This is a genomic window from Defluviitoga sp., from assembly GCF_035349255.1.
Taxonomy (GTDB): Bacteria; Thermotogota; Thermotogae; order Petrotogales; family Petrotogaceae; genus Defluviitoga.
Window position 1 is genome coordinate 1 of record NZ_DAOPSE010000011.1, and the last position, 48,723, is coordinate 48,723.

At 31.2% G+C, this 48,723-nt stretch carries 49 protein-coding genes and 3 tRNA genes; 30 read left to right on the forward strand and 22 right to left on the reverse strand.

What is annotated here, in order from left to right; translation table 11 throughout:
* The 13 genes from PKN74_RS04190 to PKN74_RS04250 form a co-directional block, all read left to right on the forward strand.
* The coding region (locus PKN74_RS04190) for an ABC transporter substrate-binding protein (protein ID WP_472308923.1) at positions 1-1,277 on the forward strand (1,277 nt) is incomplete at its 5' end.
* A gap of 104 nt (positions 1,278-1,381) precedes the next feature.
* On the forward strand, positions 1,382-2,254 hold the full coding sequence (locus tag PKN74_RS04195; protein ID WP_472308925.1) for a carbohydrate ABC transporter permease: 873 nt from the start codon (positions 1,382-1,384) through the stop codon (positions 2,252-2,254).
* A gap of 19 nt (positions 2,255-2,273) precedes the next feature.
* Positions 2,274-3,104: a carbohydrate ABC transporter permease gene (locus tag PKN74_RS04200; protein ID WP_472308927.1), complete on the forward strand. Its 831-nt coding sequence runs from the start codon at positions 2,274-2,276 to the stop codon at positions 3,102-3,104.
* A 433-nt stretch (positions 3,105-3,537) separates the two neighbouring features.
* Positions 3,538-4,239: a glycerophosphodiester phosphodiesterase family protein gene (locus tag PKN74_RS04205; protein WP_472308929.1), complete on the forward strand. Its 702-nt coding sequence runs from the start codon at positions 3,538-3,540 to the stop codon at positions 4,237-4,239.
* Between the two features lie 297 nt (positions 4,240-4,536).
* On the forward strand, positions 4,537-6,585 hold the full coding sequence (locus PKN74_RS04210) for a serine aminopeptidase domain-containing protein (protein WP_472308931.1): 2,049 nt from the start codon (positions 4,537-4,539) through the stop codon (positions 6,583-6,585).
* 268 nt (positions 6,586-6,853) lie between these two features.
* Positions 6,854-8,284, forward strand: a complete 1,431-nt coding sequence (locus PKN74_RS04215; protein WP_472308933.1) for an FAD-dependent oxidoreductase — start codon at positions 6,854-6,856, stop codon at positions 8,282-8,284.
* Positions 8,281-9,498, forward strand: coding sequence for an NAD(P)/FAD-dependent oxidoreductase (locus tag PKN74_RS04220; RefSeq protein WP_472308935.1), 1,218 nt, complete (start codon positions 8,281-8,283; stop codon positions 9,496-9,498). The genes PKN74_RS04215 and PKN74_RS04220 overlap by 4 nt, the downstream gene beginning before the upstream one ends.
* Entirely contained in the window at positions 9,485-9,877 is a 393-nt protein-coding gene (locus PKN74_RS04225; RefSeq protein ID WP_472308937.1) for a DUF1667 domain-containing protein, read from the forward strand. The genes PKN74_RS04220 and PKN74_RS04225 overlap by 14 nt, the downstream gene beginning before the upstream one ends.
* 60 nt (positions 9,878-9,937) lie before the next feature.
* Positions 9,938-10,498, forward strand: coding sequence for a glycerol-3-phosphate responsive antiterminator (locus tag PKN74_RS04230; protein WP_472308939.1), 561 nt, complete (start codon positions 9,938-9,940; stop codon positions 10,496-10,498).
* 80 nt (positions 10,499-10,578) lie between these two features.
* Positions 10,579-11,550 carry a phospholipase C/P1 nuclease family protein gene (locus tag PKN74_RS04235; protein ID WP_472308941.1) on the forward strand — a complete coding sequence of 324 codons (972 nt, stop codon included), beginning with the start codon at positions 10,579-10,581 and terminating at the stop codon, positions 11,548-11,550.
* Between the two features lie 178 nt (positions 11,551-11,728).
* Positions 11,729-11,893: a hypothetical protein gene (locus PKN74_RS04240; protein ID WP_472308943.1), complete on the forward strand. Its 165-nt coding sequence runs from the start codon at positions 11,729-11,731 to the stop codon at positions 11,891-11,893.
* 124 nt (positions 11,894-12,017) lie between these two features.
* Positions 12,018-12,320 carry a hypothetical protein gene (locus PKN74_RS04245; protein WP_472308945.1) on the forward strand — a complete coding sequence of 101 codons (303 nt, stop codon included), beginning with the start codon at positions 12,018-12,020 and terminating at the stop codon, positions 12,318-12,320.
* A complete protein-coding gene (locus PKN74_RS04250; protein ID WP_472308947.1) occupies positions 12,293-12,799 on the forward strand; it encodes a DEAD/DEAH box helicase in 507 nt (168 codons plus the stop codon). The genes PKN74_RS04245 and PKN74_RS04250 overlap by 28 nt, the downstream gene beginning before the upstream one ends.
* Before the next feature lie 10 nt (positions 12,800-12,809).
* Here the strand turns inward: PKN74_RS04250 and PKN74_RS04255 are convergent, their stop codons facing one another.
* Together PKN74_RS04255 and PKN74_RS04260 are read right to left on the reverse strand one after the other, a co-directional pair.
* A complete protein-coding gene (locus PKN74_RS04255; protein ID WP_472308949.1) occupies positions 12,810-13,016 on the reverse strand; it encodes a hypothetical protein in 207 nt (68 codons plus the stop codon).
* An 8-nt stretch (positions 13,017-13,024) separates the two neighbouring features.
* The gene (locus PKN74_RS04260; RefSeq protein ID WP_472308951.1) at positions 13,025-13,222 is read right to left on the reverse strand and encodes a hypothetical protein; all 198 of its coding nucleotides are present in this window, start codon (positions 13,220-13,222) and stop codon (positions 13,025-13,027) included.
* 474 nt (positions 13,223-13,696) lie between these two features.
* On the opposite strand from PKN74_RS04260, the gene PKN74_RS04265 reads away from it, so the two are divergent.
* From PKN74_RS04265 to PKN74_RS04295, 7 genes are all read left to right on the forward strand, one after another.
* Positions 13,697-13,825, forward strand: a complete 129-nt coding sequence (locus tag PKN74_RS04265) for a hypothetical protein (RefSeq protein ID WP_472308953.1) — start codon at positions 13,697-13,699, stop codon at positions 13,823-13,825.
* A 32-nt stretch (positions 13,826-13,857) separates the two neighbouring features.
* On the forward strand, positions 13,858-14,787 hold the full coding sequence (locus PKN74_RS04270) for an ABC transporter ATP-binding protein (RefSeq protein ID WP_472308955.1): 930 nt from the start codon (positions 13,858-13,860) through the stop codon (positions 14,785-14,787).
* Between the two features lie 10 nt (positions 14,788-14,797).
* On the forward strand, positions 14,798-15,940 hold the full coding sequence (locus PKN74_RS04275; RefSeq protein ID WP_472308957.1) for an ABC transporter permease: 1,143 nt from the start codon (positions 14,798-14,800) through the stop codon (positions 15,938-15,940).
* Complete coding sequence (locus PKN74_RS04280) at positions 15,930-16,997, forward strand: ABC transporter permease (RefSeq protein ID WP_472308959.1); 1,068 nt, start codon at positions 15,930-15,932, stop codon at positions 16,995-16,997. The genes PKN74_RS04275 and PKN74_RS04280 overlap by 11 nt, the downstream gene beginning before the upstream one ends.
* A 133-nt stretch (positions 16,998-17,130) precedes the next feature.
* Positions 17,131-17,207: transfer RNA gene (locus PKN74_RS04285), tRNA-Lys, on the forward strand.
* 32 nt (positions 17,208-17,239) lie between these two features.
* Positions 17,240-17,327 (forward strand) — tRNA-Leu (locus PKN74_RS04290).
* 13 nt (positions 17,328-17,340) lie between these two features.
* A tRNA-Gly gene (locus tag PKN74_RS04295) sits at positions 17,341-17,415 on the forward strand.
* Positions 17,416-17,444: 29 nt separating this feature from the next.
* Here the strand turns inward: PKN74_RS04295 and pruA are convergent.
* The 12 genes from pruA to PKN74_RS04355 form a co-directional block, all read right to left on the reverse strand.
* Positions 17,445-19,076: an L-glutamate gamma-semialdehyde dehydrogenase gene (gene pruA / locus PKN74_RS04300; protein ID WP_472308961.1), complete on the reverse strand. Its 1,632-nt coding sequence runs from the start codon at positions 19,074-19,076 to the stop codon at positions 17,445-17,447.
* A gap of 43 nt (positions 19,077-19,119) precedes the next feature.
* Positions 19,120-20,265: an NAD(P)/FAD-dependent oxidoreductase gene (locus PKN74_RS04305; RefSeq protein WP_472308963.1), complete on the reverse strand. Its 1,146-nt coding sequence runs from the start codon at positions 20,263-20,265 to the stop codon at positions 19,120-19,122.
* The gene (locus tag PKN74_RS04310; protein WP_472308965.1) at positions 20,255-20,536 is read right to left on the reverse strand and encodes a (2Fe-2S)-binding protein; all 282 of its coding nucleotides are present in this window, start codon (positions 20,534-20,536) and stop codon (positions 20,255-20,257) included. Before PKN74_RS04310 ends, PKN74_RS04305 begins: the two co-directional genes overlap by 11 nt.
* Positions 20,529-22,181: an FAD-dependent oxidoreductase gene (locus PKN74_RS04315; protein ID WP_472308967.1), complete on the reverse strand. Its 1,653-nt coding sequence runs from the start codon at positions 22,179-22,181 to the stop codon at positions 20,529-20,531. Before PKN74_RS04315 ends, PKN74_RS04310 begins: the two co-directional genes overlap by 8 nt.
* The gene (locus tag PKN74_RS04320; protein ID WP_472308969.1) at positions 22,174-22,482 is read right to left on the reverse strand and encodes a (2Fe-2S)-binding protein; all 309 of its coding nucleotides are present in this window, start codon (positions 22,480-22,482) and stop codon (positions 22,174-22,176) included. Before PKN74_RS04320 ends, PKN74_RS04315 begins: the two co-directional genes overlap by 8 nt.
* A gap of 438 nt (positions 22,483-22,920) precedes the next feature.
* The gene (locus PKN74_RS04325; protein ID WP_472308971.1) at positions 22,921-23,496 is read right to left on the reverse strand and encodes a hypothetical protein; all 576 of its coding nucleotides are present in this window, start codon (positions 23,494-23,496) and stop codon (positions 22,921-22,923) included.
* 141 nt (positions 23,497-23,637) lie between these two features.
* Positions 23,638-24,036 carry a secondary thiamine-phosphate synthase enzyme YjbQ gene (locus PKN74_RS04330; RefSeq protein WP_472308973.1) on the reverse strand — a complete coding sequence of 133 codons (399 nt, stop codon included), beginning with the start codon at positions 24,034-24,036 and terminating at the stop codon, positions 23,638-23,640.
* Positions 24,037-24,088: 52 nt separating this feature from the next.
* Positions 24,089-24,370 carry a hypothetical protein gene (locus PKN74_RS04335; RefSeq protein ID WP_472308975.1) on the reverse strand — a complete coding sequence of 94 codons (282 nt, stop codon included), beginning with the start codon at positions 24,368-24,370 and terminating at the stop codon, positions 24,089-24,091.
* A 7-nt stretch (positions 24,371-24,377) separates the two neighbouring features.
* Entirely contained in the window at positions 24,378-25,202 is an 825-nt protein-coding gene (minD, locus tag PKN74_RS04340) for a septum site-determining protein MinD (RefSeq protein WP_472308977.1), read from the reverse strand.
* Positions 25,203-25,451: 249 nt separating this feature from the next.
* On the reverse strand, positions 25,452-25,634 hold the full coding sequence (locus PKN74_RS04345) for a ferredoxin (protein ID WP_472308979.1): 183 nt from the start codon (positions 25,632-25,634) through the stop codon (positions 25,452-25,454).
* Positions 25,635-25,845: 211 nt separating this feature from the next.
* Entirely contained in the window at positions 25,846-26,784 is a 939-nt protein-coding gene (locus tag PKN74_RS04350) for a D-2-hydroxyacid dehydrogenase (protein WP_472308981.1), read from the reverse strand.
* Between the two features lie 6 nt (positions 26,785-26,790).
* Positions 26,791-27,939 (reverse strand): pyridoxal-phosphate-dependent aminotransferase family protein, encoded by a 1,149-nt coding sequence (locus PKN74_RS04355; RefSeq protein WP_472308983.1) that lies wholly within the window; start codon positions 27,937-27,939, stop codon positions 26,791-26,793.
* Between the two features lie 294 nt (positions 27,940-28,233).
* On the opposite strand from PKN74_RS04355, the gene PKN74_RS04360 reads away from it, so the two are divergent.
* From PKN74_RS04360 to PKN74_RS04375, 4 genes are read left to right on the forward strand one after another with little or no spacing between them, the layout of a single operon-like run.
* On the forward strand, positions 28,234-28,614 hold the full coding sequence (locus tag PKN74_RS04360) for a L7Ae/L30e/S12e/Gadd45 family ribosomal protein (RefSeq protein WP_472308985.1): 381 nt from the start codon (positions 28,234-28,236) through the stop codon (positions 28,612-28,614).
* Positions 28,575-30,668 carry a translation initiation factor IF-2 gene (infB, locus tag PKN74_RS04365; RefSeq protein WP_472308987.1) on the forward strand — a complete coding sequence of 698 codons (2,094 nt, stop codon included), beginning with the start codon at positions 28,575-28,577 and terminating at the stop codon, positions 30,666-30,668. Before PKN74_RS04360 ends, infB begins: the two co-directional genes overlap by 40 nt.
* 54 nt (positions 30,669-30,722) lie before the next feature.
* Entirely contained in the window at positions 30,723-31,070 is a 348-nt protein-coding gene (aroH, locus tag PKN74_RS04370; protein WP_472308989.1) for a chorismate mutase, read from the forward strand.
* 45 nt (positions 31,071-31,115) lie between these two features.
* Complete coding sequence (locus PKN74_RS04375; protein WP_472308991.1) at positions 31,116-31,829, forward strand: YjjG family noncanonical pyrimidine nucleotidase; 714 nt, start codon at positions 31,116-31,118, stop codon at positions 31,827-31,829.
* Here PKN74_RS04375 and PKN74_RS04380 read toward each other — a convergent pair.
* Positions 31,826-33,142: an alpha-amylase family glycosyl hydrolase gene (locus PKN74_RS04380; protein ID WP_472308993.1), complete on the reverse strand. Its 1,317-nt coding sequence runs from the start codon at positions 33,140-33,142 to the stop codon at positions 31,826-31,828. The genes PKN74_RS04375 and PKN74_RS04380 overlap by 4 nt on opposite strands.
* A 422-nt stretch (positions 33,143-33,564) precedes the next feature.
* On the opposite strand from PKN74_RS04380, the gene PKN74_RS04385 reads away from it, so the two are divergent.
* The 3 genes from PKN74_RS04385 (at position 33,565) to PKN74_RS04395 (ending at position 36,840) form a co-directional block, all read left to right on the forward strand.
* Complete coding sequence (locus PKN74_RS04385; RefSeq protein ID WP_472308995.1) at positions 33,565-34,761, forward strand: TolB family protein; 1,197 nt, start codon at positions 33,565-33,567, stop codon at positions 34,759-34,761.
* A 184-nt stretch (positions 34,762-34,945) separates the two neighbouring features.
* Positions 34,946-35,794 carry an alpha/beta fold hydrolase gene (locus tag PKN74_RS04390; protein WP_472308997.1) on the forward strand — a complete coding sequence of 283 codons (849 nt, stop codon included), beginning with the start codon at positions 34,946-34,948 and terminating at the stop codon, positions 35,792-35,794.
* A 50-nt stretch (positions 35,795-35,844) separates the two neighbouring features.
* Positions 35,845-36,840, forward strand: a complete 996-nt coding sequence (locus PKN74_RS04395) for a dienelactone hydrolase family protein (RefSeq protein WP_472308999.1) — start codon at positions 35,845-35,847, stop codon at positions 36,838-36,840.
* A 157-nt stretch (positions 36,841-36,997) separates the two neighbouring features.
* Here PKN74_RS04395 and PKN74_RS04400 read toward each other — a convergent pair whose 3' ends face one another.
* From PKN74_RS04400 to PKN74_RS04420, 5 genes are all read right to left on the reverse strand, one after another.
* The gene (locus tag PKN74_RS04400; RefSeq protein ID WP_472309001.1) at positions 36,998-38,023 is read right to left on the reverse strand and encodes an ABC transporter ATP-binding protein; all 1,026 of its coding nucleotides are present in this window, start codon (positions 38,021-38,023) and stop codon (positions 36,998-37,000) included.
* Positions 37,974-38,999, reverse strand: a complete 1,026-nt coding sequence (locus tag PKN74_RS04405; RefSeq protein WP_472309003.1) for an ABC transporter ATP-binding protein — start codon at positions 38,997-38,999, stop codon at positions 37,974-37,976. Before PKN74_RS04405 ends, PKN74_RS04400 begins: the two co-directional genes overlap by 50 nt.
* A 7-nt stretch (positions 39,000-39,006) precedes the next feature.
* Positions 39,007-39,870, reverse strand: coding sequence for an ABC transporter permease (locus PKN74_RS04410; protein WP_472309005.1), 864 nt, complete (start codon positions 39,868-39,870; stop codon positions 39,007-39,009).
* A 9-nt stretch (positions 39,871-39,879) separates the two neighbouring features.
* A complete protein-coding gene (locus PKN74_RS04415; RefSeq protein ID WP_472309007.1) occupies positions 39,880-40,890 on the reverse strand; it encodes an ABC transporter permease in 1,011 nt (336 codons plus the stop codon).
* Between the two features lie 82 nt (positions 40,891-40,972).
* On the reverse strand, positions 40,973-42,844 hold the full coding sequence (locus PKN74_RS04420; protein ID WP_472309009.1) for an ABC transporter substrate-binding protein: 1,872 nt from the start codon (positions 42,842-42,844) through the stop codon (positions 40,973-40,975).
* A 703-nt stretch (positions 42,845-43,547) separates the two neighbouring features.
* On the opposite strand from PKN74_RS04420, the gene PKN74_RS04425 reads away from it, so the two are divergent.
* The 3 genes from PKN74_RS04425 (at position 43,548) to PKN74_RS04435 (ending at position 46,833) form a co-directional block, all read left to right on the forward strand.
* Positions 43,548-44,390 (forward strand): sugar phosphate isomerase/epimerase family protein, encoded by an 843-nt coding sequence (locus tag PKN74_RS04425; protein ID WP_472309011.1) that lies wholly within the window; start codon positions 43,548-43,550, stop codon positions 44,388-44,390.
* A gap of 315 nt (positions 44,391-44,705) precedes the next feature.
* Positions 44,706-46,004: an amidohydrolase family protein gene (locus tag PKN74_RS04430; protein ID WP_472309013.1), complete on the forward strand. Its 1,299-nt coding sequence runs from the start codon at positions 44,706-44,708 to the stop codon at positions 46,002-46,004.
* A 46-nt stretch (positions 46,005-46,050) separates the two neighbouring features.
* Positions 46,051-46,833 (forward strand): ECF transporter S component, encoded by a 783-nt coding sequence (locus tag PKN74_RS04435; protein WP_472309015.1) that lies wholly within the window; start codon positions 46,051-46,053, stop codon positions 46,831-46,833.
* A gap of 64 nt (positions 46,834-46,897) precedes the next feature.
* On the opposite strand, the gene PKN74_RS04440 is transcribed toward PKN74_RS04435, so the two are convergent.
* Positions 46,898-47,509 carry a superoxide dismutase gene (locus PKN74_RS04440; protein ID WP_472309017.1) on the reverse strand — a complete coding sequence of 204 codons (612 nt, stop codon included), beginning with the start codon at positions 47,507-47,509 and terminating at the stop codon, positions 46,898-46,900.
* Positions 47,510-47,860: 351 nt separating this feature from the next.
* Positions 47,861-48,723: ComEC/Rec2 family competence protein (locus PKN74_RS04445; protein WP_472309019.1), on the reverse strand; the 863-nt coding region annotated here is incomplete at its 5' end.

A 48,723-nucleotide genomic window follows, 5' to 3' on the forward strand; every position in this document is an offset into this window, starting at 1 on the left:
TTGCTGGGTTAACTTTTTCTGTAACAACGATTGAATTTTGGCATGCTATGAGTGGCCAGAGAGTTCCTTTAATAGAGGACATGGTTAAGGATTTTGAAGAGCTTCATCCGGATATTAAAGTAAATATCCAATTCACTGGAAGCTATCCTGAAACAATTAGCAAACTTATTGCTGCTGTTCAATCGAAAAACGCACCACATGTCGTTCAAATCTATGAGATAGGTACGAGAATAATGATTGATAGTGGTGTTATCATTCCTGCACAAGAAATGTTAGATAAAGATCCATCTTTTGATATAGGAGTCTTGCTTGATCCTATTGTAAATTACTACACAGTGGATGGAAAATTATACTCGATGCCTTTTAATTCCTCGACTGCTTTGTTATATTACAACAAAACACTTTTCAAAGAAGCTGGCCTTGACCCAAACAAACCTCCAAAAACTTACGATGAATTTCTAGAGTATTGTAGAATTCTTACTAAGAAAGATTCTAGTGGAAAAACAGTTCAATACGGATTTACTTGGCCAACTCATGCTTGGGTATTCGAACAAATGTTAGCAGTAGCAGATGCTCCTTTTGTAAACAACAACAATGGAAGAACAGGAAGAGCTACAGAAGCTGTTTTCAATAATGAAGCCGGTATTAAAATATTTAAACTTCTCGATCAATTAAATAAAGAAGGTTTAATAATCAATACAACTCATGAAGATTGGTCAGCTGCCAGACAAAACTTTATCTCTGGTAAAGCTGCTATGTTAATAACCTCTACATCTGATGTACAATTATTTGAAGAGGGTTTAAAAAGCAACAATTATGAACTTGGGACTGCTTTCTTGCCTGTACCCGATGTATCAATAAGTGGTGGTCCGGTAGTTGGAGGAGCAAGTCTTTGGTTAATAAAAGGTCATCCAGATAATGAAATACAAGCTGCTTGGGAATTAATGAAATTTATAAATAATGAAGAACAACAAATTAAGTGGCATAAGGGAACTGGATATTATCCAGTAAGAAAAGATGCTGTTGAAACTTTACATTATGAACTATTCTATGCAGAAAATCCTAATTATTTTACTTCTTTATTGCAATTATTACTAGCGAAAAGAAATTACAATACAGCAGGAGCGGTTATAGGAGTATTCCAAGAAGCTCGTGAAATTATAGAAAACGCTTATGATAAAATGGTTGCTGGCCAGATGACTCCTGAAAAAGCTTTAGAATGGGCAGAAAATGAAGTGACTAAATTAATAAAAGATTACAACAAATTTTATCAATAGAAATTAGTTACGAAAAACAAGAACCAAGATTTCAAAATAAGTAGATGAATTATTTTCCAGGGAAGAAGACTTTTCTTCCCTGGATTTTAGAAGGAGTGAAAGAAATGAAATGGGGAAAATATACTCCATACATATTGTTAATACCTACTTTAGTAATAATTATTCTTTTCATTTATTGGCCCGCTGTTTCCTCTTTTATGTTAAGTTTCTACAAAGTCTCCCCCTTTGGGGATATAAAGATATTTGTAGGATTTGACAATTTTTTAAATTTATTTAAAAGTAAGACGTATTTAAATGCAATAAAAGTTACAGTAATATATATTCTTGTTACAGTTTTTAGCGTAATTTTTTTGGGGTATCTCATTGCATTACTATTGGATAATAAAGTTTTTGGAGTCAAATTTTATCGAACATTAATTTTTACTCCTTACGCAATTTCTTTTACAATTGCGGGAGCTCTATGGACATTCATGTTAAACCCAGTAGCTGGTCATATTAACTATTTTCTCAATCGGTTTTTTGGTATAAGTGCAAATTGGCTTACCAGTCAACCATTTGCCTTAATTTCTGTAATGGTTACTAGTATTTGGAAAATGCTTCCTTTTTCCATTATATTTTATCTTGCAGGTCTTCAATCAATACCTGAAGAAGTTATAGAAAGTTCAATAATTGATGGAGCGAACAATTGGCAAAGAATTTGGAAGATAAAATTTCCTATTCTTTCGCCAACGACATTTTATTTAATTATCATGGAAATAACACATGCTATGTTTGATTCCTTTGGAATTATTGATATAATGACAAGAGGCGGTCCTGTGGAATCTACTACTACTATGATTTATAGATTATATCTAGATTCTTTTTATTTTCAGAAGACAGGAGAAGCAGCTGCCCAAAGTGTTATTTTGTTTATAATAATGTGCTTTATTACTTTTTTCTATTTTAAGTTTGGCGAAAAATCGGTACATTACCAGTAAGGGGTGAAAGATGATGAAAATGTCTTCAAAGAAAAAAATAAATTATTTTTTAATAGAAGTAGGTTTAATAATTTTTTCTTTAATTATGTTTTTACCATTTCTACTTGCTATTTCGATGAGTTTTATGAGTGAGGTGGAAGTCTTTTCTTATCCTCCCAAGTTTTTCCCCTCTCAAATTAATTTTAAAAATTACAAAGAAGCGCTTAATATAATGAATTTGGGAAGGATGCTTTTAAATTCATTTATAGTAGCTTGTTGTACTACGTTAGGAAAAATAATAACCGGAACATTAGGCGCATTCGCTTTTTCTTCTTTTAATTTTAAAGGTAAAAATGTTACTTTTTTTGCTTTATTCATAACCTTATTTTTGCCTGCAGAAACGGTAATGATTCTACCTTTATTTATGATTATGTCAAAATTTGGATGGGTCAACACATATTGGGCGTTGATTATCCCATTTACAGCGTCAGCAACTAACACATTTTTATTTAGGCAACATTTTATGTCTATCCCAAAAGAACTAGAAGATGCAGCGAAGATTGATGGAGCTACTCCTATGCAATATTTTAGAAAGATTTTAATTCCTTTATCAGGTCCAATGATTGCAGGAGCCTCAATAATAAATTTTGTTTATGCCTGGAATATGTACTTATGGCCATTGATAGTCACAATGGATAATAAGATGAAAACTGTCCAAATTGGTGTAAAAATGTTAATAGCAACAGATAGTACAAACAATTGGGGAATAATTATGGCGGGAACTTTAATGGCTGCTTTACCTACTTTAATTTTATTTTTTGCACTTCAGGATTTGTTTGTTAAGAGTCTAGTAACTAGCGGATTGAAGTGATGATTAGCTATTCATTATCTCTACTTAATTTAGAATATAAGTTAATTAGAAATTTTAAGGTTTTTTACTTATATTTTACTTATAATAGTAATAATTATTTTTATAGAAACACGGTTTAAAGGATATTTGACTGTCTATTAAATAGCTTTTTAGAAGATAATATCAACTTTGCAACATTTTTTAGACCTTAAATTTTTATAGTCACTTTAAAAAAGGAAGATTCTCAATAAATAAAGTTTTGGATTTATAAGGTGACAATGCTTTTCCTTCTATTTTTTTGGTGTAGATACTGAAATATGTAAAAAAATTAGCAATTAATAAGAATTGAAGAAAGGAGGAATTTTTTAAAAAAACTAAATTTGTAATATCTATAAAATGTACTTTTTAGAATTTCTAAAGTGAGTATTTAGCTCGTTATAAGGAGGAACGATTAATGCATGATTTTTTGGTGTTAGGTCATAGAGGATATAGTGCAAAATATGTAGAGAACACTATTGAAGCTTTTCAAAAGGCGTTAGAATTTGGAGCAGATGGTATCGAATATGATTCAAGATTAACTAAAGATGGAGTCCCTGTAGTATTACATGACGAAGAAATAAACGGAATAAAATTAAGTTCCCTTGACTACAAACAGCTTAGAACAATCAAATTTCCAAATGGTCAACCTGTGCCGACCGTAGAAGAAACAATAAGATCATTAGATGAAAAAGCATTTTTGAATTTAGAAGTAAAAGAAGTTGAAGCTGCTATTCCTTCATATGAAATAACAAAAGAATTAGGAGCATTGGATAGAACTTTATTTTCTTCATTCAAAGTGGATGCTCTTAGAAAAATAAGAGAAAAAGATAAAGATGTGAAGATCGGGTTACTTGTTAAATATGAGACATTATATAACCTTTCAAGATTGCATAAGGAACTTGATTTCTATTCTCTAAATTTGTGGATTGATGCTATAAAGGAAAATAAAGAGGAATCAAAAAAGTTATTAAAAAAATGGTGCAATAAAGGCTTAAAGATATACTTATGGACTCTAAACGATCCTCAAGATTTATATGATTTTGAAGGTTTTTACGATGGTGTAATAACTGATGAAGTAGAATTAATTGTAAATGAAAGAAATAAAATAAGATATTAACAATATTTTTGAGTAATAATATGTTAAAGGATCTTGAGAATTAATTGTATTGTTTGTAAAGGTTTATTGATTTAGTTAGCTTTGTTTACTTGTAAAAAGTCTCATTTAACTACAAAAGGCGCTCAAACAATTTGACTTTGTCAAAAAGGAAATATAAAATAATAATGAGTTAAAAGATTGGAGATAGATAGAAAGCCTATAATATCCATCGTAATTAGAGGTAAGAGGCTTAATTTGTTGGTATTTAATATTTTTACAATTCAAAAGGGGCGACAAACTCAAAGGGAGGTTTTATTAATGAAAAAAGAGGGGAAACTCATTTTATTGTCCATTATTCTGATTTTTATAGGTAGCATTCTTGCTCATATGTTTAACACCTCTTTTTATTCGGTTGAGGTGAAAAGAATAAATTTTGAAACAGAAACAGGAATGTTATCAGGTCTCTTGTATTTACCAAAGGGAGCAGGTCCAGATGATCCAAGGCCGACAATCATAACCACGCATGGTTATTTAAATTCAGCAGAAATGCAAGATGCCTCAGCAATAGAAATGTCAAGAAGAGGTTATGTTGTTCTTGCGCTAGATATGTACGATCATGGTCACTCTATAAATAAAACTAATTATGAACCTTCCAAATCCTTTTTCTCTTTTTGGCCTACTGCTATATATGATGCTGTTCAATATATGTACGAACAAGATTACGTTCTAAAAGACTCAGAAGGTAACGGGATCATTGCTGTTGCAGGTCATTCAATGGGCGGATTTTCTTCTACTGTGGCGATGGTAAAGGATGAACAAGACTTTATGAAAACAGGTATAAGAAAGATACTTGCTGGATTAACTATGGGATCTGATTATTCTTGGTCTAGTTATTTAGGAATAAATTCTAATGTAGCCTTTGGGGCTTACGGGCCTCGAACAGTTGGAATGATAGCTGCACATTATGACGAATTTTTCTTTGATTCAGAAGCTTCAAGGACTGGTAAAACAGTTGTTTTTAAAGATTATATAAACAAACTGGAAGGAAGAGCTTTTTTAGGTAATCCTGAGAACCCAATTGAAGGATTAATGTATACTTTAGAAAATGGGGGGAGAAGGGTAATTTATGAACCATGGGAAATCCACCCGTGGAATCACTTTTCATTTGAAACGACAAGATATCAAATCACTTTTTATACAGAAGCATTTAAAGACTACATCTCTCCAAATCAAGGAAACGTAGGATTAGGTCCAGAAAATCAAAGATGGATGCTGAAAGAATATTCTGAATTTCTAGCATTAATTGGTTTCTTTTTACTTTTCGTACCTTTAATTATGGCTCTTATGAAATTACCTGTTTTTTCAAAAGCCAAAACTCCTTCAGACTTGGTTGTTAAAGCACCTAAAAATAAGGTAACAAAAACCGTTTACTGGATTGTCTTTATCTTAGGTGCCGCATTTCCTGCACTCTTTTTTCCAACTTTGATGGACAAAAGAGAATCAGGTATGACCATTTTAAAAATATTATCGTTAATTACTTTTGCTTTGTCTATTATTGTAGGTATTGCTCTTTACTCAAAAGCAAAAGAAAAAGAAGCGAAGTCAAAAAAGACTATTATAAATGGCACAATTTTTATCTCATTGGCTAGCATACTCCTTTTCTTATCTGTCTTTTTTGGAAACAAGATGTTTGTATTAAGTAGTTATTTTAATCAACCTACTACGAATCAAATCGTATACTGGGCACTTATAGTTTCTGAAGTTATTCTCATTTTAACTTTAATTATGTATTATCTAAATAAAAGATATTCAGACATTTCACCACGGCAATACGGCTTTGTAACTAATTGGAAATCTATAATTTCCTCACTATTGGTAGTAATCGTTGCGGTAGTAATAGGCTATGCAATATTATACCTAATTGATGCACTATTTAAAACCGATTTCAGAATTTGGACTTGGGCAGTAAAAACCTTTGAAGCATCTCATTTAATAGCCGCTTTAAAATACTCGCCTTTCTTTTTCTTGTTCTATTACTTAATCGGTATTTCTGTAAATGCAAATACTCGGTTCATGAAAAAATTCAGAGGATATTTATTTGCGTGCATTTCAGTTGTTGGAGGACTTGTGGTGTTTTTGTTACTTCAATATGGGCTCTTATTCTTTAGAGGTAAGGCCCTCTGTCCATCTCAAGCTTTGAATCCAATATTGCTTTTTGCTTTGATACCATCGTTGATTGTAGCAACCTTCTATACGAAAAGTCTATACGAAAAAACTGGAAATGTTTATACTGCAGCCTTTTTGAATACAATATTGATGACAATAATATTGGCTGCTAACACAACTACATACCATGGCTTATTATAAAAAAATACATGTAAGAATCCAAGCTCAAAACTGAATGGTTACTTTTTTCACAAATAAAATCTTGATACTAAATACTCTGAAATGAAGGTCGGTATTTTTAAAAATAAGCAAGTTTGTGATAAAATAAAAGATTAGAAATTAATAAATTATAAAATAAATATTTGATATGGTGGAGATAAGAGAGAAAACCATATCCAACTTAGGATAATTCCTAAGATTCTGGATATGGTTTTTTTTATTAATCTCTAAAGTTAGGAGGTTGAGAATTTTGATAGCAGTAATTGGAGGAGGTATAGTTGGTTCTTTAATAGCCAGAGAACTTAACAAATATGAAAAAGATGTATATTTATTTGAAGCAAAGAATAGCATTGGAATAGGAGTCACAAAAGGAAATTCAGGAATAATTCACGGCGGTTATGATGATCCTCCTGGTACTTTACGTGCCAAATTATGTCATATGGGTAATAAACTTTACGAAGAAATATCAAAAGAGTTATCGATAGAAGTATTAAGAGTGGGTTCGCATGTTGTTGCTTTCAATGAAGAAGAACTTAAAATAATAGATGAAATTGAAGAAAATGCCATAAAAAACAACATGAAGGAATACAAAATTTTAGATAAAAAAGACGTATTAGATATGGAACCTCTTTTAAATAAAGACGTTTTGAAATCTTTTTATTGTCCAATTGCAGGTGTAACAGAACCTTGGGAGGTTGCCATGCAAGCGGCAAAATCCATAGAAATTAATGGTGGAAAAGTATTTAAAAATAAAAAGCTTGTTGGAGTGAATAAAAAAAGTGAAAAATATGAATTAATTTTTGAAGATGGTAGTTCATATTTGACAGATTTAGTAATAAATGCCTGCGGGTTATACGCTGACGAAGTTGCTAAACTTTTTGGTGATAACTTACCTTTGATCTTTCCAGTTAAAGGAGAATATTTCCTCTTTGGAAAAGATATCAAATATTCAAATTCAATTATTTTTCCAATACCAACTCCTTTAACGAAAGGATGTTTAGTTGTTCCAACAGTTGATGGAGGTTTTTTAGCAGGTCCTAATGCTCAAGAGGTAAAATCTAAGAAAGATTTTTCTACAACTACCGAAGGGCTTTCAGAAGTTAGAGAAAGATCTTTAAAATTAATACCTTCTTTAGACTTTTCTAGAAATGTAGTAAAAGTTTTTGCAGGATTAAGACCTGAAACTAAAATAAAAGATTTTCATATAGACGTAGGGGAACGTGGGAACGTTATACATGTTTCTGGTATTCGCTCTCCTGGCTTGACTGCTGCACCTGCAATTGCAAAATATGTTGTTGAATATTTAATAGCTGAGAAAATGCATATAAATCTAAAGAAAAGGAAAGACTACACAAGTTACATAGAAAAGATGCCACATTTAGTCGAAACAGATTTAGTTTACTGGGAAAGAGCGATTAATGAAGATCCAGAAGCCGGGGAAATGATATGTTTTTGCAATGAAGTTACAAAAAAAGAAATTAAAGAAGCTATAAGAAGTGGCGCCAGAACAATCGATGACATAAAATTTTCAACTAGAGCTTCATTTGGAGAATGTCAAGGAAGTTTTTGTACATCAAAAATTTTAAAAATAATTTCTGAAGAAACACATTTATCTCCTACAGAAATCAAACAAAACGAAGAAGGATCTTGGATAATTGCATCAGAGGTGAGGACAATATGAAATATGAAACAGATGTGGTTGTAATAGGAGCAGGTGGAGCAGGAATGGCATCGGCCATATCCGCAAGTAAATCTGGAGCAGATGTAATTTTAATTGAAAGAGAAGATGATTCTGGAGGAGTATTAAATCAATGTATCCATAATGGATTTGGATTGCACTATTTTAGAAAAGATTTAACGGGTCCTGAGTTCAAGGAGACTCTTCAAGAAGAACTAGAAAAGACAAATACAAGACTCTTAAAAAGTACCTTTGTGCTTGAAGTGACGAAAGATAGAAAAATTCTTTTTGTTAATAGAAACGGAATAAATGAAATAAAAACCAAGGCCTTGGTGATGGCAACAGGAGCACGGGAAAGGCATTTTAATTCCTTAGCTATTCCTGGAGATAGAGTCAGTGGAATTTTTACGGCAGGTGTTGCTCAAAAATACATAAATTTACAAAATTTAAAACCAGCTAACAAAGCTCTAATACTTGGTTCTGGAGATATTGGATTAATCATGGCTAGAAGGCTTCATTTAGAAGGAATAGAAGTAGAAGGTGTAGTAGAGATATTACCTTATCCAGGGGGATTAGAAAGGAACGTTCAACAATGCTTAAGAGATTATAACATTCCTCTGTATTTATCTCATACCGTAACAAGAGTAGAAGGAGATAATAGGCTAAAAAAGGTTTATGTTTCCCAGGTAGATGAGAATAGAAATATCATGCCAAATACAGAAAAAATATTTGAAGTGGATGCCCTTATAACCTCTGTCGGCTTAATCCCTTCTGTAAAACCAGTTGAATTTGTAAAGATTGCGTCTGGTTTCGTAACTTCAAATACCAATCAGACTTCTGAAGAGTGGATTTTTGCGGCAGGAAATTGTACCGTAATATTCGACTTAGTAGATTTCGTTGCAAGAGAAGGCGAAAAGGCTGGAAAATATGCGGCCCTTTATACTAAAAAAGAGTACAATCCTCAGAAATTCATTAAGATCAACAAGGGCGAAAACATTAATGTATTACATCCTTCTTTTATAGATCCTAACGAAAAATCAAAACTATATGTAAGAGTTTCAAAAGTGTTTAATAAAGCAGAAATAGTTGTAGAACCTTTGGGAATAAAAATTGTAGAGGAAGAAGCGCGGCCTTCTGAAATGATAGAAATTTCTTTAAAACCTTTTCAAGATTCAAATATAAAGGAAATTGAGGTGAAAGCTCATGGAATTAGTTAATCACAAAAAGAAAAAGATAGTTTGTGTTAACTGTCCCCTTGGTTGCAAAATAAACGTGATTTATGCTGACGCAGATGAAGTGGAAATATTCGAGGCAAAAGGAAATCGATGCAAACGTGGATTAGAATATGTTAAACAGGAATTGACAGATCCTTTAAGAGTGGTTGTTACTAGTGTAAAGGTTGAAAATGGAGAAATGCCTTTAGCCTCAGTCAGATCAACCGAACCAGTTCCTCTAAGATTGATGAATGATATTATGGAAATATTAAAAAATACTAAAATTACCGCTCCTGTTAAAAGAGGGGAAGTAATAATGAAAAATATTTTGGGGACCGGAAGTGATATAATAATAACAAGAAGTGTAAATAAAATAGACTAGATATTGTAATAACAGTAGAATGATTAATTGTGAAATAAAATACAAAAATGAGGGGAGAAAATGAATAAGCTTAAAGCATTAGTCAAAGAAAACACTTTAATACCAGGCGTAAGAGATTTAAATGATATAGTGGAAGCTGTAAAAGCTACCTCAAATATTATATTTCTACTAACAGGTTCAATATTAGATCTAGAAAATATAGTAAGGTTTGTTCGAAAATATGGAAAGAAATTGATAGTTAATATTGATTTAGTAGAAGGTATAGCTTTTGACAGAAAAGGTATTGAATATTTAGCAAAAAAGGATTTATGCGATGGTATCATCTCTACTAAAAATAACTTAGTAAGATGTGCTATGAAAGAGAACCTTCTGACTATTCAAAGAGTTTTTTTAATAGACTCAGGTTCTCTTAATTCTATCAAAAATCTAATTGATAAAAATTGTGAACCAGATGCTTTTGAGATACTTCCTGCTGTAGCAGCTCCGTATTTTATCAATAATATAAAAACTTCTAGTATGATTATAGCAGGAGGTTTGATTACCAAAAGATCAGAAGCAGAAGAATTATTTAAAAAAGGAGTAAGAGCTATATCTACCAGTGAGAAAACATTGTGGAACTAATATCTTTTTGTTTTGAAATACGTATGAGTTAAATTAAACTAAAAAAGTAAGTATATAAATCTTTAAGGGGGAGTTAAATTATGAAGAGAACTTTAATATTTATTTTAGCCCTTCTTTTAATTGTCACCAGTGCCTTTTCCTGGAGTGGGCACTCTGCTTATACATATTACTTAATTCAAGAACTACCAGTTAAAGATAAATTAGTGAGCATTACGGAGTATAGTTACAAGGAGGATAGGGAATATAATTTGGAATATTTAATTCTTGAAGATGTTGCTGGAAAAAGAAAGTTTATAGATGTTCCATATGGAATGGATATTCCTCCCGATCCTCCACCAGTAAACAATCAACTTCCTGTTTGGCAAATTTTATCAATATATGCTCCAGAACCTGATTTTGGAATGGACGAGGGGTTAAAACTTCATCCTTTGCAAGGTCTGATAGGTAATAGTCAGGGAGTAAGGCACATGAGATATAAAATTGGAGTTCTAAAGGCTTTTGAAGCAGATAAATCTTTTTTATACTTCGCAGATTTATCAAAACAAGCCTTTGAAAACGGAGACGAATATTGGGGATACAGATTTTTAGCTCGAGCTCTACACTATATTGAAGATCTTTCGCAACCTTATCATAATTCTCCAGGTACATTTTTTGAAATGATTGGGGCAGCGTTTAGCAAGAATAAAGCAAACAAACTAAATAATGCTCATTATTTAATGGATGATTATCTTATTTATCTTTTATTTTATTCTGATGATGCATCCAAAGAAATTATTATGGGAGCACAACCAATATTCTTTGAAAGTTATGAAGATTATGTAAAAGAAGTTATGAAATATACTTTAGATAAATTCCCCATTATACACAAAGAGATTAAAAATGTATTTGGTGAAAAACTTGAAAGGCCACTTACTCTCGTAGACATAGAAAATGCGGATAAAACTGGCAAATTGGCAAAAATAAAAGCTGAAACTCTGAGTATTTTATCTTATTCTTCTTCTGTCATAAAAGGGTTTTTATTAGATTTTCTTACCTCTGTTGGAGAAATTTGATATTTGAGAAATAATAACAATTGATTATATATCTTTTAAATTTTAAAAGAAATTAATAAAATAAAGCATGATAGTTAGTTGCTAATTAATTTTTTGTTTTTTAATAAATCAAGTCTAATGAGTTATTAAGTTTGAGGCGAATAAGAAGGGGAAGAAAATATGTTTTTGGAAAAAGTTGGTGGGGCAAAAGTGGGTAGAAGCCTTTGAAAACATCGATAGAGATACTAACAGATTGCCAAGAGGAAGAAAGTATGCTAAAGATGGAGCAGTTCTAGAAATAAAAATTCAAAAAAAATTCTACAATCTTTGCACGCGTTCAAGGAACAAGACCTACTCCGTATAAAGAAAAGATATCCTTACCTCTTTTTACTGAAGAAGAGAAAGATAAAATCGAGAAAGTTATAAAGTTATTACCGGATGAAGCTTATTTTTTCGAAGGAAATAATTTTAAAGATGTACTGTTAAAAATGTACAAAAATTTACCGACCTCAATAACCAACAAAAAAGATAATAAGAAAGCAAATACAAAAATTAGCCCTTACTTTAAAGAAACAGGCATAAAATTTTTATATTCTCCTCTTTCTCCTACTGTAATATTAAGTGGCGAACCCATAAAAGAAATACAATACACACAAGAAAATGGTTATCATATTGCTTCGTTGGACTCTTTTTTCAATTTATTTGATTCTATTTCTCTTGTAATAACAAAAGGAGATAGCGAACAATCATTATTCATAAAAAATTGCTGGATTTACTTGAAAATATTTTAGAAAAAGATGAAAATGCTTTTCTGTTCACCCAATATAAGGAAATGGGAGATATTTTAACAAAAATTATAGCTGATAATTTTAAGATAGAACCTCTCTTTTTTCATGGAGAATTAAACAGAAAAACAAGAGATCAACTTATTAATGACTTCCAAAATAAACATAAGTTCCCTATTATGATTCTTTCATTAAAAGCAGGAGGCACGGGATTGAATTTAACAGCTGCAAATCATGTTATACACTACAATTTATGGTGGAATCCTGCTGTAGAAAATCAAGCAACTGACAGGACTTTTAGGATAGGTCAAACAAAAGATGTAATTTTCCACAGATTCATCACTTTAGGAACCTTTGAAGAAAAAATAAACGAAATGCTCGAAAAAAAGAAAGAATTATCAGACAATGTAATAAAAGGCGGAAAAAGTTGGATAACGGAATTATCCAACGATGAAATAAAAAAATTATTCACTTTAGAAATTTGAAACAAAAGAATTAAAAAACCTTAACTTTTGTAGATAAACCCAATACAACATTCACATTTTCTATCAAGCTAAAATCCCTCTCATCAACATCTTTGTTGATATTCAACCCGGCGTATAAATCTAGTCCTTTGAAAATCCACAGATTATTTTTAAAATTTTGAACTCCATAAAATGCTATGGTATAACTATCTAAATTGAAATCTTCTACATAATTCAAATTTCCTTCTATATTAATATAACTTTATTAATATAACTTTTAGAAGTCTCTTTTTCAATTATCTCAATACTTGTCTTTGCAAAAAAACTGTAGTCTTTTGAAATCTTCTTTATTAGCTCACCATTTTCTTCAACAAATTGCTTAGCTTCACTGTAAATTACCCCTGTATCAACATATACATCCTCAAAACCATATCCAAAAGCCAATAGATACTGCAGAGTGATCGTGAAAAGAATTAGAATAAAACATGCTAAGTTTAAAAGGATTTTTTCATGTTTTATCTCCTTTTTAATAATATTGACATTTTAAGATAATTTACCTTATTATAACAGATTAATTTATAATTTTGATCTAAGATGCACAACTTAGGGAGAAGAGTAAATAAAAATTTATATTATTAATCCAACTGCTTCTTTATTTGCTTGCTCCAATTGAAGGTTACTTCTCCCTTATTCTTTTGTCAGACTTTTCTTACACAAAATACTTTACATTGTCTTTTCTAATTTTTACATATAATAGTTATATATTTATTTACAATTATTTATCATAAAATAATTGTGCTTTGTGATAGAATTGTCTCCAAATATATTTTTTAATTATCTTCTTTTTTTGGGGAGTTTGGTTTTCCTGCTTTAGTTGTAAAAGGAGCTGCTATAGAAAGATTAATAGGATGTATATCTTTGGTTTTAATAGTATATCTAAGAAAGATGCCAGGAAAGCTCCTTACTATGACAGAAGAAGTTGTTAAGTCCATAATCCTTTATTTTAGGTATAAAAGCAAAAAATGGTTAAATAACGTATTAGAATGATATAAAATGAATTTAGAAGTGGGGGAATATATATGGAAGAAGTTGTTGTAAAAGTAAACAATCTAAAAAAACAGTACAAAGATGTAAAAGCCGTCGATGACGTCTCTTTTTATGTCAAAAAGAAGGAAATTGTTGCTATCCTGGGTCCAAACGGCGCAGGAAAAACAACCACTCTTGAAATATTAGAAGGGTTGAGAAAAAGAGATGAGGGTGAAATATACTACTTTGGTGAAAAGGCAGATCAAATTGACTCAAATATAAAAGAAAAAATTGGTGTACAATTGCAAAGCACTGTTTTTTTTCAGAATTTAACTGTTATAGAAACACTTAGAGCCTTTGCAGGTCTATATCAAAAAAGTCTCGAAGTTGAAAAGGTTCTTACTGACTTTAATCTTGAAGAAAAAAAGCGAAGTAGAATTTCAAAACTTTCAGGAGGCCAATTACAGAGACTTGCTTTAGCTACGGCAGTAATTAACGATCCTGAGATACTTTTTCTTGACGAACCTACAACAGGTTTAGACCCACAGGCACGAAGAAATACTTGGCAAATAATCTCTAATTTAAGAAATTCAGGTAAAACTATAATATTAACAACCCACTATATGGAAGAGGCCGAATTTTTAGCAGATAGAGTTTATATATTTGATCAAGGAAAAATTATTGCAGAAGGCTCGGTTAGTGAGCTCATTAATTCTTTAGGAATGAATTCAATAATATCTTTCAAAATCAATTCAAATGGCAATTTTGATGACATTAGCGAAAAACTATTTGATGAAATTGATCTTAAAGTCAGTAAAAATGAGAATTTTTATAGAATAGAAACTGTAGATCTTGAAAATGCTCTTTTAAAAATTTTTGAAGAAGCAAGAACAAAAAAGTTTGATATATCAGATATGATTATTAGAAAACCAAATTTAGAAGATGTTTTTTTAAAGCTAACTGGTAAACGGCTGAGAGACTAGGTGAAAGTATATGAAAAAAATTATTAATTTAACAAAAATCTTTTTTATAAATTCTTCGAGGGAGTTTGCCGTTCCTTTTTGGACTATTATATTTCCCTCGCTTTTCTTCTTACTCTTTACAAGTATTTTTGAGAATATTGGAAACGTTGAAAATATGGACTTTAAAATAGGCGTATATTATGAACAATCTTTACGAGGTATTGCAAAAGATACTTTTGACGAGGTCTTTTCTTCATCGCAATTTAGTAATACTCCGTTCACGATGATTGAATATGATTCTTTTGAAAAAGGATTAGACAACTTAAAAAAATCTAAAATAAATGCACTTGTAGTTTTCCCGGAAAATTTCAATCTATTAAATGTAAAGTTTTTTATCAAAGATTTAGAAGTACCCAAGTTGAAAGTATACTATACTAATGAAAATTCTTCAGTTTATGCTAAAAACATATTCGGCGTATTCATAGATGAAATAAATACTAGGATGTCTACTAAAGGTGCAGGAGTTCCATTAACAGTTAAAGAAGAAATCATAGGAATGGATTCATCACAACCTTATAGATATAGAGATTACTTGTTCCCAGCTATCATTCTTATGTCTGTTTTAACAGTAGCAGTTTTTAATATGCCTTTTGATTTTTCTTTCAACGTAGAAAAAGGTATTTTTAAAAAATTAAGCTCTTCACCTATAAAAGGTGGTGAATTTTTTGTCAGCTTCCTACTCTCACATATTATCTTATTAATAATGTCACTAATTGTATTATATATTGAAGCATATCTTTTTAATGTTAGTACAAATATTTACAAACCTAGTTTTATTGGTTATACATTTTTTTCTATTATGATAATTTTAAGTGTGGGGCTTTTTCTTTCTTCATTGTACAAAAATATGGGAGCTGCAGGAGCAATCTCTCAACTAATATATCAAGCTACAATATTTTTGAGCGGTTTTTATTTTGATGTAACTAATTCACCTTGGATCATACGATGGTATGTTTATTTCAATCCAGTAACCTATTTAGTTGACGGAATGAGAAAGATAATGCTCGGAAGTTCTATTTCCTTGATTAATATTCTTGTACCTGTTATATGGATGATTTCTTCCATCTTGATATTTTCTTTGACTTTTAAGGGGATGGTATACAATGAAAAATAGACGGATGTTTTCTTTAATAAGTATTTTTACTAAAGACACTTTTAGAAATTGGATGGAAGTATTTTTTACCCTTCTTTTGCCCGTACTTTTGCTATTACTATTTGGAACTATTTTCGGTACTGAAGCTTCTTCTGGTACTAAAGAATATAAAATTGGAATAGTTGGAGATGTTGATGAAACAATAATCAATTCAATCCCTTACAAAGTAGTATTTTTTGAAGACAAAAATAGCATTACAATGGCCTTAAATGAAAACATAATTAATATAGGTTTATTATTAAATCATGAAAATAATGAATTAACTTTTATCCAAAAAGAACCAGATATGAATGATGAATCAATAATATTTATAAAATTAGAACTACAAAATATACTTAAAAAGCACTATGCTGGAATAAAAGAAGATTTTATAAATATAGAATTTATTGAAACATCTATAGGAGCAAGTCCAGAAAATAGTTTGGATTTTATTATAACTGGTGTAATAGCCTTGTCCTTGTTGTCAGGTGGGATGTTTTCAATGATCAATGTTTTCGGGAGATACAAAAAGTACGGATTAATAAAAAGATTTTTGGCATCTCCTGTAAAACCTTTAGAATTTACTTTATCAGCTTCAATATCCAAGCTTTTTTTAAACTTGATTTCCATGTTTATTATCATTATTTTAGGTGGCGTTTTGTTTAATTTAAATTTTTATTTTAATTGGTTATCACTTTTTTGTGTCTTTATTTCTTCATCAATTGGAATGATGGGGCTTGGAGTGTTACTCCTTCTTATATTCAAAGATCCAGCAGTGACAAGCGAAGTAGCAACCATACTTTATGTTGCTATGACCTTCTTTTCGGGAGTATATTTTCCAATAGAATTTTTACCTAAATCAATTCGTTGGATAAGTAATTTATTACCTGTAAAATATGTAACTGATTTGATAAGATTTTCTGGTAATATTAAACAAATAACCTTAAATAATTTTATAGTTATTAATTTGGTATTGTTTATTAGCGGATCTGTTCTTATGTTTATTTCATCTAAAGTTTTCTTAAAAGAAGAAAACTAACAAATTCAAATAATAAAATAAATAATATTAAACACAATTTTACTTGCTGTTTTAATTTTTTGCTTGACAAAACGCTTACAAAAGGTTATAATAATTAAGGTTAAATAAGGTAAAAATAAACTATTACAAAAGTGACCCGCTAGCTCAGTCTGGTAGAGCATTTGACTTTTAATCAAAGGGTCCTGGGTTCGAATCCCAGGCGGGTCACCATTTTTGTATTTCTTTTTGTTATTAATTCAGTCGCGCGAGTGGCGGAACTGGCAGACGCGCAGGACTTAGAATCCTGTGGATGAATAATCCGTGTGGGTTCAAGTCCCACCTCGCGCACCACACAAATACAGAAGCGGATATAGCTCAGCGGTAGAGCACTTGCTTGCCAAGCAAGGGGTCGTGGGTTCGAATCCCATTATCCGCTCCAATAAAAAACCCGAAAATCGGGTTTTTTTGTTATTCTTCTTTCATAAAAGGATATCTAAAATCCTCCGCAGGAACAAAATTCTCTTTTATAGCACGTGCAGAAACCCATCTTAAAAGATTTATAATAGTTCCCGCCTTATCATTTGTTCCTGATGCTCTAGAACCTCCAAAGGGTTGCTGTCCCACAACTGCTCCCGTAGGTTTATCGTTAATATAAAAATTACCTGCGGCATTTACTAACTCTCTTTCTGCTTTAATTATTGCTCCCCTGTCTTGAGAAATTATAGCCCCTGTCAAACCATATGGAGAAGTCTCATCACATAGTTTTAAAATTTTTTCAAAATCTGATGGATCATAGATATAGATTGTTAAAACTGGTCCAAAAATTTCTTCTTGCATAGTTTTAGATTTAGGATTGTTAGTAAGAAAAACCGTTGGTTCGATAAAGTAGCCTACAGAATCATCATAGTTACCCCCAAAAATAATTTCAGATTCACAATCACTTTTGGCATATTCAATGTAACTTATGATTTTATCAAATGCTTTTTTATCAATAACTGCGTTCATAAAATTAGAGAAATCTTCAGGAGATCCAACTTTTATATCTTGTAATTCTTCTAAGAGCCTATTTTTTACTTTTGGCCAAATATTTCTTGGTATATAAGCCCTTGATACTGCAGAACATTTCTGGCCTTGGTATTCAAATGCACCTCTTATTAATGTGGCTACAAGCACATTAATATTGGCAGATTCATGCGCAACGACAAAATCTTTACCTCCAGTTTCTCCAACTATTCTCGGATAAGATTTGTATTTACCGATATTATTGCCAATTTTTTGCCACATATTTTGAAAAGTTGAAGTTGAACCGGTAAAATGAATCCCCACGAGGTTAGGATCTTCAAGAACTAAATCTCCAATTTTTGCCCCATCACCTGGTATGAAATTGATAACTCCATCTGGTAATCCAGCCTCCTGAAGCAATTTGATAACAAAATAGGCAGAATACACTGCCGAAGAAGCTGGTTTCCATAGAGAGGTGTTTCCCATTATTGCCGGGGCTGTTGGTAAGTTACCGGAGATAGAAGTAAAATTAAAAGGGGTAATCGCAAATATAAATCCTTCCAAAGGCCTGTACTCCATCCTATTCCAAACGCCTTCAACAGATTTTGGTTGGTCTAAATATATTTTTGTAGCATAGTAAGAGTTAAATCTAAAAAAATCGGTCAATTCACAACCCGCGTCAATTTCTGCTTGATAAGCGTTCTTACTTTGACAAAGCATTGTTGCTGCATTTAAAGTACTTCTCCACTTTGTAGACAAAAGGTCTGCTGCCTTCTTAAATATGGAAATTCTATCTACCCATGAAAACTCGTCCCATATTTTTCTAGCTTTTAAAGAATTTTCAATAGCTAGCTGAACTTCCTTTTCACCGGCTTTATGGTAATATGCAAGGATATGACTGTGTTCATGGGGAGTTATACATTTACCTATATTACCGGTTCTTAATTCTTTTCCACCTATTATTACAGGTATTTCTAATTCTTTACTCTTAAGATTACTAAGCTTTTGCTTTAACTCATTTCTTTCTTTGCTTCCAGGTTCATAATTCAACACAGGTTCGTTGGTTGGTTCCTCATATATCGGAATGGAATTATTCAAAAATCATTCCTCCTTTCAAAAACTAAATTTATAAAGGTTACCATTAAACTACCGACGGTTCAGATATTATTTCCCCTCTTTTGTACCTTTCTATATCTAAAACAACATTATATGTAAGATCACTTTCAGTTATAATGTCTGCCATTAAAACTCCAATGGCTGGCGCAATCATAAATCCATGACCGCTGAATCCACATGCAACATAAAAATTTTCAACTTCTTTTATTTTCGAAACTATCGGTTGCTTGTCAGGAGACATATTATATAAACCAGCCCATTGCCTTATTATTCTTAATTTGTTTAAAGGGGGTAATAACCAAACAGCTTTTTTAGACATAGTTTCTAAAAATTGCCAAGAACTATGCATATCAAAACTTGGGGGTTCGTTATCGGGTCCATAACCCATTATAAAACTACCATCTGGAGTTTGTTGACAGTAGATATTGTAAGAAAAAGACATAAGCATTGGATCAAGTACGGGTTTTATAGGTTCTGTGACTAAAATTTCATGTCTTTCAGAATATACAGGTAGTTCAGCATTCACCATTTTTGCTATTTGTTGCGACCAACCACCTGCAGCATCGACTACTTTTGAAGTTTCTATAAATCCTTTGTTAGTTTGAACACCAATTATTTTACCTTTTTCCGTTTTTATTTCATTAACTTCAGTAAATTTATTTATCTCAACTCCTAAGTTTTCCGCAGCTTTTGAGTAACCATAAGTTACCTTAAATGGATTTGCATGGCCATCTGTTGGACAAAATGCTCCCCCTATTAATTTATCAGTATTTAGATCTGGAACGATATATTTTGCCTCTTGAGGAGTAACCAATTTTGAAGGTATACCAAGACTATTTTGAACTTTGATATTCTTTTTGAATTGTTCCAATTCGTTGTTTGAATACGCTAAAAGTAAATATCCCTTTTGTTTTAACTCTATATCTACGTTGACATTTAAAGTATCTTTAAAATTTTCAAATACTTTCATACTTTCTCTTGCTAAAAGACAATTCTGCCTTGTTCCCCATTGTTGCCTAACCCCAGCTCCACACCGCCCAGTTGCACCACTTGCTAAAAAAGACCTTTCAACTAATACAACATCTTCGACCCCCCTTTTAGCCAGATTGTATGCTATAGAATTACCTACAACTCCACCTCCAATTACAACCACACTTGCTCTATTCTTCAATTGTATCACCTGCAATTACTTCTTCGAAAGTAACTCCACCATAAGGAGGTCTCATATTTTGTATTTCAATTTTTTCTATTGATGTATTAGTAATTTCAGCAATTTCTCGGGCAATTAGTAAGCCGCAAGTTTTACCTTGGCAAGGCCCCATTCCTGAGCGCACAAGTCGCTTTATCTCCTCTACAGTGGTAAATCCTTGCTTAATGAGATTTCTAATTTCAGCTAAAGTTACATCTTCACATCTACATATAATAACTTTATTTTCATCCATGTTTTTGACCCCCATCTACCTTAATATTTCTGGCCTCAAGGAAATATTCTTTTGGGATTTCTATAGTTACAACAGTTGTTTTATCTTGAATCTTTCCATCTCTAACCCTCTTGACTGTCCCTTCGCATATTTCTGTCCCTTCCCTATTTAAAACAAGAACAATCTGATTTTTCACTGGCTTAGGTAAAAATTCGTAAGGTAAAGTGACTAAAGAAGTTGAATCTGTATAATTTTTTTGTACTACAAACATTGCCAGTCCGGGACACTTACTTACACAAATTCCACATCCTGTACACTTTTCAAAATTTACATAGGGTATGTTATTAATACTTCCATTTTCAGATATCGCGTCAAATGGACAACTTTTTACACATGGATCACAAGGAAATTGTTGAAAACATTCAGATATAGCGATTGGCCCTTTGTTAAATACATCTTCACTCAGAGGTAATTTCTTTTTTAAATTCTCTTTACTAGGAATACCTGTTTTCATCAAAAAAGATATATCAAACTCTTCTGTTGATACTTTTTCACCATAATTTTTTAATGGATCTAATCCTATTTTTTTAAGTCCATTTCTTACCTTTTCACCAACTGGACCTGCCCTTAATAACTCCAATTCGTCCTTTGCCTCCGCTATTTTTTTCTCAATCTTAACTTGATTATCAATATCCTTTTTTATTCTCTTAGCTACATTTAATCCAGCAATTTGTCCCTCAATAATTGCAGATGTTGCCTCTTCTATTCCTGAAACATCACCTGCGACAAATAGATTCTTTATAGATGTTTCCATATTTTCATCACGAAGAGGTATGTATCCTCCTAATTCGGGTACATACGAAGTTTTTACATTAGCTTGTTTTAATAGATCTGTTAATGGGCTTAGTCCGACTGATAAACAAATAGCATCGCATTTTATGAATTGTTCGGTATCTTTAATTTCTCTCCAGCTACTATCAAGTTGACATATTATTGCTCCCTCAACTTTATCTTTTCCTACAGCCTTTTTTATTGTGTGGGAAGTTAATATTGGTACTCCCATTCTCGCTAGTTTTGAAGCATGAACGGAATAGCCACCTATTCTAGGAGCAGCTTCTATAATACAGGCGACTTTGACACCTGCCTGAAGTAGTTGATAGGAAACAATTAGACCTATATTTCCTGAACCTACCATTAATATTTTTTTGGAAGGTAACACTCCATATAAATTCATTAATGTTTGAACTGCGCCGGCTCCAAACACCCCAGGAAGATCGTTATTCTCAAAAGCCAGAAATTTCTCAGATGCACCAGTCGCAAGTATCAGTGCCTTCGGAGAATATTTTATCATTTTGTTATTGGCAAGAATAGTTACTATTTTATCGTTATATATACCTAAGACTCGTGAAGAAGTGAGAATTTTTATATTTTCATTTTCCTTTATTTTTTCAACAAGAAATTTTGAAATATCTATTCCTCTTGTTCCTGCATATTCTTTCTCGGAACCAAAAAATCTATGAGTTTGTTTTACTAGTTGTCCACCTAAAAATTCCCTTTCTTCTACTAGAATAACGTTAACTCCATAATCAGCAGCAGCAAGTGCTGCTGAAAGACCTGCAGGACCTCCTCCAACTACAATTAATTCAGCTTTTTCAATGTTATTCATTTAAAACCACTTCTTGATTTTGAGTTTCGATTTTCATGCCTTCTTTTAACGGGGTTGTGCAAGTTCGAACGTTCGGGATTCCATCAACTATCATTAAGCAAGAAGAACAGTGCCCTACCGCGCAAAATATCCCTCGTGGTCTACGTAACTTTTTACTTTCACTAAGCTTATAAATACCAGAAGCATACAAAGCAGATGCAATCGTATCACCTTTAAATCCAATCATCTCTTTCCCGTCAAGGTAAAATTTAATTTTTTCACCCTTTTCAAATTCTAGGATGGGGTGTTGTTCTATCCTCATATTTTTCCTCCTAGTTAATTTATGTTATAAATACTTTGGAATTGTAGGTAGGACATCAATATGCCCTCGCCCTTAAGTTCATTTTTGGAAAAAAATTCTTAATCTTTAAAATGCTCATATTTGTGCAAAAAAATACATTAAAAAGAATTAAAAGATCGGTAATGTTCTATTTAAATTTAAGCATAATTTTTTATATTTATAAAATCTAATTAAAGACAGTTATGAAAAAAATTTCAGAGTTATATCTAATTATAAAAGAAAATCGAAGTTTTTTCATGTATTTTCAGAAACGTAAAAATTGATAAGTCTAATGAAAAACCATCCCATTTAGTCATTAATCATCCAGTGCAATGCTTGTTGCACCAAAAAATAAAAGGGGCATTGCCCCTTTTATTTAGAAATACACAGGTTAATGAAAATGAATACTTACAATCAAAATTATTTTTTATGAGTGGCTCTTGGTGGTTGTTTGTAAAATTTTAGCTTTTTTTGAAAATTTTTGTAATCCCAATTCTTTTGGTAATTTTTCATATCTTGTTTAATAAAATTATGTGTTTGTAATTTTTCTCTTCTTTGTATCATATCAAGTGTTCTTTCTTGATATTTTATTTCCAAAGGTTTGAAGTAACCGAAGTCGTTGATTTTAATTTTAAAGCCTGTTAGCTCTATAGTTTCTTCAGGTTTAATGTCAGTTATAAGGTCACGGGGAATCTTTAATGAATAAGTTTCATCTTCAATTTCTACTAATATCTCCACAAAGGAACCACTTTCTACTATTTTTTTAACGACTCCTGTTGCAGTGATAGGCTCTATTTCTTGACCTAAAATATTAAACTGCATCTGATTCTTTACTTTGATTTGCTGGAGCTCATTACAAGTAGCCGGAGTATCATTTTGAATTTCTTCTGCTCGTTGTCGTTGCTTAGTCATTAAATTCGGGTTTACATTGTTCTGAGAAAATATAGAGCCCACTAATAAAATAGTAATAGCAGCAAAGACTAAAAATTTTTTCATATAAACACCTCCACTTATTATATTATTTTTATCAACAAAATAATAACCTTTTTTCCTTAAAGCAAACTTAATGGAGGCTTAAGGTATACTTAGAAAAATAGATTACTTGTAGAAGAATAAAAAATAATTTTAGTGAAAATATCAACCTTTTATTGTTTTAACTAAGAAGGTTCTACTACGGGGCCCATCAAACTCACAGAAGTAAATTCCTTGCCATGTTCCTAATAATAACCTTCCCTCCTCAACTATTAAAGTTAAAGAAGGACCAATAAGAGAAGATTTTATATGGGAATCAGCATTTCCTTCAATATGTGAAAAATGGCCGCTTTGCGGTATTTTTTCTGACAAAAAAGTTGTTATGTCTTTTCTCACAGAAGGATCCGCATTTTCATTTATAGTAACAGCTGCTGTAGTATGAGGTATAAAAACCACCACAACGCCTTCAATCAAATTAGATTTTTTGATACTTTCTTGGACATAATCTGTAATGTCTATTAATTCTTCCCTTTTATGTGTCTTTAAAGAGTAAGAATAAACCATATAACTTCACCCTTTAATTTGTTGTTATAATATGTATTGTCGAGCAACTTTTTCATTTATAAATAATATTAGCCACGATCGTAATAGAATTTTCTTCTTTTGACACGTGGACTTTAACATCCTCTCTTTTTACAGAAAGATGCGTCACTGCATAATCTTTTATATAATTAACAACATAGTTCAAATTTTCTTCATCTACGTTTGTTAATTTAATCTGAGAAATATTATTTTTGTTTTTATTATCATTTCTGGTCTGCGAATTACTTAAGAATGCATTCATCCTTTTAATAGCGGTTTCTCTTGTTTTTTTTGACTTTCTAGTGAAGGGCCACATTTACTCTTCACCCTCTTCTCCTAAATAGATTTTTTATGAACTCAAAGAATCCTTCAGGAGTGTGATCAATACCTGAGAGATCCTTTTCTATAGGAATATTTTTCCCTAATATTCTATCACTAATGTTATCAAAAACTACATGCAATTTATTTCCTCGACTAATTGAAAGTGGATTTCCTTCATTAGTAGATAATAAAATATCTTCGCTTTCGGGAATAATGCCTAATAAATTTAATGCAAGTGCCTCTTTTATATCGTTAGCAGAAAGCATCTCGTTTTTCTTAACCAGTTTTGGTTTTATTCTATTTACAATCAAGGAAATATTATTTTCAGTGTAACCCTGGTTTTCAAGAAGTCCCACCACTCTATCAGCATCGCTAATTGATGTTAAGTCTGGTGTAGTAACAACTATAGCATGCTGAGCTGCTACAACAGCGTTTTTAAATCCCCTTTCTATTCCTGCTGGAGAATCTATAATAATATAATGAAAATGCTTAGAAAGCTTTGATACAATATTTATCATGTCGTCTGGTGAAACCATATCTTTGTTAGCAATCTGAGATGAAGCCAATAAAAAAAGGTTTTTTATCTGTTTATGCTTAACCAATACATCCATAACAGATTTGTTTCCAGTTACTACATCAATTATGGTATATACAACTCGATTTTCTAAGCCTAATACGATGTCTAAATTTTTTAAGCCTATATCAGCATCTATCAAACAAACATTGTATCCTTTTTTGGCTAAAGAAGCTCCCAAATTAGCCACTATGGTTGTTTTTCCAACTCCACCTTTACCAGATGTAACAACGAAAACTTTTGAGTTTTCCATCTCAACCCCTCCGCTTCACAAGCCAATATTAAAGAATCCCACCCCTTTTGGATACTCCTGGTAGTAATCTTATTTTAAGTATATATTTTTATAATATGTTAAAACAAAAGTAAAGTTACGAAAGTTCTTATTCTTATTATACTACAAAAAAATAAAAAATAAAAAATATAGATATCTAGATCCACCAGAGAGGACAAAAAATCGGGGTGTCCCCCGATTCATTATTCAAAATATTCAGTTTCTTATTTGTTATTCCTCTCTACTAATAGCTTCTGTAGGACATGCGTCTATGGCATCTTGAACACAAGGTTCATTACTTTGTTCGTCTATTACTTCAGCTTTCCCATCATCAGTCATTTGAAAAACATCTGGACATAAACTTTCGCAAATTCCATCTCCTATACATGCTTCTTTATCAATAATTATTTTCACCTACCGCACCTCCTAATGAATTTGTATGATTTTTTAAAAAACACACTTTTACATTAACCACATTGTTGAGAATCATTTTACCTTCTTTAATAAAACCAATTAAAAATTCATTTAATAACACTGTATGTCAGCTTTAAGTTAATCTTCTGAATCCAACCAACTTTAATTATATCATAATTTTTCAAATTAGTTTTGAAAATAGATTAAAAAATTAAAAGGCCATTATTTTGTGGACTTCTTCGATTATTCTATCAATAATGTTAATTCCAACTCTTTCTTGAGCTTCTTTAGTAGAAGCACCTATATGAGGTGTCACAATTACGTTAGGAAGTGAAAATAGTTCTTTATAAAAATCATTTGCAGGCGGCTCCTCTTCAAATACATCTAACCCTACTCCATATATTTTACCATTTTTAAGGTATTTTAATAGAGCTTTTTCATCTATTAACCCACCTCTTGCAGTATTAACTATTACAACGTTGTCTTTCATCAGCTTCATTTCAGGCTCGCTGATTATATGGTAAGTTTTTTCATTTTTTGGAATGTTTAGAGATATAATGTCTGATTTTCTAAGTAATTCTTCAAAAGGCACCTGGCTGACCTTGTATTCTTTTTGTTCTAATTCGGTTAAATCAACAATATCATGGACTAAAGTGGTTGTATCAAATCCAATTAACAACTTGGCCAGATTTTTACCGACATAACCAAATCCAATTATTCCAAATGTTTTCCCAGATAGTTCTAACCCCTCAAGTTCTTTTTTCTCCCATTTCCCTTCTTTGAGACCTATTGTTGCTCTAGTAATATTTCTATATATATCTATAACCATACCTATTATTAACTCTGCAACAGAAAGAGCATTTTGACCCGGAGTATTTAATACTTTTATGTTTTTTGTGTCAGCTGCTTCAACGTCTATATTATCCAAGCCCATTCCAGCTCTACCTATAATCTTCAGTTTTGGTGCACTCTCAATAATTTCTTTGGTAACTTTTGTTGCGCTTCGAACAATCAAAACGTCCACATCTTTCATTTTTACTTTCAGATTATCTTTATCAAGGTGTTCAGAAGTTATTACTGCCTTGGGTAATTTTTCTTTTAGTTTCTGCAGAGCATTTTCATCCAAAGGATCATTTATGTGAATTCTCATTTCACATCACACTCTTTCGTTAACAAAAATTTCTTCAGATGCTATTACACCTTTTCCTAATTCGACTTTAAATCCAAATTTATTTAAGCTCATTTCTAATGCGCTAATCGCAGTTATAATGTCAAATTTAGACATGTAGCCCAAATGAGCTATTCTTATTATTTTTCCCTTAAGCTGAGACTGCCCCCCTGTAAATACTACACCCCAATCATCTCTCAAAAATTTTATAAGTTTCTCAGCATTTACTCCTGCTGGAACTTTTATAGCAGTTATTGCATTTGAAGGTTTTTCCGCAAAAAGCTCTAGGTTAAGGGCTTTAATACCAGCTCTTGTTGCCTGACCCATTATTCTATGCCTTTCCCAAATATTTTCAATGCCCTCTTCTTTCAACATAGCTGTAGATTTAACAAGTTGGTAAATAAGATTGACAGGCGGAGTAAATGGAGAATCTGGATAATTCTTTTTATAAGATCTCATATCAAAATAATATCTGGCGTTTTCACTTTTTTCAACTACCTTCATTGCTTTATCATTTAGGGCAATCATTGCCAATCCTGGGGGCATCATAAATCCTTTTTGTACGCCGCATACCACTACATCAATATTCCATTCATCCATTTTTAATGGTTCCGCTAATAACCCAGAAATCGCATCCACTACTAATAAAGCGTCTGTATCTTTTACTACATCGGCAATTTCTTTAATAGGATTTACTACTCCTGTAGAGGTTTCACAAAGAGTTGTAAAGATGGCTTTCGTGTCTGGATTTTTATCTAGAACTTCTTTTATTTCTTCGGCTCTAACATATTTACCCCATTCAACATCAAGTTCCACTAACTCTGCTCCATAAGCCTCACATAACTCACACCATCTTTCGCCAAACTTACCACCATTAACTGCTATTGCCTTATCTCCACGAGACAATAAGTTAGCAACGGCAGCTTCCATTGCTCCAGTGCCAGAAGATGCGATCGTATAGACAGGATTATTTGTTTGAAATAAGTACTTTAAATTTTCCAATGCTTCATTTTGAATTTCTAGATACTGCGGAGTTCTGTGATGAATTGTGTCTTTCGCACCTTCGAGTAAAATATCAATTGGTACAGGTGTTGGCCCCGGAGTCATTAAATAATTCTTTTTTAGCATTCTAGCCACGAATATCCCCTCCCTTGTTTTTGAATGCTCTGATTGTATTTTAACTCAATTTATAGTATTTTTTTAAAAATTATGAAAAGTAAAATTTTAAAGAGTCGAAAGTATACAATAAATGGGAAAATTTTCGTATTTCTTATTTTGTTAGGTATTCTACCACAGTTTACATGAAATAATATGGACAAATTTTGTCTACTTTTAGGATTCTGCTTCATAAAAGAAAAAATTTTGAAAGAAGACGATTTAATGTTATAATTATTATTATAACAATAACAATTTGAAAGAGGGATCTTTAGAATGAATTTCAACGTAGATGAGGAGAAAATTTTAAGTTTATTAGGCATGGCTGCAAAATCAAATAGTATTGTATATGGTAAAGTTGGCATTAGAAATTATATTAGTTCTCCTCGTATAAAACAAAAATTAATTATCGTCGCGATAGATACTGGTAAAAGAGTTAAGTTAGATACTTTTAACAAGTGTAAAAAATTCAAGGTCCCTTTTATTGAAATTAATAAGACAAAATCAGAGATTTCCAAAGCACTAGGATGCGAAAGCGTAAGTGTCATAGGAATCACAAATGAGGACATCATAAAAGGTATTTTAGAGTTAGTTCCTGAAAAGGAGGTGATTAATAGGTGCCAAGGACTCGGGTATACGAAATTGCAAAAGAATTAGGAATGAATTCAAAAGAATTAATCGAAATTCTGCAAGAAGAATTTGACATACAAGTTAAAAGCCATATGAGCACTTTGGAAGAAGATACTGTTGAGGCCATAAAAGAACTGATTGAAGAAATGAGAGAAACAAAAAAATCTGATAGAAAACACAAAAATACAGTTAAAGAGACTAAAGACACGGCTAAGGAGGAAGAAAAAATATCTGAGCTAGTAGAAGAAAGGCCATTAAAAGAGATTTTTTTATCTCAAGACAGTTTAACTCTTGATAAATTAGCAAAAGAGATAGGTGTAGAACAGAATGAAATCATTAAAGATATGTTCATGAAAGGAAAGGCATTAAGACCTGGACAAGAATTGGATAAAAAGACGATTGAAGAAATTGCTTTTAGTTATAATGTCATTGTCAATTTTGAATCTCCAAAAAAAAGAGTTGTAACTGAAGAAAGTGAAGAAGATATAGAACTTCAACTTGCCAAAAAATGGGAAGAAATTTATGAAAAAGAAAAAGATCGACTAGAGAACAGACCACCTGTAGTTACGATAATGGGCCATGTGGATCATGGGAAAACTAGCCTTTTAGACGCTATTAGACATAGCAGGCTTGCTGAAAAAGAGGAAGGCGGTATAACTCAATCAATAGGAGCATACCAGATTGAATATAATGGTAAAAAGATTACTTTTATAGATACTCCAGGTCATGAAGCGTTTACTGAAATGAGGGCCAGAGGCGCTCAAGTAACGGATATAGTAGTCCTTGTTATAGCTGCGGATGACGGGGTAATGCCTCAAACAATTGAAGCATGTAACCATGCGAAAAGTGCTAATGTTCCCATTATAGTTGCTATCAATAAAATAGATAAGCCAAATGCGAATGTAGAACTAACAAAACAACAAATGGTTTCAAAACTTGGTCTAGTTCCTGAAGATTGGGGAGGAGATACTATAACCGTTCCTATTTCCGCCAAAACATCCAAAGGTATAGATGATCTTTTAGAAATGATACTTTTAGTTGCAGAATTACAAGATATAAAATGCATTCCAGATGGCAAAGCCAGAGCAGTTATTATAGAAAGTAAAATTGATAAAGCCATGGGGCCTTTAGGAACAGTTATAGTAAAAGATGGAATTCTGAAGACTGGCGATGATTTTGTAGCGGGCGCTACATATGGTAGAGTAAGAAGGATGATAAACGACAAAGGTCAGACTGTTGATGAGGCAACTCCTTCAACTCCCGTACAAGTTTTGGGGTTTAATGATGTACCAAGCATGCATTCCATATTGTATGTAGTTGATACAAAAGATGAAGCTCGAACTCTCGCTGAAAAAATAAGGCAGAGGGAATTAGAAAAAGCTCAGGCTTCCAGTAAAAGACATATTAAACTTGAAGATATAATGGAGATGATGCAAGCACAGGAAAAGAAAACGCTAAATATATTATTGAAGGCAGGAACTTATGGTGAAATAGAGGCATTAAAAAATGCTATTCAAAAATTTGAAAATCCAGACATAGACATAAAAATAGTGCATGCAGGAATTGGTGCAATTAGTACGAGTGATATTATGCTTGCTTCTGCATCAGATGCAATAGTTTTAGGTTTTCGAGTGAAAGCCGACCCTAAAGCTGTAAAGATGGCTGAAGCAGAAGGAATACAAATTAGAAGATATAATATTATTTTTGATCTTATAGATGATCTAAAGAAAGCATTAGAAGGAATGTTAGAACCAGAAGAGAAAGAAGAAATAATAGGATACGGTATAATAAAAGATGAATTTAAAATAAAAGGTGTGGGGAAAGTTGCAGGTGTCCAAGTAACAGAAGGTCAAGTATTGAAGAACGGCGGGGTAAGAATTTACAGAAATGGTTCTTTAGTAGCTGATGTAAAAATCGCAAGTCTAAAACATTATAAGGATGAAGTCAAAAGTATCGAAGCTCCTAAAGAATGTGGGATATTATTTGAAAATTTTGAAGATTTCTCAAAAGGTGACGAATTAGAATTTTATAGGATTGTAAAAGTAAAAAGAGAACTTAATATAGAACAAAGCACAAAATAGATATTTTCTTACGTTAAAATGAAAAAATAAACATGTTGGTGGGTTGAGATTAAGATGGAAAAAGATTATAAAATACATGGGATAAGAGGTGCCACATCTATTGAAGAAGACAATGCAGCACATATAAGTGAGAGAGTGTTGGAACTGTGGAAAGAAATTATCTTGAATAATGATATATTAAGGGTAATTTCTGTTATTTTTTCAGTAACAAGTGATATTAAGTCCCTCAATCCAGCTACTGTTTTAAGAAAAAAATTAAATTTAAATACCATCCCTTTTATGTGTTTAACGGAACCTGAGTTTGAAAATTCCTTCTCGAAAATTATTAGGGTGCTTATCATTTGTGAAAGTAGCACCCAAAATTTTGTTTACCTTCATAAGGCATCTCAGCTAAGACAGTAAAAAATATTTGAAGTGGAATATTAATAATATTAAGAGGTGGAAGTTTTGTCTCATAGTAAGATTAAAATGATTTATTTTGATTTAGACCATACTCTGTGGGATTTTGAAAGTAATTCGAAAAGTGCACTTAAGTTAGTCTATGATAATTATAAAGAAATATTTAATTCGGTAATGCAGGAAGATTTTATTGCAACATATCAAAAAATAAATGTCCAACTGTGGGATTCATATAGAAAAAAAGAAATAAACCAAGAGGAATTAAAAATTCTTAGATTTGAATTAACCTTAAAAGCTTTGAACATTAAATACGATGAATCTTTAGTTAAAAGAATTAATGACTTTTATTTGGATGTATTATCAAAACAAGAGAAGCTTATAGATGGAGCAAAAGAAGTTTTAGATTACCTCGTAGGTAAATACGAGTTAGGTATTTTAACTAATGGTTTTAGAAAAACTCAACTAGCAAAATTAAAATCTTCAGGGATAGAAAAATATTTTGCAATTTTGGTAAGTTCCGAAGACACGGGATCCCCAAAGCCAGATGAAAAAATATTTAGTTTTGCTCAAAAAGTTGCTGGTTACTTAAAAGAAGAAATAGCTTATGTTGGTGACGATTTAGAAAATGATATTCTACCTGCCAAAAAATTTGGGATGCAGGCTATTTGGTTCAAGAACAATAGCTCCTTTAATGATTATTTGTCAGTCGAAGATGACATCATAGTAATAAACAATTTATCAGAGTTAATAGAAATATTTTAAGTAATTTCTAAATAATAAATTCCTTTTCTAAATTTATAAATACTTTCGCCAGATATTAAATCGATACATTCTTTGTTTAGTTCAAATGGCTCCTCCTCTAAAGAAATTAAAACAATAACTTTATCATTATCTTTTTTCTTTTTAAAAATCAATCTTTTTTTGGTTACCTCTACTAATTCATAATCTCCTCTTGACAAAGCCGGATGTTTTTTTCTTAAATCAATCAATGTTTTTGTATATTTAAAAATTTCATATTCTTTTTCTGTCCAATTTTTTTTAAATTTCATCGCTACTCTGCCACTGTCAGAGAAATGAGACGCGAAGGGATCTCCTTTCAACGCAATTTCATTACCATATTCTAACATTACATTTCCAGTTAATGTCATAAGTAATCCCATCGCTATGTAAAAAGATTCCATATCCTTGCAGATATCAATAAATCTGGGTAAATCATGATTTTCAATGAAATATGTTAGTTGGAAAGTATCTTCATTAAGTTTGTTAGATAATATAATTTGTTCATACAAATCTTCTAAAGATCTTTTCCTTTCGCCTATGGTTTCTTTGATACTATTGTAGGTAGCAAAATCGAAAAGGCTTGTAAAACGTTGATTGTTAGAGCCTTTAAATTTTTTCAGTAAAGCAAAATTTTTTTCTTTATCTCCTTCATCTTCCCATACTTCACCCAAGATAATTACATCCTTATTTATTCTTTTCATTCTTTCAGAAAATTCTTCTAGAAAATCTAAAGGTAGACCTAAAGCGTGATCCAACCTGAATCCATCTAAATCAAATTTATCTAACCAATATTCTCCAACTCTAATTAAAAATTCTCGAGTATCTCTATCTGTTAGATTCCAAAACAAAAATGATCTTTGCCATCTTTCTTCCTGCGGGGATTGAGGAGGTTCTGTTTTAACTTTCAAATCTTGAGGAATTGTAGAAAAATCATAGTCTTTTGAGGCATGGTTTAAAACCAAATCGATAATAACTTTTATTTTTCTTTTATGACACTCTTCCAATAAATTTTTAAAAATCAAATTTGCTTCCTCTTTTGAAGAAGAACTAATGTTTTCAGAAATTGAGAAATAATCAACAACATCGTACCCATGAGTAGTATGAGATTTAAATATTGGACCTAGATATATTAAATCTATTCCAAGTTCTTTTAGGTAATCTAATTCTTGAATTATTCCTTGTAGATCACCATCTATTGCATTTTTCTCGTAATATTTATATGTTTCTTTGGGAAAATCATTATTTATTTCTCCATTTTTAAAGAATTTGATTAATATGTGATATCCATTAAACACAATTTAGCCTCCTAACGTATGTTGTAATTGCTTTTAAAAATTCTAAAATGAACATTTTATAAATGTTTTAGATTTAGATTTTTGGATTTATTTCTCATTCAAAAACGTCTCGTATAGATTGACTTTACAATTTTTGGCCCTTGTACTGGAAGAGAGGTAGAAGGGAACCTCCTCGTGACCCATATAAATATAAAACTTATTTTTCAAAATCTAAATTTACCATGAATATTTTCAGTATTCATTTTATCATTTATATTTTAAGTAAATGAAAACGTTTCCTAAATATAACTTTATTAAGAGTTGAGAAAATAAAAAAAATAACTTAAATTCTGATATAATTGAGAAATAAGTAAATAAGTTTAATTGATAAAACTAATAAACAAAAAACTTACTTTTTACAAGTCAAAGGTGAGAAATAAGTTATGAAAAAAAGGGTTTATACTGTATTTTTATTATTAATAACTTTAATTTCTTTTTCCGCGAATTTGTCGAAAGATACTATGCTGGTTAGTTTAAACGATAATACGTGGATTACAAGGCAAATTGCTGAGAAAGTTAAGAGCATAGGAAATTATATGTATGAAATTGAAATAAAGGATGCAATGACGGATTTGATAAGAACCGAAGATTACGATGTGATAATGAATATTTTCACCAATACAAAGGAAAATATCACTATTGCATTTGGTTATTTTCAAGGAGGAGGGTTTTCCTATGCGGAAACAACAGACCAAACTGCCGATTGGGTTGAAAAATTTTCTGTTAAAGCTTTAGAAAACTTATCTTTTCAGAGATTTTTATATGGTGAAAATTGGGATATTTTACAACTTACTTTTTGGAAGGGCGTAGATGAATACCCTATTTATCAGAATGGGAAAATGTATTTTATCAGCGACCGTTATATAGGTAACAGAGAATTATATATATTTGATTTCGAAAATGGTACTGAAATTAAGATACCCTTAGAATCTTCGGCTGAATATTTTCCCGATATATCTCCTAATAATAATTATTTAACATTTCAAACTAGTTTGTTTGGGAAATGGGATGTAGTTTTATATGATTTGACCACCAAAAAAATAACAAGAATTAGCCCTTCAAACAGGAATGCTTATTCTCCTTATTTTTATGATAATACTTTAATATTATTTACCATGGAAGATGAAACCAGTAAAGGGACTGAAATTTGGTCTTATGACCTATACTATAAAAAGTTAGAAAAATTAAGCGATTCAAAACAGCTCTTAAAATTTAGACCAAGTAAATGGAATGGCAATAACATAGCCTTTTATGCAATTAATTTAGATGATGCTAGTGTGAATATTTATTATTTAGATGAAAACAATAAAGCATATCCATTGATAGTAGGTCCTTTTAACCAAACAGATAGTTGGTCAAACGGCTCAGATTTGTTGGTATTTTCTGAATTCAATGGAAAGTACTTTAATATTTATGAATACAATAATGGAGAAAAAGTAAATCTAACTAATTCTATTACAAATGATTGTTTTTATCCCACATACTCGCCAGATAAAAAATATGTTTTTTTTACCAATTATTACTCCGAAGCAGATGTCTTTGTATTAAATCGTGAAGCTATTTATAAGAAAAAGAAATAATTATTTTGGAGGGATGTAAATATCAGCAAATTATCCCGAGAATGATTTAATTAATGATGTTTCAAAAAAAAGTACAGATTCTAAATTTTTTAAAAATGTATTTAAAATTTTAGGAATTTTTTTAATAGTTGTGCTGTTTTTTTGGAATGTTTTTGTTACGCTTTTAATTTTGATATTACTTAATATGAAAACTCTAAAGAAATCTATTTTTGGGAAACTTCCTTTAGAGTTTGACAAAAATTCTTTTGTAGGTCCAATAACCTACACATATAAAGAAGAAAACGTCCCCTTAAAATTAGACATCTATTATCCTGTAAATGAACATGAAAAATACCCAACAGTTTTTTTTGCCCATGGAGGTGGGTGGATTAGTGGAAGCAGAAAGTTGGCTAGTGTCACAACTTGGTCTAAATTTTTAGCTAGTAGAGGATTTACAGTTATAGCGATAGACTATAGATATAGTTATTTTCATGATTATGAAGAATTGATACAAGATTATTCTGCTGCTTTAGAGTATATAAAAAATAATTGTGAAAACCTAAAAATCGACAAAAACAAAATAGTGTTAATGGGAACTTCTGCCGGAGGAACACTATCACTTTATTACGCAGCGTTTAATACTTTTAACAATAATTTACAGGCAATGGAAGGAATAAAAGGTGTTGTTAGCTGGTATGCGCCGGCAGATCTTTTAGATTTATGGAGTGTAGAATCGTTATTTGCAAAAGTTGCAGTAATAACTACAATGAAAGGCAGTCCAAATAGAAAATTTGAAGATTATAAACTTTACTCACCTATAAACTATATATCGGAAAGAATGTGTCCAACGCTTCTTGTTCATGGTGAAAAAGATACAACAGTCCCTGTTGAATCATCAAAAAAACTTTATAAAAAATTGAAAGAATATGGGGTTTATACAAAATTACTCATTCACCCAAAGGGTAATCATAGCTTTGAACTAGATTTAAAAGATTTTTTGACAATCAAATATGTAGAAAAGACCGTTAGTTTTATGAAAGAACTATGTAAATAGTAAGGATTTATAAATTATAAAAATTATTTTGCAATAAGGGGATAGAAAAAGTGATTAATTTTAATTATGAAAAAACTAATGTAGATTTTGTTCAAGGATACATAAACAAAGGGAGAAATTACAGAGAATCATTAATTAGGTATCTTTCTTTGTATAAACAAGCCAAAAAAGGAACTGAATTAAATGAAGTATATCTTTTTGAGCCGAAGAAAAAGGCAGTAGGTCTAGTTATTATTCTTCATGGCTTAGGTACCAAGAATATTTCTTATATCTTCAAAATGGGAAGATATTTTTCTAATTTTGGGGTTAGAGCTGTAATTCCAATACTTCCTGAAAATTATACAAGAACTTCAAATGGCTCTATGAGTGGTAAAAAATATTTTTCTGATAGTATAGATAGCATCTTAAATACTTGGGAACACGCAGTTGTAGATATTTTATCTCTTATAGATTTATTGAAAATAAATAACTTGTGGCACGAAAATAATTGTATGATTGGATATTGTTTAGGTGGGATGGTTTCTGTATTAGTTAATTCTTTAGATTCATCTATTAAACATAATTTCATAGTAGCAAGTGGAGGAAACATTGCGGATCTTATCTGGAATTCGCCGATTCTTGAATTTGCCCGAAGAGATTTTTTAAATCAGAAGGACAACAAATATTACTTAAATGATAAAGAAAGTTTAATCCAAATCTTTCAACAATCGCTTAAGAACTTAAACGATTTTAAAAGTGTGGGTGATGTTCTAACATCAGAAATTCATCCTTTATTAAAAGTAGATCCTGCTGTTTACGCCAAATTTATACCCAAAGGAAAGGTTACTTTTTTGGAAGCTGCTTTTGATCTTGCTTTACCGAAGAGTTCAAAGAAAATATTGTGGGAAAATTTAGGAAAACCTAAAAGAATTGTTTTGCCTATAGACCATATCACCTGGTTGGCTTTTCATAGACTAATATCAAACATTATATTAAATGAAATGAAGTTTGAAGGAGTAGGCTACCAATTTTTAAACTTAAGATATATAGCAAGGTTTCAAAAATAAAAGCCTGCAAAAAGTGCAGGCTTTATTTTTTATGTGTACCTGGCATGTGTAAAAGCTAAAGAGGAGGAAGTAACCTGTTGCTTAGTAGTGGGAACCATAAGCTGAAGATAAGAAGTATTATGATCATCTTCATTTCAAAAGAATTATGATTCCAAAGCTAGATTTTAACTTTTGTAGTTACACCTTCTTTAGCATATAGATGACATTTTACTTCTCTTCCTTCTTTGAAAACAATGGGGGGTTCCACTTCTTTACACACTTTCATCGAATAAGGACATCTTTCACAAAATTTACACCCTAATCTCGAAAATTCCTTTACTTCTAAAGATGATAACTTGATCTCTTCTTTCCACGTACCTTCCGGATCAGGTTGTGGAACTGATTCTATAAGCATTTGAGTGTATGGATGTAAGGGCAAAAGCATAACCTTATCAACATCTCCAAATTCTACTACATCTCCCCTAAGCATTATTGCTATCCTGTCACTTATGTAATAAGCAGTTGCAAGATCATGGGTAATATACAAAACATTTACATTATATTTGACCTTTAGTTCATTGAATAAGTTTACAATAGACATCCTCAATGATGCATCAACCATTGAAACAGGTTCATCCGCTATTAATAAAGCTGGTTTGGTTATCAAAGCCCGTGCTACTGACACTCTTTGAAGTTGACCTCCGGATAATTCATTTGGATATCTCCCTTCGATTTCTGCTAAGGTTAATCCTACCGATTTTAAAGAATTCTCGATAATCTTCGATATTTCATTTTTGGTATTTGCCAAATTATAATTTCGAGCAGTTTCATACAGATAAGAATCAACTTTTTTAAGTGGATTAAATGTTTCAAAAGGATTTTGAAATATAGGCTGCACTTCTTTCATATATTCCATTAATTCGTTTCTTTTTTTAATATGAGTAATGTTATTTCCTTTATAAATAACTTCTCCTGAAGTGGGGGTTTCAAGCCCAAGTATCATTCGAGCAACCGTTGTTTTACCACTACCTGTTTCTCCTGCAAAAGCCAATATTTCAGGATTATCTCCTTTTATATTAAAGCTTATATTATTAACAGCTTTTAATTTACTCCCAAAAATTCTACCTCCAATATTAAAAACCTTTACTAAATTTTTAACTTCTAATAGATTCTGAGACAATTTTCTCACCTTCTTCAATTTCATCCGAATATAGAAAACACGCCACTTGATGTGACTTATCATAATTTATAAATTTAGGTATATGTTCCCTGCAAATGTCTTTTGCGTAAGGACATCTAGGATGAAATCTACATCCGGAAGGTGGATTTGCTAAGGAAGGAGGGTTCCCAGGTGCGCTTATTCTTTGCCTTTTGTCTCCTATCTTTGGCAAAGATCTAATTAAAAATTGTGAATATGGATGTTTGGGATTTGTAAATAAAGTCTCCTTTTTTGCAATTTCCACTAATTTCCCTGCATACATAACAGCTATTCTGTCTGCAACGTTTGCATGAACCGCCATATCATGAGTAACTATTAGCATAGTGTTTTCCTGTTCTTTGTGTAACTTTTTTAGCATTTGTATAACTCCTCTTTGCACAATGACATCCAAAGCAGTTGTTGGTTCATCTGCAAATATAATTTTAGGCTTAAGTATAGTAGCTAAAGCAATGGTCGTTCTTTGCCGCATTCCTCCTGATAGTTGATGTGGGTAAGAATCAAGGACTTCTAAAGGTAATCCTAGATATTTTATGTGTTCTTCCATAAGTTTTTCATATTCTTCTTTTTCTTCTGCTGTTTTATGGGCTTTTATAACATCTTCAAATGTTTTTCTAATTTTTCTCACTGGATTTAGAGTACTCATAGAACCCTGGGGAATATACGATATATCTTCCCACTGTACTTCTCTTAATTGCTTTTTATCTAAGGTCAATAAATTAAAATGCTTATTATCGTATGAATAATTAACTTCTCCAGCTAAAACTCTGAGTGGGGGTTTTATCATGGACAAAAGTACTTTTAACAAGGTACTTTTTCCGCACCCAGACTCGCCTGCCAACCCCATAATTTCATTTTCTTCAAGAGAAAAAGTTATATTGTCCACTGCTTTAACATCTCTTTCTACTCCGTAAACATGTGTGATATAGTAAGCGGACAATTCTTTTACTTCTAGTAAAGGCATAATAATATTAACCTCCCATTTTAATTCTTTGTAATCTTGTCCGGGGATCTAAAAATTCACTAATACTTACAGATAACATGTATAATGCCACAAAAAATAAAACTGAAAGAATAATAGGAGTTAAAATCCACCACCAAATACCTCTAAATATAGCTTGATATTGCATAGCCCAGTATATTGTGGTTCCTATTGTTGGCGTTTCTAGGCTAGATAAACCTAAAACTGATAAACTTATTTCCATACCTAAAGCCGAAAGTATAGTATTTATAAAATTTGCTATGACCCAAGGAATAACAAAAGGTAAATGTTCTTTAAAAACTACTTTCCACATATTCATACCTGAAAAAACTGCGGTGTGGGTGAAGTCTCTTTCTCTTAAACTTAAAACTTGTGCTCTCACTTGTTTTCCTGCCCACGGCCAAGAAAACATAGAAATAATTAATCCCATAGTAAACATATTCATCTTATCTCTTAACGAAAAAGATAAGAAAATTAAGATCGGTAAGGAGGGTAATACTATGAAGCTATCGTTTATAGACATCAAAACTTTATCCAAGGCACCTCCTTTGTAACCCGCTATTAAACCAACAATTGTTCCTATTATGTTAGCAACAAAAGCAGTAGTTAGCCCTAAAATAAAAGAGTTTCTTAAAGCGTGAGTTGTATTCCAAAAAATGTCTTGTCCCATTGAATTTGTTCCTAAAAAGTATTTTGAACTAGGGGGCCTATCTTTTGGAACAACATTCCACGACCTGGGATCATATGGAGAAAAAAAGGATAATATCGCCAATAAGGCTAAAATACATATCACAATAAAACCAAATAAAAATTTTTTATCTCTTTTTAAAAGATCTTTTAATATGACAAACATAGTCTCACCTCATCTATATCTTATTCTTGGATCGAATAATGGATAAAGTAAATCAATTATTAAAGAAGCTGTTGATATAGCAATTATTGAGAGAACAGTGATTCCCATCAACATATTGAAGTCACCGTTTGTAACGGCATTTTTTAATAATAAACCAACTCCAGGGTAGGAAAATGCCACTTCTGTAATAACAGCACCATTAAAAATTCCTCCTAATTGCAATCCTAAGGCAGTTATTTGAGGTAATATTCCATTTCTCATAACATAACTGAAAAGTAGTTTGCCTTTAGGTAAACCTGCAAATTCTGCATAAGTTACAAAATCTTCAGCTACAACATTTGACGTCATTGAACGCATACTAAGAAACCACCAACCCATTCCTATAATTATTAAAGATATAGCAGGTAAAATACTATGGTGTAATACATCTAAAATGAAAGACCAACTAAAAGATGGCCTAATTCCTATACTGTATCCTCCCATCATTGGAAAAATAGGAAACACATAAACAAATAAAATTACTAAAATCAACGCCATAACATAATAGGGAATAGGATATATAGACATTGCAACTACCGCTAACACATCAGACCATTTCTTATCTTTAAAGTAGCCGGCGATACCTCCTAGAATGTTTCCAATTATCCAAGATAACAAAGTTGTATTAATTAATAAGAAAAAAGTCCAAGGCAATGAATTTAGAACAATTTCCATAACAGGTGTTGGGAACATTGATAAAGAAGGACCTAAATCAAAGGTAAAAAGGTGTTTCCAAAATGCTAAATATTGTTCTAGTAAAGTTCCTTCTAAACCATACAATTCTTTTAATGTTTGTTGCAAACTTTCAAAAGCTTGTGGTTCCATATATGTTCCTCCATAAGCTGCCAACCTATTTATTGTTGCTTGTACAGGATCTATAGGTGTTAGCCTAGGGACGATAAAGGTTATCGTAATCCCTATAAAAACGACAACCACGTATTGAATCAATCTAGGAATAATATACGTTTTTAAAACTTTCAAAACATCGTTCCTCCTTTTGTTTTTTAAAATAAAGCCCGCCAACTAAAGCGGGCTTTATTATTTTATAAAATCAGGAAAATATTTACTTTCTTCCAGTTGGTTCAAGTCTAGGGTACATAAATTTTGCTTCTCCCCACCATGAAACAGGAGCCATATATGGATTGTCAGCCGATGGATAATTTGTCCAATAATAGTTATCATTAGCATTGAATTTTTTATTAATAGCTATTGGTATAAGGGGCATCTCTTCTACAACAATTTTGAAGAAATCTTTAGTTAATTCGACTAATTTTGGATCATCTGGAGACAAAGAAGCCATGGCCTCAATAAGTTTATCAGCTTTCGCGGGTGCTTTCCACCTTATGTCATTGTATCCAGTAGTGGCTTTGCCTGAAGGAGTATAAAATTGAGAGTGATAATGTTGCAAACGGCTCCACAGATCAGGTCTACCTAAAGCACCTAGCATATTCCCCCAAGCAGATATGACATCAAAGTCTCCTATAGTTCTTCTGGTTGAAAAAATACCTGATTCTCCTGTATCAACGTTAACTTCTATTCCAAATTTTCTCCATTGATCTGCAACAGAAAATCCTAATCTTGTTGAATCTGGTTCGACTCCAGATGGAGCAAGTATACTAATTTTCCATATTTCTCCATTTGGTAAATGCCACTTTCCATTTTTATCTTTTGAGAATCCATTTTCAATGAGTAACTTTTCTGCTTCAACTGGATCATATTTCCACCAACCGATGCCCCAAATATCTTCTGGATCGCCGCTTATTGAATATCCCTGTTGAATTGCGTAATCTTTAATTCTTTCAGCAATATTAGTATCGAAAGGTTTATATCCGTCTTCTAAGGTAAAACTTTCAAGCCAGGGTTCTAACGGTTTATAATAGACACCCATATAATAAGAAGTTGGACAAGTTGGAAGAGGAGTTACCCTTGTTATTCCATTGTAAACATTTTGAACTATTTCTTCCATGTTTATTGCAAGAGTTAAAGCCCATCTAACATCTTTCAAATTAAATGGATATTTTTCGTTGTTAAAGCCCATGTACCTGGCATTCGTGTCGTCCATCCATGCCCATGGAAAATCCTTATACCAAACTACAGAATATTCATTCCTTTTTCTTAATACTTCCCAACCTTCAGGTGTTAAGTCAAAGATCATATCCAATTCATGTCTTGCTTGAGCCATGACTTTTCTATCAACTTCAGGATAAGCTACAAAAATTATATATGTAGGTTTTGGTTCACCATATAATTGACCAACACTTGTTCTCTCCCAATCATCACGTTTTTTATATAAAAACCAATATCCTTGGGTGTCATAACTTTCTAGTACGTAAGGAGTGAGAGAAACTGGGGGATAAAAATTATAAGATAATGGATCTTCTACCTTTTCCCATATATGCTTAGGTTGCATCCAAGTTGTTCCAAAACTTAAAGAAGTTAAAAAATCATGAAATCTAGGGTATGATTTTGTAAGTTCTACTATAACCGTGAAATCATCAGTTTTGTATATATCCTTTACATATTGTTTATAGGAAGCACTATCTTTAAAACCTGGATTGTTCATAATATTTTTAATAGTAAAAACTACATCATCTGCAGTGAATTGAACGTTATCACTCCAATAAATGCCTTTTCTAAGTTTAATAGTCATCTTGGTGAAATCTTCATTATATATAGGTGGTTCTACTGCTAGGGCATTTATCAGTTCACCGGTTTGTGGATCTACATACCACAACCCATCTGTTATACATTGATGAACCCCTTGAGAAGGAACTGATCCAGGGATCCATATGTTAAAATTATTTGGATTAGCGATACGTCCATAAGAAGTTTCAACAATAAGTGTTTCATTTCGTGGAACCGTTGGTAAAATTTGTGAAAAAATCACTCCCACCATAACTACAATCAAAGATAAAAACCATACTTTCTTTGCCATCTTAAATAACCTCCCTTTCTCTAAAATAATATTTCCACCTTGTAAAATCCCAAAAGTTTTATTTTATTTAATGTTGTTACTAAAAATTTGAATTAAAAAAACAACTCATTCTTAGATTTAAAGCAAGTTTCTCCACAACCCAAATATCAATTTTAATAGAGAAAGGATATGAAGTTATTATCTTTAATAAACATAAATTTAAGGTGTTATATTATTTGTAAAAAATTTTTTCAATAATCCTTTTTTATAAAGAAAACATTTTTAGAAATATAATATTTTTAATCTAAAAATATTATATTTCTAAAACACTAAAATACAAAGCTCTGAAAAAGACAAAAAAAATCGTTTATTAATAATTAAAAATGATTGTTCTTGATTATTAGTTAAATTCTTAAAAAATAAAAATTTTATTTTAAAATTGATTTAATTTAAAAAAATCTAAAGTACATTAATTAGAGTCAAGAAATTAGGATAAAATTCAATTACTTTAATAATTTTTTTAAGCTAAGAATTGCTCTGCTTATAAAATAGGTAGATAAAAATAATAACCTTTCTAAAAAATATTTCAATAGATAAAACATTAATTAAAGCCATAAATTGATAATTTTACTTTTTCTATTTGGATAAAATCCCAAGATTTTTATTCATTTTTTGTTAAAATTTAAAATATAGAGGAATCTATTTTACGGAGGAGGTATCTGAAATGAAGAAAGGTATAAATGTTTGGTCATTCCCATCTAATATGTCTATTAGCTCAAAATTGAAAATAACAAAAGACGCAGGCTTTGATGGTATTGAATTAAGTTTAGACGAAGAGGGTGAAATAAGTTTGAAAAGTTCTCACCAAGACCTTTTAAAAGTCAAGCACTTAGCAGAAGATTTCAATATCCAAATTCCAAGTGTAGCGACAGGCTTATACTGGAAATATTCTTTTACTAGTAATGATTACTTTATCCGCCAAAAAGCTAAAGATATCGTTAAAAAGCAATTAGAAGTTGCTTCAATATTAGGTGCAGATACAATTTTAGTTATTCCAGGAATTGTAGGTGCGGATTTTATTCCCAACTGTGAAATTGTAGAGTATCATAAAGCTTATGAACGCTCCTTAGAAACATTTATGGAATTAAAAAAAGAAGCAGAATCATTTAAAGTCAGTATCGGATTAGAAAATGTATGGAACAAATTTTTATTATCTCCTCTCGAATTTAGAGACTTTATTGATAAAATTAATAGTTCTTATGTGGGTATTTATTTAGATGTAGGAAATGTTCTCTACACAGGTTATCCAGAACATTGGATAAAAATATTAGAAGGAAGAATCAAAAAGATTCATTTAAAAGATTTCAAGCAGAAAATAGGAAACTTGAATGGCTTTGTCGATTTATTATCTGGAGATGTTAATTTTCCAAAGATAATAGAAAATCTAAAGACTACAGGATATAATGGATATTTAATAGCAGAAATGGCACCTTATAAATATTATTCAGATCAAATAATATATAATACTGCTCGATCTCTTGATAGAATGTTAAAAGATAATGTCTAAACATTAACAAAAATTTGTTATTATTGATACCCTTCTCCCTGATTCGTAGAATTTATAAAGTATCATAAATACAAATTTAACAAAAGAGACTTTGAAAAAATAAGGTTATGAAATTATAAGGGTTAAAGGATAGGGCCCAACCTCTCTTTTTCCAAATACCATTCCCAAACGTCTTAAAAAGACGAACACTAAATAAGAGTTAGAACAAAGGAGAAATTTTTTTCAAAAATCTAAAAACAAAACATTTATAGGATATATGTGTTAGAATTGCTAAAGTAGTTATCTTGAAAACACTAGATGGAGGTAACCTTGATAATGTACATACTGAAGAAAGATGGGAATTTTCATTATATTAATACAAAATCTAATAATCGTTCTTACATTACACCTTTTGTAACTGATACACATCTTCATGTACTAGGTTTAGGAGAAAAACTTTATTTTCCATCACTAGAAGGGGAAAATTTAAAAGAGATTAGATATATTATTGAAAATCTTTTAGAGAATAATCCTAAAGAAATTATTCTAAGAGGCTGGTCTGAAGAATTTGCAAGACCAACTAAAGATTTTTTAGATAATATAACAACAAATTTACCTATTATTTTAATTCGTAGGTGCGGCCATTTAGCAGTTGTCAACTCTAAAGCACTTGAAGTTGCCGTTTTTAATGACTCTAAAGAATATATAGATTTTACTACAGGAATTGTGAAAGAAAAAGCATTAGAAAAGATTTACCAGATAAAAGATTTTTCAGATTTTTCAGCATATGCAGAAAAAATTTGGGGTTATGCTAAAGATTATTTGATTGGTAAAGGTTATGGTTTTGTTCACTCTGATGATTTGCACGGAATATCTAAAGAAGATTTACCCTTTAAACCTACTGACAATTTAAATGTTTTTGAGAAAGTTGCGATAAATAACCATGAAGACCTAATATTCTATTATGAAAACGGCTATTTTGACAAATATTCTTGTGTTAAAGTATATTTAGATGGTTCATTAGGAGCTAGAACTGCGTTTTTACTGGAGAAATATAATGATGATTATAATAATTTTGGAATAAAACTTTGGGAAGATGAAGAATTAATAAAGGTTATAGATTTTTGCGAAAAAAATAATTTGCATTTAGCCGCCCATGCAATTGGTGATGGAGCGGTTGAACAATTATTAAACGCCTTTGAGAAAGCAAAACCAAAGCTAGTTCATAGAATTATCCATGCTATAGTTTTAAACGAAAATCAAATAGAGAGAATAAAAAAACTCAAGATTATACTTGATATACAACCACAATTTATTGAATCAGATAAAGTTTTCATACACCAAAGACTTGGTAAGAGACTTAATAAAGCATTTAATTTTTCAAAATTATACGAAACAGGGGTCCCTTTATTCATTTCTTCTGATGCTCCTGTAGAAGAGCCTAATTGGGTTAGAGATTTGAAAACCTTAAATAATCTAGGAATACCTTACAGCTATTCTTTGTTTCAGATTACTTACGGTCCAGAATTTATAGATAATTTTGATAGAGAACTTGCTACTTATGAACAAGTATTAATCTTTAAAGATAACCCTTTCAATCAAATCTCTATGCCCAAAGTGTATAATAGTAAATAAACAAAATACAAAAGGAAAAAACATATATCAAGAAGGGGGTGCCCCAGTGAAAATAAAAAACTTAGTAACAACTGGTATTATGATTGCTTTAATTTTTGTATTGACTTTTGCAATAAAAGTTCCAGTTCCTTTTACAAGGGGTTATATTCACCTGGGGGACAGCATGATTTTTATAACATCCATTTTATTTGGGTGGAAGGTTGGAGCTTTGGCTGGTGGATTAGGTTCTGCTTTAGCAGATATTGTTGGTGGATATGCTTTTTGGGCGATACCTACTTTTATCATTAAAGGAGCAATGGGGGCATTAGTGGGCTTAATATCGGAAACTTACAGGAAAAAATACTCTTTAAAAAAGGAAATTAGCATTTTCTCACTGAGTGTAGGTATATGGGTTGCTTTTATTCTAAGTGTTTCTTTTAGTTTAAAAAATTTATTAAACAATCTGGCTACTTCAACAATAACTCCAACTTTAATGAATGAGTTAGGTTATGAAAATATTGAAGATTTAAAAGTATTTTTGTTGAATACTAGAAATTTAATAAATATCATTTTAATAATAGTTCCTATAATTTTAATTTTGATTTCATTAGTTCTAAGAAAAAAAGATTTAAAACTTTTCAATCTTGGAAATTTAATGGGAAGTGTAATATCAGGATTATGGATGGTCTTTGGTTATTTTCTTGCAGGTAGGATATTGCTTGGAAATTGGATTATCCCAATTTTCGAAATTCCATGGAATATTTTACAATTTACTATAGGAATGATCGTAGCATATAGTGTTTTATGGGCTTTTAGAAATACAAAACTTTTTCAAAGTTCAGAGATATGAATGAGTTAATAGAAAAAAGGAAGGTCAAAAAACGACCTACCCATGTTTTATAGTTTGTTTTGAATTATAAAAGAGAAAGGTAGCGTTTCTCAACTTCATCCCAATTTACCACATTCCACCAAGATTCTATATATTCAGCTCTTCTATTTTGATATTTTAGATAATAAGCATGCTCCCATACATCTATGCCGAAAATGGGTGATAACCCCACCGATATAGGATTATCTTGATTTGGTGTTGACATAACCGCTAAATGTCCATAATTATCCATTACTAACCAAGCCCATCCACTGCCGAATCTGTTAATAGCAGAGTTAGAGAACTCAGATTTAAATTTTTCGAAGTTTCCAAACGTTTTTTCTAAAGCTTGAGCTAGCTTTCCAACAGGTTTTCTACTACCATTAGGTCCCATAATGTTCCAAAATAAAGTGTGGTTATAATGACCTCCTCCATTATTTCTCACGGCTTCTCTAATATCACTTGGAATGTTATCCAAGTCTTTCAAGAGATCTTCGATGCCTTTATTCATTAATTCTGGATGTTTTGCTAAAGCTTCATTCAACTTGTTTACATACGTAGCATGATGTTTAGTATAGTGAATTTCCATAGTTCTTGCGTCTATATATGGCTCCAATGAATCGTATGCATAAGGTAATTTTGGCAATTCAAATTTCATAGTAACACCTCCAATATAATTAGGTTTTTAAATCAGACAATTTTTGTCGTATTTAAATTATACTATAGTTTTTTGAAAAAGTCAACCATCACTTTAAAAACATGGAAAACTTTGAATGAAGAAAATTGAATTTGAGTAACTTCTAAGGTCAAACTCTCCTGGCTTTTAGGTTAAAGATCAGTTAGAAGAGTTATAAAAAGATATTTTTTAAAAGAATCGTGATTGAATTTTAACTATGCAATAAAACATCAATTCGAAGGAGTGCCAGGGAGAGAAAGTAATTGACTATAAAACAAATTCTGTAATAATTGTCAAATCAGATAATTAAAAATTTTCTTAATATGTGAAAAATTAAGATTTGAAGGTACTAAGGTGAGTAATAGAAATTACGTAAAAAATAAATATAAAACTCCAAAGTAGCAGAGGAATAAATTTAGTATTAAAGGTAAGAGGTTTAAAAAAAGTGAATAATTTTACATATTTTTTAACCGATAAAGCAAAAAATGTTGAGAAAGAATGCAAAGCTTTCCAGGGCAGAAGAGCAGAAGATAATCCACAGATTATCAATAACGAAATAGCGGGTGTTAAAAGAGGAGTGACAAAAAGTCCCAATAATGAAATCTCACCAAAATATATCACCGAAAGCGGAAAAACACCTATATAAGAAGCTACCGGAATTAACAACGTTTTCAGAGAAGTATTGTTTACATTATTAGAAGTAAATAAAATCATAAAAGAGGCAGCATAACTCATTAAAAAACTAATATTAAAAATATTTTCTGGAATATATAAAAGATTAAGATAACCTATAAGTCCTAGGATGTTATATGAATTAATGGGAATATCAAGTAGTTTAAAAATGTTCAAAACAACCAACATACTTACCGCTCTAACAGAACTTGGTGTAAAACCCGTTAAAATTAAATAACTGCTAACTGCAATGGTACTTACAATTAGGCGAAGGTTTCTCTTTGAAAACAATAAATTTACAAAAAAAGTTATTAAAGAATAGATTAAAAACACATGCATACCTGAGACAGCAAATAAGTGAAGGGTACCTGTTTCTTTGAATATCTCTTTATCTCTTAAGTTCCCCATAAAAGAACTAACCAAAACATCCCTTGCTTCTTCATTTTTAATATTTTCATACAACCTACTTGTAATATTATCTTTTATTTTCATAATAGATTTATTATTAGCAGGAGCAATATATT

Coding starts and splice junctions, on each gene's coding strand:
- PKN74_RS04195 (WP_472308925.1), top strand. CDS start 1,382: ATGAAATGGGGAAAATATACTCCATACATATTGTTAATACCTACTTTA.
- PKN74_RS04200 (WP_472308927.1), top strand. CDS start 2,274: ATGTCTTCAAAGAAAAAAATAAATTATTTTTTAATAGAAGTAGGTTTA.
- PKN74_RS04205 (WP_472308929.1), top strand. CDS start 3,538: ATGCATGATTTTTTGGTGTTAGGTCATAGAGGATATAGTGCAAAATAT.
- PKN74_RS04210 (WP_472308931.1), top strand. CDS start 4,537: ATGAAAAAAGAGGGGAAACTCATTTTATTGTCCATTATTCTGATTTTT.
- PKN74_RS04220 (WP_472308935.1), top strand. CDS start 8,281: ATGAAATATGAAACAGATGTGGTTGTAATAGGAGCAGGTGGAGCAGGA.
- PKN74_RS04225 (WP_472308937.1), top strand. CDS start 9,485: ATGGAATTAGTTAATCACAAAAAGAAAAAGATAGTTTGTGTTAACTGT.
- PKN74_RS04230 (WP_472308939.1), top strand. CDS start 9,938: ATGAATAAGCTTAAAGCATTAGTCAAAGAAAACACTTTAATACCAGGC.
- PKN74_RS04235 (WP_472308941.1), top strand. CDS start 10,579: ATGAAGAGAACTTTAATATTTATTTTAGCCCTTCTTTTAATTGTCACC.
- PKN74_RS04245 (WP_472308945.1), top strand. CDS start 12,018: ATGTACAAAAATTTACCGACCTCAATAACCAACAAAAAAGATAATAAG.
- PKN74_RS04270 (WP_472308955.1), top strand. CDS start 13,858: ATGGAAGAAGTTGTTGTAAAAGTAAACAATCTAAAAAAACAGTACAAA.
- PKN74_RS04275 (WP_472308957.1), top strand. CDS start 14,798: ATGAAAAAAATTATTAATTTAACAAAAATCTTTTTTATAAATTCTTCG.
- PKN74_RS04280 (WP_472308959.1), top strand. CDS start 15,930: ATGAAAAATAGACGGATGTTTTCTTTAATAAGTATTTTTACTAAAGAC.
- PKN74_RS04310 (WP_472308965.1), bottom strand. CDS start 20,536: ATGGATGAAAATAAAGTTATTATATGTAGATGTGAAGATGTAACTTTA.
- PKN74_RS04315 (WP_472308967.1), bottom strand. CDS start 22,181: ATGAATAACATTGAAAAAGCTGAATTAATTGTAGTTGGAGGAGGTCCT.
- PKN74_RS04320 (WP_472308969.1), bottom strand. CDS start 22,482: ATGAGGATAGAACAACACCCCATCCTAGAATTTGAAAAGGGTGAAAAA.
- PKN74_RS04325 (WP_472308971.1), bottom strand. CDS start 23,496: ATGAAAAAATTTTTAGTCTTTGCTGCTATTACTATTTTATTAGTGGGC.
- PKN74_RS04330 (WP_472308973.1), bottom strand. CDS start 24,036: ATGGTTTATTCTTACTCTTTAAAGACACATAAAAGGGAAGAATTAATA.
- PKN74_RS04335 (WP_472308975.1), bottom strand. CDS start 24,370: ATGTGGCCCTTCACTAGAAAGTCAAAAAAAACAAGAGAAACCGCTATT.
- minD (WP_472308977.1), bottom strand. CDS start 25,202: ATGGAAAACTCAAAAGTTTTCGTTGTTACATCTGGTAAAGGTGGAGTT.
- PKN74_RS04350 (WP_472308981.1), bottom strand. CDS start 26,784: ATGAGAATTCACATAAATGATCCTTTGGATGAAAATGCTCTGCAGAAA.
- PKN74_RS04360 (WP_472308985.1), top strand. CDS start 28,234: ATGAATTTCAACGTAGATGAGGAGAAAATTTTAAGTTTATTAGGCATG.
- aroH (WP_472308989.1), top strand. CDS start 30,723: ATGGAAAAAGATTATAAAATACATGGGATAAGAGGTGCCACATCTATT.
- PKN74_RS04385 (WP_472308995.1), top strand. CDS start 33,565: ATGAAAAAAAGGGTTTATACTGTATTTTTATTATTAATAACTTTAATT.
- PKN74_RS04390 (WP_472308997.1), top strand. CDS start 34,946: ATGAAAACTCTAAAGAAATCTATTTTTGGGAAACTTCCTTTAGAGTTT.
- PKN74_RS04400 (WP_472309001.1), bottom strand. CDS start 38,023: ATGAAATTGAAGAAGGTGAGAAAATTGTCTCAGAATCTATTAGAAGTT.
- PKN74_RS04405 (WP_472309003.1), bottom strand. CDS start 38,999: ATGCCTTTACTAGAAGTAAAAGAATTGTCCGCTTACTATATCACACAT.
- PKN74_RS04410 (WP_472309005.1), bottom strand. CDS start 39,870: ATGTTTGTCATATTAAAAGATCTTTTAAAAAGAGATAAAAAATTTTTA.
- PKN74_RS04420 (WP_472309009.1), bottom strand. CDS start 42,844: ATGGCAAAGAAAGTATGGTTTTTATCTTTGATTGTAGTTATGGTGGGA.
- PKN74_RS04425 (WP_472309011.1), top strand. CDS start 43,548: ATGAAGAAAGGTATAAATGTTTGGTCATTCCCATCTAATATGTCTATT.
- PKN74_RS04430 (WP_472309013.1), top strand. CDS start 44,706: ATGTACATACTGAAGAAAGATGGGAATTTTCATTATATTAATACAAAA.
- PKN74_RS04440 (WP_472309017.1), bottom strand. CDS start 47,509: ATGAAATTTGAATTGCCAAAATTACCTTATGCATACGATTCATTGGAG.